This window comes from Streptomyces sp. NPDC093094, assembly GCF_044754345.1.
Taxonomy (GTDB): domain Bacteria; phylum Actinomycetota; class Actinomycetes; order Streptomycetales; family Streptomycetaceae; genus Streptomyces.
The window spans coordinates 1-56,521 of record NZ_JBIVOX010000035.1 but is presented as its reverse complement, the minus strand read 5'-3'; the positions used below and the strand labels follow the sequence as shown (position 1 = coordinate 56,521).

Sequence of the window (56,521 nt, the reverse complement as noted above, 5' to 3'; positions counted from 1 at the left end):
GACACGTGAGCGAGAACCGAAGGGCTTGGACGCCATGACAGAGAAGACCTCCCGCGGCTCGGGCGATGCGAATGGACCACCGGTCATCCTGAGCAACGAGCCCGGCTCGTTCGCCTGGGGTGTGCTGGCCAAGCGCCACCCTGCCCTCATCCGGCAGGTACGAGACGCCTTCCCGTACGGCCGCCGGCAGCACGAGGCCCTCGACGCTCTGCTGGATGAGATCACCAATGGCGTCATCGAGCCGCTCGCCCCTGGGGAGCACGACCATGAACGCTGGGCGGGCTGGGGGCAGAAGCACTTCGGACGCTCCTGGTACGACGCCCCGTTCTTGTGGGCGGAGAGCTACTTCTACCGCAGGCTCCTCGGCGCGGTCACGTACTTCGGCAGTGGGCCGTGGCAGGGAGTCGATCCGTTCGCGCCGTTCAAGCGGGCCGAGCTGCGCGGCGAGACCGTGGAGGAGGAACTGCGGGCCCTGGACGCGCTCGCGAACGTTCCGACGGACGAGCGGGCTGCCGCCCTGCTCCGCGCCTCGCTCTGGGGCAACCGCGCAGACCTCGGCTTCCGCGTCTCGGCGGGGGAGCCGGTGGCCGGTGACGCCGCTGCCTCCGCGCTGGTCGCCGACGACAGCGCCGTGCTGTGGCAACTGCTGCCTGTCGGAGGTTCCTCGACCGTCGCTGTGGTGGCGGACAACGCGGGACGCGAGCTGATCCCGGACCTGATCCTCATCGACCACCTCCTCGAACAGCGACATGCCGAACAGGTCGTGCTTCACCTCAAGCCGTACCCCTACTACGTCTCCGACGCGATGACGGCCGACGTCGTCGACTGCCTCCGTCGCCTCATCGAGGCACCCGGCGAAGCCAGTGCGATCGGAGGCCGGCTGTGGAAGGCCATGGCGGCAGGAAGTCTGGAGGTCCGCACCCACCCGTTCTTCTGCGCTCCGCTGCCGTACCAGGAGATGCCAGAGGACCTCCGCGGCGAGTTCGAGAGCGCCACGCTCACCATCCTGAAGGGCGACCTCAACTACCGACGCCTGGTGGGTGACCGGCTGTGGGACACCACAGCGCCCTTCGCCGGTCTCACGGCGTACTTCCCGGGGGCTGTCGCGGCTCTCCGGACTCTGAAGTCCGACGTCATCGTCGGTTTGGAGCAGGAAGCGCTGGACGCGCTCGAAGGGTCCGGGGCTGCCTGGCGTACGAGTGGAACGCACGCGCTGATTCAGGTGCGACGGTAGGCGATCTCGGTGACGATCGAAACCCAGAGAGCAGTCGCCGCTGCCGTCGTCGTTCGGGGCGAGCGAGTCCTGCTCGTGCGGCGACGTGTGGCGGAAGGCGCACTCTCGTGGCAGTTCCCGGCCGGGAAGATCGAACCCGAGGAGACTCCCGGGGAAGCCGCAGCACGTGAGACCGAGGAAGAGACCGGGCTCCTGGTGTTGCCGCAGAGTGTGCTGGGACAACGGGTGCACCCCATGACAGGCCGGGAGATCCACTACATCGCATGCCGCCCCGTCGGCGGCCAGGCGGTCGTGGCGAGTGCTGACGAGGTGGCCGGGCTGACCTGGGCCGCGCACGGCGAGATCCCGCAGTACGTGCCGTACGGGCTGTTCGGCCCGGTGCAGGACTACCTCGATGCGGCTCTGCTGGTCACCGCCGCGCAAGCCCATAATTCGGACGCTGGTGGGGCTGAGGACGTCCACCCCGCAGACCGTGCCGATCAGACCGTCGCGCTGTCCGGCGGCCAGAGCCGGTAGACGGGAGCGGCGGGCGTGCGGACCGACACCGATCACGGTCGCTCAGTCCCCACCCTTGTCCGCCAGCGGATCATGCCCCCAGTTCATGAGGGAGTGGCGCCAGCGCGTGTCCCGTACGTCGCCGGACGGGCGTTGCGCCAGACGGCGGCGAATGTAACCCACGACCTTGCGCATGTGCTGGTGGTCCGCGTCCGACAGGTCGTCACGCTTGGTACGCAGGATGGCCAGGACGTGGCGTCCCGAGGCGTGCCCGGTGGACTCGCCTCCGTCCTTGCTCTGCCCGGCGCTGTGGGACTCCTCTGTCTCCAGCCACTTCTCCAGATCCGCCGACCGCATGTTGACCAGCTCGCGGAACTCGTGCCAGGTGCTGCGCTGCGCCTCGTCCATCAGCCGCTCACTTCTTCCGCTTCTTCAGGGCTGACGGCTTGTGGACGGCCGACCTGCCCGACTTGTCGCTCCTCACCTCGTACTGCGACTCCTCGGGCGAGGCGTCCACGGTCCGCCCGGCTGCCTCGGTGCGCCCGGTGATCTTCTTCTCGACCTGCCCCTCGGTCTCGCTGCCGTGGCTCTTCCAGGCGACCTTGTCGCCCTTGCGGAGTTTCTTGTTCTGGGCCTCGCCCTTGGCCATCTCCTGTACCTCCTGCGCGGTGGAAACTCCCGGAACCTCGGGTGCTGTATGCGTTTCCACCCCTGAGGCAGGGGCCCGGGCTCCGCGACCGCAGGAAACCCCAGGCATGCCTGGGGCAGGCGCTTCACGGCAGTGGTTCCGGCCTCGGCCGCGCCAGACGCGGACAGAAGTGACCGAGCGAATACCGCCAACCCGACCGACTTCGTCGACGAGAACAACGGCACTCCGGCAGAGTCGCGCTGTCGGGCGCGAACTCAATCAGAGGGCGTGACCGGGGCCCGCAGGCCCAGCCATTGATCGGCGTCCCAGGCCCGGAACCGCTCCACCTCGGTGAACCCCAGCTTTGCCGCGAGGCGCATCGAGCCGACGTTGGCGGTCTGGGTGGTGAGCACCACCGGCTCGCCGGGAAGGACGCCGTCGAGCCAGTCCAGTGCAGCCGCGCACGCCTCGGCGGCGTACCCGAATCCCCATGCCCGCGGCAGGAACAGATAGCCGAGATCGGCCTTCCCCACAGCGGCCGGGCGACGGTGCTCCGTCGCTCTCCTGAGCAGGATCTGGCCGATCATCGTCCCGTCGAGATCGACGACGAAACTCCCGGGCCGCCGCCCGGGCACCTCGGGCATCTCGCGCTCGACCTCGTCCCGCGGCCGGGCGCCGCCCAGGTAGGTGTGCACCTCCGGCGAGGCGTGCAGTTCGACGAACGCCGCACGGTCCCATGCCTCGGGCTCACGCAGCACGAGCCTTTCGGTCTTGATCGGTGCAGGCGGCCACGGAACGGGTCCGAGATCATCCATGTCGGCCAGCCAATCAGCGGCCTCCGGCGTGATCAAGACTCGCGGTCCTTCTTGGCTTCTTATCCCCCTGAGATGTCTTTGAGAGCTCGGATGTGTGACCCGTCCACGGAGCAGTCTCCGAGGGGACGTCACGCCACGCGACACCGGTCCGCAGCACTTACATGACGCCGGCGAGGTCGACTCGGTCGGGAACGCATAGCTGCCCGGGGCGGCGACGGCGCCGCTCGTGAGCGGGTGGTAACAGCGGGACCACCCGCTCCCGCAGGCCGTCAGGAACAAGATCACCACGCACGTGGACATCCTGCCGAACCAAGATCGTCGAACGTAGGATCCGCAGCTCAACTCGTCCTCGGAAAGGTGCAGTTACAGCGGCTGCGGCAGAAGAGCTGGACGCTCTCTGCGCCGACGGAAGCCGTCGGGCTCACCTGCAGAGGGGACTGGCGAGCGCGTCGTGGGCGGGCGCGGCGGAAGTCGACGGTGCGTTGTCCGAAATCAGCTGCCCTATGGAGCGAGGCGGGAGCGTGAATCGATGGAGGGCCGTATGCTCGCCGCCGGCGAAGATGCTGTTCATGGCAGGGGCGAAGTGTGTTCGCTGCCCATATCGCGAACTCGTGTTCGGTAGTGGATCAACGGCCCGCTAGCATCCCTGCATGTCCGAAACTGTCGTGCAGCGCCTCCTGAAGAACGACCGTCGCACCGCCAAGGTCGCCGCCGGCGAGAGCATCTCGCTGCCCGAGGACTGTGCGAAGGCGCTCCTCGGCGAGTTGGCGTCCGGCGAGGTGGTCAGGGCCCTGTACCACGACGGCTGGGGCTACGCCGCACTCACCACCCGCGGCCTCGTCCTCGTGCGTCTGCTGGCGCCGAAGGCGGTCCGCGTTCCCGCGCCCCTGCTGATCCTGCGCCGCGCGTACGGCATGTTCGGCTCCGTCGACGTCCTGGTCGACGGTAAGCCGCGTAAGTTGCACGGCTCGAAACTCGACCCGAAGGGAGAGCTTCTCGGGACGGTGGGGCGGCTGCTGCCCCCTGACTCACCGTTGCGCCCCGGCCGCGCCAGGCGGCTGTCCACATGGGTGCGCAGACATCCCGTCGCTGTGGCCGCGGCCGCGGCCGTGGTCGCCCTCGCTGGGGGGAACCCGGGCTCGGGAGGGGAGAAGGCCGTGGCGCAGGACCGGACCTACCGCACCGTTCACGTGCCCGACTTCAACGGCAGCTCCCTTGCCTCGGCGGTGGGGAAGGCGCGCCTCGACGGATGGCGGAAGGTGTCGGCCGCCGACGCCTCCTCTGCCCGCCGGTCGGTGAAGCTCACCGCGCCGGGCTGGCGGGTGTGCTTCCAGAGTCCGTCCGCCGACGTGCCGTCCTGGCCGTCCCTCATCACGCTGACGCTCTACGCGGTGCCCGAACGGGAGCTGTGCCCGGCATGGCTACAGGCATCCCGCCGCATCCTGATGCCCGACCTGGTCGGTGAGCAGTTCGACGGTGCCTCGCGCGCCCTCGGCGACCTGGGGATCGACCAAACAGACGCCTTCCACGCCCACACCGGCGAGCGCCTGGACGAAGGCGGGTCTCAGGACCTGGCCGACTGGCTGGTGTGCCGGCAGCGCCCGGAACCGGGCAGCGAGGTCTCGACCACGACGCAGCCCGACCTGTGGCTGATCAGCTCTGGCACTTCCTGCACCGAACCCAGCCCGAGCCCGAGCCCGAGCCCGAAGCCGAGCCCGAAGCCGAAGCCGAAACCCAAGCCGGAGCCTCGGCCGTCCCAAGGTACCTCTGGCGGCGGCAGCGGGGGAGGCGGAACCGGTAAGGGCTCGTCCGACCCCACGAGTTCCGGCAGCGGTGGGTCCTCCGGCGGTTCGGGCGGCACCACAGGTTCGAGTGGCGGCAGCGGCGGCCGGGCGGGTGTCCAGTTCGGACAGTACTGCTCCCCTGTGGGCGCCACCGCGACGACCGGCGACGGGCGGCCGGCGAAGTGCTTCATGGGCAGCGACGGCCAGGCCCGGTGGGGCTACAACTCCGGGTGACGTCGCACACCACCGCAGGCCGGACGCTGCGGGCGCCGCTCGTCGTGGATGACGCTTACCGGACGCTGCCGTTACCTCGCTGGCGCGCTGCTGCGGGATGTGCTTCTGGACGGGGCGGCGAAGCGTGGGCTTGCCGCGGCGGCCCTTGCCGTGGTCCTTCAGCACAGGGCCGGGCGTTCGACGAGGTGCCAGGACTGGCCCGCCGGCACCGCCCGCCGTCTGCCCCCCCCGCCGGTCAGATCCGACGGGTACTGCTATTTCCCGGCCGCGCCGACGGCTGGACGCCCGCGACGGGGTGTTCGGCATCCCGGGCCCGGAAGCCTTCGGCCGGCAGCCGGTGCGACGGCGTCACCCGTTCCTGCACCCGCGCGGCGCGCACGTCACGGAACGGGGACTCTCCGATGCCGCTTGGATGCGCGCCGCTTGTGCTTCCGCACGCTTCTGCTGGCCGGAGCGCGAAGCTGCCACCATCGCCCTGCGCGGCCTACGATTTCCTGGAGGCGGTCGAGGCTGCCAGCCGCGCCGAGTTGGCGGCCGCGCGCCTTCGTCCGCGATCCCGCCGAGCGCCCGGGCACAGAGGCGGCACCCGCTACGCCCACTGTGTGAGTATCACTGCCGGGGGAGGGAGGCTCAACGAACGGCCAGCAGGCCGTACAAAAGGGGAATCCGCGGCTCGGGCAGCCGCCACCAGCCAGAGTTCGTACGGACCATCCGCGGCCAGCGCGGCCACGGAAGCTCGTCGCTCTCCCGCAGTCGCCGGACGCCCATTCCCGCATCCGTCAGCGCGTTCACGACCTCTCCTATCCCGTGCATCCACTCGTAACTGTCCGTGGCACCCTCGACGGCCGGACCGTCGGTGTAGGTGTGGGTGGCATCCCGGTGCACCGGACCGGAGCCCCCCAGGTAGTCGTGGCGCAGCAGCAGCTCCGGTCCCTCACCCGGACCCGGTTTCGGGCCGAGCGCGTTGAGCAGCGGGTGGAACTCCACGACGTACAACCGCCCGCCCGGTCGCAGAAGCCTGGCCACGACATCCGCCCACCGGTCGAGGTCGGGCAGATAGCACAGGGCGCCCTTGCCGGTGTAGACGACGTCGAACCGCCGGTCCTCGAGCACTGCCGCGGCGTCGTACACGTTGGCCTGGACGTAGGTGACGTCGAGGCCCGACTTCGTGGCGAGGTCCCGTGCGGCTGTCACGGACGCCGCCGAGAAGTCCAGGCCGACCGCCCGCGCTCCACGCCGGGCGAAGGCGAGCGTCTCCGTGCCGAGGTGGCACTGCAGGTGCAGCACGTCCCGGCCGGACAACTCGCCGAGGTCTTCCCACTCGAACGCGGCGAACCAGCGCTCCGGATTCAGGTCCTCGTCCAGGCCGTAGAACCGGCTGGTGACGTGGACCGGAGTGCGGGCGTCCCAGTTCGCCTGGTTGGCGCGCATCAGCCGCGCGTGCTCGGCGGAGGTCATGCGGACATCCAACCGCGCCTCGGCCGCGCGCGGGGGGAGGAAAACCGGAAAAGTGCCGTGCCGGGTGTCGATCGGCCGGTTCTCGATTCGTCGGTGGGGTGTAGGGAACTGATAGAACCGCGAGCGCGGGGCGGAGTTGCCCTCGGGTGGTGATGGTGGCCAGGGTGAGAGTGGCTTCAGTGATGCCGTACTGGTCGCCGATGCACTTGCGGGCGCCTGCGCCGAACGGCACGAAGGCGCCGTGTAGGGAGGGTGGGCCGGGGGTGTTTCTCCCGCGGTCCGGGGCGAACTGCTCGGGGGCCGGCGTAGAGGCCGGTGGTGGCTGGCGGAGGTGGCGGCTGTAGACGACAGGTGTCCCGGCCTCATTGAGCTGTTTTCGTCCTGAATAGCAGCAGGTCAGGAGTGTGTGGACGGCCTGGACGATGGTGCCGATGCGGCGGGTGGAGCATCTGGCCCGACGGAGGATTCGCCAGGACTTCAACTGCTCGAAGGCGCGCTCACCGGGAGCTCTCAGCCGTGCGTGGTCACGGTTGAACTGCTGGTAGTGCTCGGGCTGTTCGCGGTGGCGGTAGTACGGACGGTGGCGCCGGCGCCCTGGTAGGCACGGTCGGCCAGGACGAGGATCTGCCGGGTGAGGCATGCCTGGACGATGCGGTGGGCCCGGGCCGCGGTCAGGTCATGGGTGCGGCCCGGTGTCGCGCGGGCGAACCACAGTGGTGTGCCGTCGGGGCGGGCGATGACCTGCACGTTCATGCCGTGCCTGCGCTGCTTCATGGAGTAGTACGGCTCGTCCGCACGGATCCGGTCGGTGGGGATCAGGGTGCCGTCGACGATGACGTGGTCGCCTTCACCGAGGCCGGTGAGGGCTTCGTGGAGGCCGGGAGCCCAGGAGGCCAGAACGTCCAAGGTCTCGTCCACGTACCGCCAGGCGGTGGCCTGGGATATCCCGAAACCTGCTCCGAGCTGCGAGAACGCCTCGTTCTTGCGTAGATGGACGAGGGTGAGCAGCGCCTGCTGGAAGCAGCCGAGCTTGCGCCGGCGGGTGTTGCGGGCCTGGCGGTGCTCATGCAGCAGCCAGGCGACATGCTCGACGAGGTCGTGCGGGACGTCGAGCGTGGCAGGATACGGAACCAACAGGGCCCCTTCGGTCGCCGGTGTGATGAGTGGAATCACCACGCCAACGACGAGGGGCCCTGGCTCGTCACCACACCCGCTGAACAGCCCATTTCACCCTCCCGCGCAGGATGAAAGAGGTTCGGCGAAGTTGTACGTGCGCAGGTGGCTCGCCGCCCCGCTCGCCATGCCCGACGGCACCCTGCACCAGCGGGAGCGTGGGACGCCACAGGGCGCCCCGGTGTCTCCCGTCCTGGCGAACCTGTTCCTGCACTACGCGTTCGACACGTGGACGGCCCGGGAGTACCCGACCGTGCAGTTCGAACGCTACGCGGACGACGCCGTGCTGCACTGCGTCTCCGGGCGCCAGTCCCGCGAGGTCCTGGCGGCGCTGGAGGACAGGATGGCCGAGGTCGGGCTGCAACTGCACCCGGACAAGACCCGGATCGTCTACTGCAAGGACGGCGCACGCCCCGGCTCGTACGGGTACGAGGCGTTCACGTTCCTGGGGTACACGTTCCGTGCCAGGAGAAGCCGGACCCGGCACGGGAACCAGTTCCTTTCGTTCGAGCCGGCGATCAGCAGGGAGGCTCTGACCAGGATTGGACGGGAGGTGCGGTCATGGTGTCTGCACCGCCGGTCCGACCTGACCTTCGGCGAGCTCGCCCGACGGATCAATCCGATGGTGGCGGGCCGGCTCAACTGCTACGGCCGGTTCCGGCCGTGGGAGCTGCACTCCTTCGTCATGCGCATCAACGCCTACCTGGTGCGCTGGATCCGCAAGAAGTACCGACGGCTCGCGGGCAAACGGAAGGCGCTGGCGAAGCTTCGGGAGATCGCGCAGCGGTACCCCCGCATGCTCGCCCACTGGCGCTTCTCGCCCACGCAGGGAGCCCTGTTGTTCTGAGATCAGAGCGGCAAGAGCCGTGTAACGGGAGACTGTTATGCACGGCTCTGTGAGGGCCGGGAGGTGAGATCCCTCCCGGCTATTCGACCCACGCCGATTGGGGAAGCGCGCACGCTGGTGCCGTTGGCCTTGCGGAGGGTGCGCTGACCGAAGGTGGGGCTTGCTCAGCTGTGAGCGTCAGAGCTGCCGCGCAGATACGCGGCGAGAATCGCTCGTACTGCGAGGGGTTCACGGACTGTTGTTCGATGAAACACGAGCGAGTCGGTGAGTGCGATCAGCTCTTCGATTCTGTCGTCGGAAGCGGGCAGACCTGCTCCGGCGAGGGCCGTCGCTGTGACCTGCCGGGTGATGGTGTGCACCTCTGACTGAATCGTCAGTCTCGCTCGAAGGTATGACGCGTCGTCGAGTTCGAGGAGGAGGGCGTAGCGGGCTCTCATCTCGTCACGTCTGGCCGCGAGTGTCTCGACCAGTCCCGTGATCAGCGCGGCGAGCTCGTCGGGGCCGAGGCGGGGTTCTTGCTCGAGCCGTTCGTGCAATGCCTTGGCGAGGGCTTCGGCGTCTGTTGTCGATCTGGCGGTGAGCGCGTCGACGATGAGCTCGATGAGCGCGATGCGCGTCTTGGCGTGGTAAGAGGTCGAGCCCTGCGGTATGTGCGCTTCGCGGTCCACGGCTCGATGGGTCAGGGCGCGCACGCCGTCGCGGGCGATGATGCGGATCGCGCTGTCGGCGATCAGTTCCCGCCGCTCACTGCTACTTGCAGACACGGTCCAATGCTACAGGTGTAGAGTTCGACACGAGGCTCTACACCTGTAGTGAAATGACGGCGGGTTGTCCGCCGATCCGACTGGGAGGACAGAGCAACGATGATCGATTTCGTGCCCGATCCGATCCTGTACCCGTTCCGGTCACGCTGGTTCGACTCGTCGGCAGCTCGGTTGCACTATGTCGACGAGGGCTCGGGTCCGCCGATCGTGTTCTGTCACGGCTCTCCGACCTGGAGCTTCCTCTACCGGCACCTCATCAAGGGGCTGCGGGACCGGTACCGCTGCATCGCTGTGGACTACCCCGGTTTCGGGCTGTCGGAGCGTCCTTCCGGTTTCGGCTACACCATTGCTGAACTCACGACGGTCGTCGGTCAGCTGATCGATCACCTGCAGCTCGACGGCTTCGTCGTAATGGGACAGGACTGGGGCGGTCCGATCGGGCTCGGTGCGGCCACCACACGCGCGAATCGCGTAAGGGGAGTCGTTCTGGGGAACACCGCGTTCTGGCCGGTCGAACCGTTGGCGAATCGAGCGTTCAGCGTGGTCATGAGCAGCCGCCCGATGCAGCGCCGGATCCTTGAACAGAACCTGCTCGTGGAGCGGTTCCTGCTCGGCAAGGCCGGTCCCGCACTGACTGCCGCCGAGGCAGACCACTACCGACTGGTCCAACCCACCGCAGAAGCCCGATGCGGCCTCGCGGTCATGCCTGGCCAGATCCGCGCGGCCCGGCCGCTGTTGGAGAAGCTCGCCGACGACGTGCCGGCATTCCTCGGTGACAAGGCGACTCTGGCAGTGTGGGGCATGCGGGACATGGTGTTCCGGCCGAAGGCGTGCCTGCCACAAATCCGCGCCGCGTTCACCGACCTCGAGATCGTCGAGCTGCATGAGGCTGGACACTTCGTTCAGGAGGATGCAGCCGAGCAGATCACGGCAGCGATCATTGAGCGATTCGCCTGAATCGATGCGGTGATCGGGTCTCCGGCCAGGCTCCATCCGGCCGGGGTCGCGGAAGCGGGCCTCGGCAGCCGGACAGGCCAAGGCGAAGACAGTCCAGCAGGACATCAGCTCACGGACCGCCCTCTCAGCTTGACTCTGTCGGGGATCTTGGTGCCGACGGAGTCAACTGCCCAGGGTTCGTCAGGACTTCGGGCGAGGGATTTCGCGCTGGTCGAGGTGGTTCTGGAAAGCAGTCGGCTGGCGGGGTGTGGGTGCTTCCTCAGCCGGTGGCAGTCCGCTGAGGCGCTCGATGTTGACCGCGATGGCCGTCAACACGTGCTGGACGTGGACCTTTCCCTGTCCTCGGTAGCGGCAGCGCCGCATGCCGTGCCCGTGGGCGAACTCGTTGACCGTGCCCTCCACTCCGGAGCGGACCGCATAGCGGGCCTTCCACTCGGGCGTCTGCTGCTCGGCACGGACGCGGAGTTGCAGGTCACGGAGCTCGCGCGGGGGAAAGCCCACGGTGCGGGCGCTGTCGGCGGTGCTGGTGCATTGCGTGTGGGCCGGGCAGGGACGGCACTGGCTCTTGGTGAACCGTGCCACGATCAGCGGGGCCGCGGTGGGCGAGGACGTCGGGTAGGGGCCGTGCCGGCCCGCGCTGACCTGCCCCTGAGGACAAGTGACCTGCTGACGATCGAAGTCGATATGAAAGTCGTCCCGGTCGAAGCCCTCGTTCTTGCGGTGCTGGCGGGTGGGGTTGGCCGGCAGTGGGCCGCTGACGGTGACCTGGTGTTCGCGCTCGGCTCGTTCCAGACGGACCAGGGAGGTGTAGCCGCCGTCGACCAGGTGCTCCGCGGGCAGCAGCCCGCGTCGGGACAGGCGGGTGTGGATGCCGGGCAGGACCTGGCTGTCGTGGGTGGTGGCCGCAGTGGTGGCGACATCCGTGATCACGTTGGGGCCGTCGGCAGCACAGGTCTCGGTCAGATGAGCGGCGAACCCCTTCCAGCTGATGATGTGCCCGTGCCGTGCATAGCGGGCCGAGGTGTCGTAGGGCGAGACGATCGCCCTCGACGACGGCGGCAGACCCGCCCCGCCTTCCTTCTCGGCGGTGCGCCAGCGAAGGTGCCCAGCAGTATCACGGTGATAGTTCTGCATCATGATCTGCCGCAGAGCCTGAACACGAGGACCGGACATGCGGACCGCTCCGTACCGGTAGAGGTGTTCCAGAAGCCGGACGGCGTCGTTTCCGGCAGCGAGGATCCTGGTCATGGGCTTGGTGGGGTTCTTCCCCAGGCGGACCGGCCGACCGTAGCGGAGCCCCCAGTCCTCGTCGACCAGCTCGTCCAGCAGATGAGGAGAGACGCCTGCGACCTCTTCGAGTGCAGCGCGAACCGCCTCGGTGATCAACTCCAGGCGGGTCAGGTCACGCACCACGGCCAGGACGTGGGTGGAATCGGTGCGCTGTGTGGTGCGCTCGCGCACCGGTCCGGCCTCCTTCAGGCGCGCGAGCGCGAGGTCGAGGAGGCGGTCGGCGCGGTCGTCTTCGGCGAGACGGTCTCGGAAGTCGGCCGGCACGCTGTGGTGGAAGCCGGGGTCGTCCAGCTCCATCGCCATGGCGTACTTGAAGTCGATGCGGCAGCGGACCGCCTCAGCGGCCTGCCGGTCCGACAGGCCGAGCAGGAACTGCAGCACACAGACGGTGGCCAGTTGAGCAGGCGAAAGCCCGGGACGTCCGTCCCTGGGGTACCAGTCCGCGAAGTCCTCGTCGCGCCACAGCCCGTCGAGGCGGTCCCTCACCCATATCGCCGTCGTGCCGCCCGGGTTGCTCGCCCGCGCCACCTGCGCGGTCAGAGGCGGGACTCGCTCACCGGAACGGGGGCGCAGGGACAACGGGCACCTCGACAGCTGCATCGGTCGGTGGAACTACCCGAGCATGCCCGTCGGCCATGCTGTCGCACCGGGAAACTCCAAGACCCCCGACAGAGTCAAGCTCACACCCGACCGTCTCGGCGAAGGCGTGGAACTGCTCCGGTGTGCTCAGTTCGTCGGGCATGGGGGCTGCTCCTTCGGAGCCGGCTGCGTCGCTTTCGGATCTATGGTTGTGGAAGAGGCCCGGCGTGAGGCTCGTAGGATGACCGCATGCCCAAGCCGTTACGGATGAGCCGCCGCAGGTGGGTTGTTGCCGCGTGGGCGGTGCTGTGCGTGGCCGGTATCGCTGCCACTGCCGCACTTGACGCCTTTCCGGCGCCCGGCGCGCAGCCCGAGGAGCCTGTCAGAGTCGAGTGCGCCGAGTACATCAGGAACATTGAGACGCAGTTGGCCAAGGCTGAGAGGGAAGGCAACGACGACGGCGTGGTGGCCTTCACTCGAGTCCGGGTCGGCGCGGACGACTGCAGCGATGAAGTCGTCGACCACTTCAGCGGCGACCGGTGAGCCGCCGTACCGGGCTCGCTGAAGAGTTGCCGGGCCGAAAGGTGACGTCGTCTCCGGTGAGGTGCGCGTAGAGGCCGCTCGGTGTGGCGGTGACCGATCGCAGGTGCAGACCGTCGGGAAGGTTGCGCAGCTGAACGGGTTCAGTCAGAACCTTGTTGAGCAGAGCACGTCCCACAGCCGGCAGATCACCCTGAGTGATGGTGACCTCGGTGAAGGCGATGCGGTTGGCGGAGATCGCTGTCACAGTTGTACTCACGGTGACCTGACCGCTGAACGGCAGGATCAGCTGTGCCTTGACCCTGCCGGGCTCGCTGTCTCCTGCGATCTCGAGGCCGAGTGCGTCCGACACGTCTTCGTACGACAGGAACGCCGTCGCGTCCACGGCTCGTGCGTTGGCCTGGTCTGCCTCGCCGGAGGTCTGCAACCCGTCCAGTCCGAGGGTGAGTCTGGTCACCGGCAGCGGTCGGCTGGTGTCGCGGGCGGGTATGTCCTGGGCGGTGATGTCCACGTGCCGCAGAGTGCCGGAGGCCAGCTGCGGCAGGACGGGGAAGCCGCGTACATCGACCGCGGGGCGCTCTGGAGTGCCCATTCCCCGCTGAAATGCTTTCGCTGTACGGCTCTCCGCACGACTCGCCGCGACACGGTCGACGATGACGGCTGTCGCCCCCACCGTGACCAGACAGATGGCGGCCATGACGGCCCCGCGGCGCATCCTCCGGCGCGGCGGGTGGGCAGGCGCGGAGTCGTCGACGGGCTCAGACCAGTGTCCGAGGCTGCCGTCATGGTGGTACGGGTTCATGATGTCCCCTTCTGTGTGGACTGGTCGAGCGGTCGAGTGTTCGGGAGGCCGTATGCACGTGCCCTGGCGAGAACCGTGCCGGCTCACCGCGGTGTGGACAGGCGGCCTCTGCGAGAACCGCCGGGCCGCGGCTCACGTCACTCCTCGCGTACTCCGACGAGAATCCGTTCACGCCATCGGAGGTCCGTCCCGGCCCCTGCCGTGGGCCGTGCACGCCGCCCGGCGGCGGTGCCCGCCCAGCCGAGCAGGAATCCCGCGGGTATGGCCAGCACGGCGGTCGACTGCAGCCCGATGAGATGGATGTCGTGTCCCGGCAGGAGCGAGGTGGGCGCGCCTGAGAAGGGGAGGGAGCAGATGTACAGGGCGGTGGTGCACAGAACACCGCCGTACACGGTCCACAGCAGCCCGGTCCGGTTGTACCGGCTCCAGAACAGTCCGTACAGGCAGGCGGGCAGGACCGTGGAGGCGGCGAGGGTGAGTGCCAGATAGGTCAGTGACTGAAGGTTCCGCCCCTGGGCCATGGCCGCCAGAAGGATGCCCAGTCCGCCCACGGCTCCTACGGCCCATCGGGCCGACCGGACTTCCCGACGCTCGGACATACGGCCTCTGCGTGTCGCGTGCGCGTGGAGGTCGTGTGCCAGGGCGGCCGCGGCGCTCAGTGCGATACCGGCGACCACCGCCAGTACGGTGACGAACACGGAGCACGCGACAGCGGCATACAGCACGTTGCCCGCAAGGCCCGAGATTCCGCCCCCCAGGTCCCCGGCCAGGAGGAGCAGGGCTGTCTGGCCGCTGCTGTCTGCTCCACGGATCTTCTGGCCCCCCACGACACCGGCGGCACCGAGTCCGGCGATGACGACGCAGAGGAAGAAGACGGTCATGATCGCGACGGCGTAGCGGGTCGCCCTGCGGGCGGTGGCGCCGTCGGCGGCCGAGTTGATCCTCATCAGGACGTGCGGCATGCAAGCACCGCCCAGGACAACGGACAGTTGCAGACTCAGGAAGTCGAGGCGGCCGACCGCGCTGCCTCCCACGGCGTGACCCGGTTCGAAGTATCGGTCGTGAAGCCCGCTCCCCTGCTCGGCCGCGGTCAGCAGGGCGCCCGGAGCGAAGCCGTAGTGCCACAGGACGAGAAAGGCGAGGAGCACCATGGTGGTGAACACCACGGCCACCTTGACGATCTGGACAAGACTCGTCCCTCGCATACCGCCGAGCACCGTGAAGCAGACCATCAGCACTCCGACGAACACCGTGCACACCTGCGCGGCACCCAGCCCGGTCAGTCCGAGCAGCAGTGCCGTGGCGCTGCCGGCCCCGGCCAGTTGAAGGACGAGGAAGGGCAGGCAGACGGCCAACGTGGCCACGGCGGCGGCGATACGGGACGACGGACCCGGCGATCGCAGCGCGAGGATGTCGCCCAGGGTGTAGCGGCCGGCATTGCGCAGCGGACCGGCGAGGAGCAGGAACACCCCGACGGCCAGGCAGCTGCTGACGGCCAGGGAGATGCCGTCGTACCCGGCCACGGCCACCAGGCCGGACACGCCCAGGAGTGTGGCGGCGGATATGTAGTCCCCGGTGAGCGCCAGCGCGTTCTGCACGGGCGTCAGTGACCGGTTCCCGGTGTAGAAGTCGGCCGTCGTGTCGCCCTCGGGTCCGGCCAGAACGCACAGCAGCAGGGACAGGGCGATGAATGCCATGAAGGCGGCCAGCACCATTGCCCGGTCGTCGGAACTGCCCGAGACCGATGCGAAACCTGCGGCGAGCGACAGCTCGGTCATATCTGTCTCCCCGGTGATGGGTACGGCCCCCGGGACACGCTCTCTGCCGGGCCCGGCTGAGGCGGCTGCGAGTGCACGGGCTGGGCATGACGTCGCATCGAGTCGACGAGCGGATCGACGTGGCGACGGAGCGTGCGGTCGTACCGCCATGAGGTCAGCAGCAGCGTGACCAGTTGCAGAGCGGCGAGCGCGATGCCCAGAGGCATGCTGCTCGCCGGTCGGGTGGTGAACAGCCCGTCGGCCGTGGTGGACAGCAGCGCGGTGAGCAGGAAGGCGGCGCCGTTGACCGCCAGGAACCGCCGACGCGCCCCGGAAAGCGTGCGAGGCACTTGGTGCAGGGCGCTCGCGACAGCCTCATGGGGCCGGTCGGCTGACGGGGGCCCGTGGCCGGGCCAGTGGAACGGGACGGACATGAGGGGTCCTATCGCGAGGTGGATGGTCACGAACCGGGGCCCGACATCACGGTTCCCGGCATGCCGGGACGGGAAGCGCGGCGAGCGGTGTGCCGGACGGACCGGGCAGTGCCGGACGGCGACGGTGGGCACGCAGCGCCGGGGCGTCGGGGATTGCCGGGGATCGAGCGAGTGCGGTCGCCCCGCAGGGCGGCGGAGAGACCGCACCGGGTCAGTTGTCGGGGATGCCGGCGCCGCTGAGGGCGGGGACGGTCCTCTCCGGCCGGACGAGGGAACGGGCGCCGAGCCGGAACTGGTCGAGTTTGTCGACGATGGTCTGGCCGACGGGTGTGTGGCCCCAGATGCTGATGCCCTGGTGGGTGGAGGGCTCCCAGGTGCTCTCGTCGATGACGAGGGGGTTCCAGCCGACCTCCCACTCGAAGCCGGAGGGGGTGCGGGCGTAGTAGGAGAGCTCCTTGTCGTTGGTGTGCTGGCCCACCGACAGGGCCATGTCGAAGCCGAGTTCGTGCACCCGCTGGTAGCTCTGGGCGACGTCGTCCAGGCTGTCGGCCTGGATGTTGAGGTGCTGGACGCGGGTACGGATCGGGTCGATCGGCAGGCCGCGAACGGCGGCGATCGCGATCGAATGGTGGCGTTCGTTGACGCGCAGGAAGCGGATCTTGAGCTTGACGCCGCTGATGGTCTCGTTGATGTAGTCGGTCAGGCGGGCGTCGAAGACCGTGTTGTAGTAGCCGCGCATCAGGGTGGGCTTGGCGGAGGTGATCGCGACATGCCCCATGCCCGAGTCGCCGGTGACCCAGCCGGAGGCGAGCATCCGCAGCGGCTCGGACGAGATGCGCGGAGTGGTGTAGATCTCCTGCACGATGCCCTTGGGGCCGGGGAAACGCAGCAGGCGTTCCACGCCGCGCAGGGCCGCCTCCTCGTCGGAGCCCCGCACGACGGGGACGCCGTGGGCCCGGATGCGACCCTCGATGTGCTCGAAGGAGATGTGGTCGTCGATGTGCCAGCCGATCGCCACCACGTCCTCGGCGGGGCCGCGCCGGATCAGGAAGCGGCACTCGTGGCCGTCGAGACGGAAGCGCATCACATCACGGGAGATGTCGTCGTGGTGCATGCCGATGGCGTCGGTGCCGAACCGGCGCCAGTCGGCGAAGCGGTGGGACTCGATGACGATGTAGCCGAGGTGGACGGCGCCGAAGACCGAGGATGGGGTGTTCATCGGCGGTCCGCCAGGAAGTCGGCGCAGAGCTGGTTGAACAGGTCGGCCCGCTCCCACTGCACCCAGTGCCCCGTGTTGGAGACCTCGTACAGGTCGCAGTTGGGCATGTGCCCGGCCAGCATACGGCCGCCCGACGGCCGGTTGACCTTGTCCGCGGTGCCCCACAGCACCAGGGTGGGCACGGCCAGCCGGTTCAGGCGCCTGTCGCGGGTGAAGTCCATCTTCCACAGCGCGCGCAGCGACTTCGGGCGCCTGAGCGGCGGGGCGGCGACGACCTCGGGGTCGATGCTGTCCTGGTAGCGCGCGTCAATGATCGAGTCAGGCACCTGGGCGGCGTTGAAGACGAGGTAGTTGCGGATGAACTTCTCCAGCTTCTGCCGCGAGGGCCCGTCCCCCGTGTAGTAGTTCAGGAGGCTGTTCAGGCCCGGCGTGGGCAGCGCGCGGGTGGTGCCGATGCCGCCGGGGCCCATGAGCACCATGCGGTCGACCCGCTGGGGGGTGTCCAGCGCGAGTCGCAGGGCGCAGGCGCCGCCGTAGGAGTTGCCGACGAAGTGGGCCTTCTCCAGGCCGAGCTGGTCGAGCACGCCGCGGATGCCGGCGGCCAGGGCACCGAAGGGATCGGTGGGGTCGATGCCCTTGCTGCTGCGGCCGTAACCGGGCAGGTCGGGCACGATGACCCGGAACTCCTCGGCCAGCTCCGCGATGTTGCGGCTGTAGTTGGAGACACCGGAGGCGCCGGGGCCGCCCCCGTGGAGCAGCAGGACGGGGTCTCCCTGCCCCGTCTCGGCGACGAAGATCTTCTTGCCGCCGACGTCGAGCAGGCGCTCGTGCATCGCGGGGACTGCTGTGGGTGTGGTCATGGTGCTCCTCACTGAGTGGTGGTCGTGGCCGGCCGTGACGCGGGGGCGAATCCGGCCGGGGGCGGGGGGAGTTGGGCACCGGCGGAGGCGGCGTAGACGTAGGCGTCGGGGCGCAGGGCCACGGTGGTGACGCGGCGCTCGGTCAACCAGGGCAGCAGGACGCCGTCGCTGTCGACGATCGCGCCCTCGGCAGGGGGCGAGCCCATGGGCAGAACGGCCAGCGACTCGACACCGAGGCGCTCCCACGCGGGCTGCGCGGTGGGCAGCCCGCGGTGCAGCAGCAGCCAACGGCCGGCGAGCGCGTCGTCGAGCCGTACGCGTTCGCCGTCGGGTCCGGTCACCCAGGGCTGCGGGATCTGGTGCCCGGTCGCCCTGGTACGGGGGCGGGCCTGTAGGCCGGCGTCGTAGCGGGCGACGGGGATCCAGTTGGAGTCCTGCATCCAGGCGCCGAAGCCCGGGATGCGGTCCAGGGCGCGCAGGGCGCCGTTGCGGACGCGGGCGACTGGGCGCCGACGTTCAGTGATCATGCGGCCGACGAACACCGCTCTCCTGGTGACCTCCCGCACGTGCGGTTTGCGTTCGGCCTCGTAGCTCTCGAGGACCGTCTCGGGCAGTTCGCCGTGGATGACGGAGTCCAGTTTCCAGCAGAGGTTGGCGACATCGCGTACCCCGGCCGCCATGCCCTGGCCGATCCACGGCGGCATGGCGTGCGCGGCGTCACCGGCGAGGAAGATCCGGCCCATGCGGAAGCGGGTGGCGAAGCGGACGTGGTGGCTGTAGACGGTGGCGCGCAGGACCTTGATGCTGTCGCGGCCGATCCCGTAGCGGGAGATCAGCTGGTACACGGCGTCCTCGGTGACCAGGTGCTTCTCGTCGTCTCCGGGCAGGAGGGGGAACTCGTAGCGGTGGTGGCCGAGCGGGGTCGGGCAGTCCACGGCCGGGCGGGCCGGGTCGCAGTGGAAGCGCAGCTTGTCGTGGTTCGGCCAGGGCTTGAGCATCTTGGTGTCGATGACGACCCAGCGGTCCTCGTACGTCCTGCCCTCGTAGCCGATGTTCAGCTGGGCTCGCGTGAGGCTGGTGCCGCCGTCGGCCGCGATCACGTAGGAGGCGCGCAGTCGGTGGACGGAGTCGTCGGCCGTGCCGACCACGGTCAGTTCCACGCCGTCGGCGTCCTGGCGCAGGCGCAGGCACTCGTGGCGCAGCAGGATCTTCACGTTCGGATAGCGGTCGACTCCGTCGCGCAGGACCTGTTCCAGCGCCGGCTGGTAGATGAACATCTGCGGGGGATGGCCGTGGCCGCGCGGGGTGGGGGCCGCGCTGAGGAACGTGCGGCCGTCGGCGTCGACGAAGTCCACCGGCCGCTCCGTCAGCATGTCCTGCTTGAGGCGCTCGGCCAGGCCGATCCGCTGCCAGATGCGGACGACCTCCTCGTCGGTGGAGATGGCCCGTGCGCGCGTGAAGATCTCGGCGTCCCGTTCCAGGACGACGACGCGCAGTCCCATCGCGCCCAGCAGGTTCGCCGCGGTCACGCCCGTGGGCCCGTAACCGATCACCGCCACGTCGTAGGCGCTGTCTTCGGTCTCTGTCCCGGCCCCGGTCTCGCTCATCAGGCCACCTCACTGTCGATCATGCTGCACGGCTCTTAATGTATCGTTCACTCCAATTGGAACGAGTGCTACGGTAGGGATGTTGCCGAGGACGGTCAAGTGGCCGACGCCAAGCACACCGACGGGAGGGCCCCTGCCATGACGAAGCCGCAGACGACCCGCAAGAAGCGCGCGAACGGAGTGGAGTCGCGGCAGCGCATCCTCGACGCCACCGTGGAGATCGCGGGCGAGCGGGGATACGAAGGCACGTCGATCGCGGCCGTCAGCGCCAAGTGCGGACTGCCCGCCAGCTCGATCTACTGGCATTTCAAGGACAAGGACGACTTGATCGCCGCGGTCATCGAGCGCAGCTTCGACACGTGGCTCGCCGCCGTCGAGCTACCGAGCGAAGAGACCGGAACCCCGCTGGAACGGGTCACCGCCATGGCGGGGAGCGTGGCGAAGTCGCTGATCGACGCCCCCGACTTCCTCCGTCTCGGCCTGATGCTCGCGCTGGAACGCCGTCCCGCCGAGCCCCGCGGCCGCACGGTGTTCCTCCAGGTCCGCGACATCGCGCGCACCAAGATCGCCGAAATGGCCCGGGCGCTCCTCCCCGACCTCGACGAGGAGTCCCTGCACGCCCTGACGACCTACGCCGTCGCGGGCGCCGACGGGCTGTTCATCCAGCGGGAGATCAACGGAGACGACATCGACCTGGTGGCGATGCTCGAACTGCACGCCCAGCTGGTCTACGAGGCGGCGACACGCATGGCGGCGAGGGGCAGGGCATGACGCCGGCGGCTGCCCGGCGGCGCATGGAAGCCGCCCAGCTGCTGCGCGAGGCCGAACGCCGCAGGGCACCTGTCGAACCGCTCACCACGACATGGCCCGACCTCGATCTCGCCGACGCCTACGCCGTCCAGCAGGACAACGTCGCCCGCCGCCTGGCCGCCGGGTCGACGGTGATCGGCCACAAGGTCGGTCTCACCTCGGCCCCGATGCGGGAACTGCTCGGCGTGCACGAGCCGGACTTCGGGCATCTGCTGGACGACATGGTCCACCGCGACGGCGGAACGGTACGCGCCGCCCGGTTCTGCGCTGCGCGCGTCGAACCCGAGATCTGCTTCCGCCTGGCCCGGCCGCTGCGCGGCCCCGGCGTGACCATGGATGACGTGCTGACCGCCGTCGAGTCGGTCGCGCCCGCACTGGAGATCGTCGACAGCCGCATCCGCGACTGGCGGATCACCCTGGCCGACACCGTCGCGGACAACGCCAGCTCGGCGGGACTGGTCTGCGGCTCCTGGACTCCGATGGCGTACGCACCCGACCTCGCGGCGGTGGACGTGGACCTGCTCGTCGACGGAAGCCCTGTGGCGACCGGCAGCAGCAAGGAGGTCCTGGGTCACCCGGCCGCCGCAGTCGCCTGGCTGGCCAACACTCTCGCCGCCTACGGCAAAGGACTGGACCCCGGGCACGTGATCCTGTCCGGCGCCATGACCACGGCTCCCTCCATCGGCGCCGGACAGAAGGCAGAGGCACGCTTCGGATCCCTCGGCTCCGTGTCGGTGTCCTTCATCTGACGACAGCCCGCCCCCCACCCCGGCTGAGACGCCGCGAACCGCACCGGCGACACCCCGCTGCCCGACCTGCCCCGAACTCTTCTTCCGGGTCGCCCACCGCTGCCCGGGTCGGCCGTGCTCGGTCGACGGCCGGACGACGCGACTTCCCCGACGCACCCCGCACACAGCGGACCGCACCCGCACCCCGCACACAGTGGACCGCACTCGCACACAGCGGACCGCACCCGCACACAGCGGACCGCACCCCGCACCCCGCATGAAAGGCCGCTTCATGTCCCCTTCGGCACGACGCATCGACGTCCACCAGCACGTGGTGCCCGACTTCTACCGCGACGAGCTCGCCAAGGCCGGCATCGCCGACGCCGGCGGCCGCGCCCTGCCCGACTGGAGTCCCGAGTCCGCCCTGCGGCTGATGGACCTGCTCCGCACCGCCACGTCGATCCTCTCCGTCTCCACGCCCGGCACCGGCTTCCTCACCGGACCCGCCGAGGCCGCCGACCTGGCCCGACGCCTCAACGACCACTCCGCGGGCCTGGTCACCGACCACCCCGGCCGCTTCGGCTTCTTCGCCACCCTGCCCATGCCCGACGCCGGCGCCTCGGCCACCGAGGCCGCGCGCGCACTGGACGACCTGCGCGCCGACGGCGTCACCCTGCTCGCCAACGCCCGGGGCACCTACCTCGGCGCGGACGGCCAGGACACGCTGTGGCAGACGCTGAACGACCGCGCCGCGGTGGTCTTCGTCCACCCGGCCGAGCTTCCCGCACCCCCGGTCGACGGCATCCCCGCCTTCGCCGCCGACTTCCTCCTGGACACCACCCGCGCCGCCTACCTCCTGGTCCGCAACGGCATCCCGCGCCGCTATCCAGACGTCCGGTTCATCCTCAGCCACGCCGGCGGCTTCGTCCCCTACTCCTCACACCGCATGGCCCTCACCATCGCCAACGACACCGCGCGCAGCCCGCTCGACGTCCTGGACGACTTCCGCTCCTTCTACTTCGACACCGCCCTGTCCGCCAGCCCCGCCGCCCTGCCCACCCTGCTCGCCTTCGCCCGCCCCGGACACGTCCTCTTCGGCAGCGACTGGCCCTTCGCCCCAGCCCCCGCCGGGCAGTACTTCGCCCACGGCCTCGACGGCAACGTCGACCCAGACACACTCAAGGCCGTCAACCGCACCAACGCCGAAGCGCTCTTCCCCCGCCTGGCCGCAACTCCCCAGACGCCGCCCCCGGCCCTGCCGGCCCCGATGCGCCTGCGCCACGCGGCCCAGCGCGGCGCTGCGCGCCTGGTCTTCAAACTCTTCCAGCCCGGCACCGACTAGGACGGATTCCTCATGTCCACCAACCCCGACCGCAAGCCCGACCGCCAGCCCGGCAGCCAGCCCGAAGCCCGGCAGGACGTCGTCGCGACCGGCCGGGCCGGGCACAACGGCGTGCTCTTCGCCATGTGCCTGTCCCTGGTCCTCGTCGTCGCCTCCGTCTCCGCGCTCAACCTCGCCCTGCCCGACCTCGCCATCGACCTGTCGGCCACCAACGGCTCACTGACCTGGATCGCCGACGGCTACACCGTCGCCCTGGCCGCTCTCGTCCTGCCGCTCGGTGCGATCGGAGACCGAATCGGGCGCCGCGACGTCCTCATCGCGGGCACCATCGTCTTCGGCGTCGCCTCCCTGGCGGCGTCCTTCGCCGACTCCACCACCACGCTCATCGTCTGGCGGGTCGTCATGGGCCTGGGGGCCGCGATGATCATGCCGGGCACCCTGTCCACGATCACCGCTGCCTTCCCTCCCGAGCAGCGCACCAAAGGCGTGGCCACCTGGTCCGGATTCGCCGCCGCCGGAGCCATCATCGGCATGCTTGCCGCAGGAGCCCTGCTGGAGTGGTATTCGTGGCGGTCGATCTTCGTCACCAGCGCCGTGGTCGCCCTCGTGGCCGCCATCGCCGCCCTCCTCCTGTCGCCCAACACCAAGGACGAGCACCCCTCCTCGCCCGACGTGCCCGGGGCTGTCTCCACGGCCGTCGGTATCGGCACCCTCGTCTTCGCGATCATTCAGGGCAATGAGCAGGGCTGGACGGAACCCGCCGTGATCGCCGCCCTGGTGGTGACCATGCTGGCCTTCACCGCGTACGCCTGGCTGGGCCTGCGCAGCGAGCACCCCCTGCTCGACCCCGCTCTCTTCGGTATCCGCGGCTTCCGGGCCGGCGCGATCACCGTCCTCGTGCAGTTCATGGCCGTTTTCGGGTTCTTCTTCGTCGGCTTGCAGTACCTTCAGCTCATCCTCGGCTACAGCCCGCTCAAGGCCGCCGCTGCCCTCGTGCCCGTCGCCGTCGTCGTCCTGCCCACCTCCCAGGCCACCCCTCACCTGGTGCGACGGGTCGGGATGAAGGCGACCATGACCGTCGGCCTGCTCCTGCTGAGCGCCGGCCTGTTCGTCATCTCCCGGCTCGATGTCGGATCCGGTTACCTGCCGTTCCTCGGCGGCCTCATCCTGGCGGGCTTCGGCATCGGCCTGTCCGGAGCCGTGGGCACCTCTGCCATCACCGGCTCGCTCGGCCGTGGCCAGCAGGGAGTCGCCTCCGCGATGAACGACACCACACGCGAGGTCGGCTCGGCCGTCGGTATCGCTCTCATGGGATCGATCTACGGCAGCCGCTACCGCTCCAGCCTGCCCGACTCTCTCGACCAGCTCCCCGCCGAAGCCGCCGAGGCCGCACGCGACTCCGCCGCAGCCGGCCTGCACGTCGCAGATCAGCTCGGTGTCCGGGGCGCGGCCCTGGCGGACGGCGTCAAGTCCGCCTTCATGGACGGACTGTCCGCCTCGCTCATCGCCGTCAGCGTCATCGTTCTCGCCGCCGCGATCGGCTGCCTGTTCCGCGCACCGCAGACACCGCCGACATCCGACTGAGCTCCGCGCCGGCCACACAACGTGGCGACTCCGGCGACGGACATCCGACCCGGACCGGGAGAGCACCGACTTCGGCCGCTCGGTGAGTCAGTCGCTGTGAGAGGAATCGGGGAGTGGCGTGCTGGTGTCCGACGGGGCTGCGCTCGCCTCGTCCGAGGGTTCCTCGGTGATGACCGTCACCGTGCTTCCCGCGGCCACCTCGGCTCCGGGCTGCGGAACACTCGAGGTGACGACCGCATCCGATGCGCTGGACGCGTCGGATGCGACACTGACCTGAAGCCCGAGGGATTGCAGGTCGCTCCGCGCCTCGGCAAGGGTCTTGCCCATGATGCCGACGGGTACCTGCACCGTTTCCACCCACTTGGCCACCTTGATGTCCACCGAGGAGTCCGGCTCGACCTCGGTGCCGTACGGGATGCTCTGTCCGATGACCGTTCCGGCTTCCAGCCCCTCGTCTGCCTCGACCTCCGTCGTGCTGCCCAGCGCAAGGCCGTGTTCGGCGAGCAACTCCTCGGCCTCGGAGACGGTCTTGCCGGTGAGGTCCGGCACGGTGGACCTGTCGGCCGCCTCGGCCACGGTGAGGGTGATCTCGGTGCCCTTCTCGACCTTGCGGCCACCTGCCGGATCCTGTTCGAGCACCGTTCCGGGCTCCTCCTCGGATTCGACGTGCCTGGGCCTCACCTTGAAGCCTTTGTCCTCCAGGATTCGCGACGCGTCGCCTTCGTCCTTGTCCGTGATGTCCGGGACCTCGACCTCCGGGGATCCGGTCGATACCACGACGTAGATCGCTTCTCCCCTGTCGACCTCTCCGCTCTGCGGGGTCTGGCTGCAAATGTGGTCCTTGGGCTGATCCTCGCAGGGCGCGCTCCTGCCGACGGTGACTGTCAGGCCGGTGTTGTCTGCCGCGGTGCGAGCAGCGTCCAGAGTCTCACCGACGAGATCTGGCACGGTCACGGTGTCGGCCGCGCCGTCGCTCCCGAACATCAGCCAGCCGATCAGCAGTGCGCCCGCGACCACGAGGAGGCCTGTCGCGCCGAGCAGGACCGCAGCCTTCCTGTTGCCTCCGTCCGGAGGCTCCTCATCCATGTCTTCCGGGAGCCCTCGCACTTCACCGTACTCGTCCGTCTCCGAAGGGGGAGCAGTGATGACGGGGGACACGCCTCTTCCGAGGCATGCCTCGACCTCGGCACGCATCTCGTCGGCGGACCGAGGCCTGAGCTCGGGGTGTTTGGCCAGGGCACGCAAGACCATGGCGTCCGTCTCGGGGGTGACCGCCGGGTTGTAGTGGCTCGGTGGCCACGGCGCGTCCTGCATGTGCTGGTACATCACGGCCATCGGGGAGTCACCGGTGAACGGGGGCCGCAACGCGAGCAGTTCGTACAGCAGGCAGCCGAGGGAGTACAGGTCGGAACGGTCGTCGGCCCGCAGTCCCATGGCCTGTTCGGGGGAGAGGTAGTGTGCGTTTCCGACGACGGGCGAAGTCTGGGACAGGCCGCTGTCGCGGACGTCGCGGGCGATCCCGAAGTCCATGACCTTGACCTGACCGGTATAGGTCAGCATGACGTTGGCGGGTTTGATGTCCTGATGCACGATGCCGCTGCGGTGTGCATGCTCAAGCGCCTGGAGTACGTCGATTGCCATGTCCAGGACATGCTGGGGGCTCAATGTCTGTCCGGAGCGCAGGAGTTCGGACAGGGTGAACCCTTCGATGTACTCCATCACGATGTACGGCAGCGACAGGCCGCCGTGCGGCGCCGTGCCGCCGACCAGCCCGTTGTACGGCACGTCCTCGCCGGTGTCGTAGACCGCGGCGATGGCCGGATGGTTCAGCGATGCGGCGGACTGTGCCTCGCGACGGAACCGGGCTTGGAGTTCGGGGTCCTGGGCCAGGTCGGAGCGCAGTGTCTTCACGGCGACGGCGCGGTCGAGGCGGGTGTCGTGAGCCAGGTGGACCTCGGCCATGCCGCCACGGCCGAGCAGGTGGCCCAGAACGTAGCGGCCGCCCAGAGCCCGCCCCGCCTCACTGTGGGACGGTGCCGTAGGCCAGGCGGCGGCACCGGCGTGGTGCGGTCCGTCACCACTGGCCCAATGGGCGCTGCCGGTGTACGAGGAGGCCCGGTCGTCCGGCCCGCCGAGGCTCACTGGACGCCTCCGTGCGAGGCCGACGCACGGTACTGGGCGGCGATTGCGCCTGTGAGATACAGGCGGGCGGGTTCTTGCGGGCGTTCGTGCGTGGCGGCTATGGACACGTCGCCACCCCTTTCGACTCAGAGGGCCGATGGTCGTAGTTGCGCAGCAGTGTTGGCGTGCTACCGAATCCGTCCGCAGAGGCCGGGGCCAGGCAGGTCAGCCGAGTACGGGCAGCGGACGTGTGGCCACGTCCCAGGCATCGTCGTGCGGCAGGCCGAACATGCGCAGCAGGTTGGCCGCCAGGTGGTCACTGGCCTTCTCGGCATCCATGTGCGGCTCGGCGTCGAGTAGCTGCATGAGTCCCAGAAGGGAGCCTCCGGTACTCGCCAATGCCACTTCGAGGTCTCCGACGCGCAGGCGGCCGGCGGCCTCGCTCGCGCGCAGGAGTGCACGGGCCCGAGGGGCCAGTCCGACCGAGGACACCAGGCGGGGGAGGCCCACGCGGAGCAGGATGCGCGCGACCTGAGGATGGTTGCGCTGAAGACGGCACGTCAGCCGCACACCCACGGCGAACACCTCAGCGGAGTCGTCCAGGTTCGCAACCGTTGACTCCAGTCGCACGCTGTGCTGTTCGAGAGTCATCGACATGGCCGCTTCGAGCAGGTCCGTCTTGTTGGCGAAATGCCCGTAGAAGGTACCGAACCCGACGTTCGCCGCCTCGGTGATCTCCCGAATGCTCATGTCCGCGCGGTGCTGCTCGGAGAGTAAGCGCTGTGCCGCCCCCAGCAGGGCAGCCCGAGTGCGCGCCCTCTGCCGGGAGAGGCGTTCGGATTGACCGGGTTGCGGTGGATGGGTCGTGCAGGGTTTGTCCGCTGCTTCAGCCATGCGCGACACGCTACTCATGTTGATGAAAAAATCAAAACCGATCGAGGTAGACGAATCTGATCGACGAATCCGATGATCTCGTCAGTGCCGACAGGAGATCCGCCTCGACCGGATCCTGCCGAGACGTCGTGTGATCCCGCATTCCGCATGCTTCGCCCCGCCCGTATCCGGTCCGGGAGCGGCATGCGACTCCAGCAATCCTCGTCACTAGGAGTTGTCATGGTCCAAGGTGATCGTTCCCCCTCTCGCCGACTCGGTCGGCGAGGTGTGCTGAAGGCCGCCGGCATGGCCGGTGCCGCAGCGGTCGGCGGCACGGCCGCGCTGGCCGCCAACAGGGCGGCTGCTGCTGCCGCGGCACCGGCGTCACTTCCTGCGGGCAACTACCGCATCGACGTGCACTGCCACATCATCCCGGACTTCTACCGCGAGTCCCTGGCCGACCACGACATCACTGACATCGGTGGTGTGCCGGTCCCTGACTGGACTCCGGAGCTGGCGGTGGACTTCATGAATCGCTACGGGATCCAGACCCAGGTCGTCTCCGTCTCCGAACCGGGTGTCGAGTACCTGCCGACGTCCGAGGCGCGTATGGAGATGGCCCAGAAGCTGAACGACTACATCAGCGAGACCCTGGTCCACACCCGTGACGCCAACCTGGCCCGGCGCTTCGGAGGCTTCGCGCTGCTTCCCCTGGGAGACCTGAGCTCGCCGGACGACATCCAGAACGCCATCACCGAGGCCAGGCGGGCGATCAACGAGCTCAAGCTGGACGGTATCGGCATCTTCAGCAGCTACGCCGGGGGCTATCTGGGAGACCCCCGTCTCGACCCGCTGATGGAGGCGCTGGACGACCTGGGCGCGATGGTCTTCATCCACCCGGTCACCCCGCAGCACTACCCTGACCTGGATCTGCCGCCGTTCCTCTACGAGTTCACCTTCGACACCACCCGCGCGCTGGTCAACATGCTCTACAAGAAGATCTACACGCGCTACACGGGGATCCGCTGGCTCGGCGCACACGCAGGCGGGACACTGCCGTACATCTCGTACCGCACCAGCCTGCTCTACTCCAGGACCGTGGGACTGGCGCAACTGCTCGGCCTCGACGGGCTCGACGACGCCAGCGTGCTGTACAGGCGGTTGTTCGTCGACACCGCCCTGTCTCCTGCTCCGCAGTCGATGAAGTCGGTCAAGGAGCTGACCGGTGTCGGTCACATCCTGTTCGCCACGGACTGGCCGTTCACCGCGGAGCTGTTCCCGGCCGCCGGGGATCCCGCTCCTCAGCTCGACGAGGCCTTCACCTCGAACGAGCGGCTGAGGGTCGAGCGGGGCAACGCGCGAAAGCAGTTCCCCCGTCTCGTCAAGCGCCTGGAAAAGTGACGGGGAGCCCGCCTGCCCCTCAGGCGCGCGGTGGCGGCGCCGGGGGCAGCGGGCGCCGGGCGACGTCGTCAGCGTCCTCGGGAGACAAGCCGAGCATGCGCAGGACAAGGGCGGCTGTCCGCTCGCTGGTCTCGGGGCCCACGACCCCTGGGTGGCGGGATTCGAGTTCGAGCAGTCCCAGCAGCGCGCCCCCCACCGCCGAGAGCGTGATGTCAGGGCTGTCCACCGTGAAGCGGCCGCTGGCCACGCCGGCCTCGATGTCACGCAGGGCCCGGGGGGCGAGACCGCTCTCGGCATGCAGCTGTGCCATACCGCGGTGGCGGAGGATCTTGGCCAGCTCCGGGTGGGTGCCCACCATGCCGATGGTCAGACGGACGTTGGCGGCGATCACTTCGGCGGGGTCGTCGAGCACCGCCGTGACGTCGTCCAGCAATTGCCCGTACTCCTCCAGCGCGTCCGCCACGGCCGCGTCGAACAGTGCGGACTTGCTTTCGAAGTGGTTGAAGAACGTTCCGAAGCCGACATCCGCTTGTTCCGCGATCTTCTGGATGCTCGTGTCCGGCATCGCGTTCTCCTCAGCCAGGATGACGCGAGCGGCGGCGATCAGGGAGCGCCGGGTCTGGGCCCGGCGGCGTTCGAAGCGGGTCTCGGCGCGGGGCGGCTTCTGCTCTGGCATGGCACCAGCGTAGATCACTGTCATGTACCGGCGGTGAGGCTGCCGAGGCCGGCGGCGGGTGCCCGGTCGGAAACGCCTGGAGCCGCGCAGCAGGACGCTGTCCAGGAGACTCCGCACCGGGCGGCCACTGAGAAGCCCGGTCACCGTTGCCGGAAGTACATCCGGCCAGCCGGCTGCGCGACGCCCTCGTCGCAGCCCTCGGCGAACTGCCGCAAGGGGCACGGCCCCCGGCTCAGGCGTTCGCCGCAGCTCCGGCGCTCCGCGCCTGCGACGTTGCGACGAGCTTGCGAGCCCACCGTCCCCGAGGGAGCTCTTATGCCAGGGGGTTGACCAGGAGCAGTTCCGTGTTGCGGTCGGTCGTCTCACCCAACTGGTCGAGGTTTACGTGCAGGTCGTTGTAGGACAGCTCGCGGTACAGCGATGCCAGACCTGGCGCCGAGAAGTCGCCGTATCCGGCCGCGTACGGGGCGTCCGCCTCGACCAGCGTGGTGAACAGCGACAGCGTGCCGTCTTTGTTGTCGGCGACCTCGATCAGCCGGGCGAGCTGAGGGGAATCGATGTGTGAGGCGGTGTTGATCTCCCAGAACCCCAGTTCGGGCCGGTCGCCGGCGTGCGGCGTGATCTTGTTGGCGTGCGTGTGCCCGTTGACCCACGCGACGACATTCGGGTAACGGTTCAGCAGTGCCACGAGTGCTGCGCCGGGCAGCCGTGGGTCCAGCGGATGCCGACGGTCGGGCAGCAGGTTACCCATCGTCGTGGACGTGTGATGGCTGAACAGTACGAACAGTTCGTCACTCACGGACTGGCGCACACGCGTGCCGTCATTCGTCCAGTACACCGAGCTGTTCTGCCGCAGTTGCCTCTCGAGCCACCTGAGCTGGCGTTGCCCGATCGAGCCGTCAGCCAGCGCCGTCGTGGTCGTGTCCAGGGAGATGCCGGTGATGCCCGGAGCCAGGCAGAACGAGTAGTAGACGTCCTGGCCGTCCGCGTTGTCCTCGGTGAAGCCGTGCCCGGCGGGTCCGGAACGGCCGGGCGCCTCCAGGTGCGCGCGGACGAACTCGCCCGGGGTGAACGGGCGGCGGCGCTGGTCGGGGGTGACTTCGCGGACGACCCCTGCGCTGGTCAGATCCTTGACCGAGAGGGAGGGTCCCGGCTCGCGCAGCGCACGCGCGATGCGCCGCATGTCCCCCTCGTCGCGGCCGATCACCTTCCAGCGGCCGGTGTACCACTCCTCGGTGCCGGGCATGTCGGCCAGCGTCCCGGCGACGGAGTCGTCGTGGTTGCCGAACGTGCAGAACCACGGCAGGGCGAGGCCGGGTGAGGTCACCGTCTTCCCGGCGGCTTCGAGCAGCCCCGGGATCGTGGGGAAGCCCTTGTCGGTCCAGGCCCCGGCGATCGCACGGCCGGGGTTCCAGTAGTGCGAGGAGCCGGAGGTCTGGACGCCTTCGAACCGGGCCGGGTCGCCTGATGTCGGGGTGAACTGCCCGCCGTTGAGCAGGGCGAGGAACCAGTCGAGTTCGAGCAGTTCGTGGTTGTCGGTGTTGTCGCCCGTGGTGATGACCGCATCGAGCCTGCGGCCGGTGAACGGCCCGTCGCGCAAGGCGTTGATCCGCTCCACCAGTGCGATCGTCGCCACCGGGGCCAGTGCCTCCTGTGGCCGGTGTGCCGACGGGATCAGCGGGTGCACGTACTCGAACCGTGCCGGGCTCTCAGCGTCCAGCACATGCAGGTCCGTCAGCTGTGCGAATGCGGTCACAGCCGTACGACGGTCGTCGCGGCTCGCCCGCCCGGTCGCAAGGTCCTCGCGCACCACCAGTGGCCAGCCCGGGCCTGACGCGAGGCGCGTGTAGGAGTCGGTGCCGGCCGTGACCGGCGTGGCAACTGCCTGGAGAGTGGTGCCGTCCACCGATATCGCCCGTCCCGTACCGGCAACGAGGGACGCGGCCCTTGCGGCAGTGCCTCCGAGCGCTACTCCTGCTCCCACCAGGCCGCCCAAAGCGATCAGTTCGCGTCTCGTCAGCCCGCTCATGTCTGCTCCGTCCCCTCAGCGCACAAGTCTGAGTACATGATCAGTAGTGATGTTGTGGTCACCGTAGGAGGCGGGAGGGGACGGTTGATGGCTGCGAGGTGAACATCCGGAGGGCGCGAGGGGTGTCCGGCACCTGCCCGAAGGCGGTGGGAGTGGTGTGCTGGTCGGCCCTCGGAGGTGGGCGCCGGCCGCAGGGGTCAGATGTCGAACGCGGGAGGCAGAGGCTCTCGTACGATGCGGCGCGCCTCGCTCGATTCCACGGCGAGTGAGACGAGCACGCCTTCTGCCAGCTGATCGGCCGATGCGCCGGCATCGGCCTCCGGATGTGCATCGAGGAACTGCACCACACCCAGCAGGGCTCCCAGGATCGCCATGAGGGCGAACTCGACGTCCGCAGGGGCGGCGAACCGCCCCGACTTCACGCCGGCCGCGAGATTGGCCCGGGCTCGGGCGGTCAGGCCCGCGTCGTCGAGGAGCAGTCTGGTGCCCTGGTGAAGCAGGATGCGGGCCATCTCGGGCTGCTTCCGCTGCAGCCGTCCGGTGCTGCGGATGCCCAGGGCGAGCACGCGTGCCGGATCGTCAATGCCCCGCGTAAGGCTGTCCAGGACCTCGCCGTGGTTCGCGAGGGTCACGTGGATCGCTTCCTCGAAGAGCTCTTCCTTCGAGGTGAAGTGGTTGAAGAAGGAGCCGAAGCCCACGTTGGCGGTTTCGGTGATCTCCCGGATGGTGACGTGCGTCCGCCGCTGAGCCAGGAGGGTCTGCGCGGCTGACACGAGCGCCGCATGCGTGCGTGCCCTCTGGCGGCCCGTCCGTCCTCCGGGGGTCCTGCCGGACTTCGCGGTGTTCGCCTCGGGGGTCATGCAGCCTGCCTTCAGTACCGCGGCACTCATTCTGATGGTCCGGTCACCTGTGATGGTAGTCGCGCTCTTGTCCGAGCTCACCCAGCCGTGCCGCGGCACCCGCCTGAGGGCCGGGTTTCACCCCAGGGTCCGCAGAATTGATGAAATCATCAGCCGGCATTGACCTGGGGCGAGGAGGATGGCTAGATTGATCGATAGATCAGTCATGAGGGGTCGATCAGCCATCGACCGTCATCGGCCGGATGATCTGCGGTTTCACCTCTGCGGGCGGGGTGTTCGCAATCCCTGGCCGATGAGCCACGGTCCGCGTCGCGGGCGGTGGGCTCGCCCCGACTGAGCGCTTTTCATCCAACTCGAGCACGAGGTTTGACATGCCCACGCAAAGAAGTCGCGCCATGCGCAGGCTCAGCATCTCGCTCGCACTGTGTTCCGGCATCAGCGCCGTCACGCTGCTGCCGAGTTCCAGCGATGCGGCTCAGCAGAAAGTGTCCGTGGTGAGCTTGGGGGCGGGAAGGAACGCCGATGGGCTGGCCACCGCTGCGATCCAGGCACTCGGTGAGCACCCGCGTGACGCGCGCATCTCCAGCGGCGTGAGTTTCAGCGCCGTCTCCACGCTCGTCGACCCGGACGGCACGACGCACACACGGCTCGACCGCACCTACAAGGGCATACCGGTCCTCGGGGGTGACCTCGTCGTCCACCTCAAGCGCAACGGCGCGTGGAGAGGTATATCGCAGACCCTCGGCGCGCCACTGAATCTGGCGAGCCGTGCGAGCGTCGCCGCCGACCGCGCCGTCGCCGAGGCTCTCGCCGCCCGGGACGGGCTGCGCGGCATCTCCGGTGTCAAGACCGACGGTGAGCCGCGCCTGGTCGTCGACGCGACCGGCAGCACCCCGCGCCTCGCGTGGGAGGTGACCACCACCGGCACACAGTACGACGGGACGCCGAGCCGCCTGGCGACCTACGTCGACGCGGCCAGCGGCAAGGTCATCCGTGACGTCCAGCAGATCCGGAGCCTGCGCGCCACGGACGTCACGAAGGCCGCCGCAGCGTCCGGCGATACCGCCGAATCCCAGGACAGCAGGGCGTTCGACGAGGCGAAGGCCCGCCAGAGGGCGTCCGACGGATCCCTTCAGGGCGTTCCCGCCACAGGCAGGACGCTCTACAGCGGCGACGTGGAACTCGGTGTGGTGCCGTTGGCCGACGGCTACGTCATGCAGGACCCCGCCCACGGATGGTCCTTCACGACCGACATGCTCAACCTCAGTGACGGACCGCTGTGCAGCACCGAGGGCTACTGCTGGAACGGGGTGCCGGTCGCTGAAGACACGACGGTCTTCGGCGACGGAACGACCGACGCGCGCGACTCGGCGGCGGCTGACGCCCAGTACGGCACCGACGTCACCTGGGACTACTACAACGACGTGCACAAGCGTCAGGGCATCTGGGACATCCCGGTGGGCTCCTACAACCGCGTCCACTACCAGCACAAGTACGTCAACGCGTTCTGGGACGGCGAGAAGATGACCTACGGCGACGGCGACGGCGTCGAGTTCGGTCCTCTGACCTCACTGGACGTCGCCGGACACGAGATGTCCCACGGTGTCACGGAGAACACCGCGCGGCTCGCGTACTTCGGCGAGGCCGGCGGGCTCAACGAGGCCACCTCCGACGTCTTCGGCACGATGGTCGAGTTCTACGCCGACAACGCCACCGATCGCGGCGACTACCTCATCGGCGAGCAGTTCGACCTCCAGAAGCACACCGGCTTCCGCCGCATGGACGACCCGGCCTCCGACGGGGACTCCCTCGGCTGCTGGAGCCCGCGGGCGAAGGTGGTCGACGTCCACTACTCCAGCGGTATCGGCAACCACTTCTACTACCTGCTCGCGGAGGGCTCGGGCGAGAAGACGATCAACGGTACCGTCCACAACTCGCCGACCTGCAACGGCTCCGCCGTGACCGGCATCGGCCGTGACAAGGCGCAGGCGATCTGGTACCGGGCTCTGACGACGTACATGACCGCCCTCACCAACTACAAGCTCGCCCGCGTGGCGACCCTCCAGGCCGCAGCGGACCTGTACGGAGAGGACAGCGCCGAGTACACCGCGGTCGGCGACTCCTGGGACGCCGTGAGCGTCACCGGTATCCCGATCGAGCTGCCGAACTGACGCTCTTTCCGGGCACCTGAGCGCGTCCTGCCGGCCCAGTGGCCGAGACGCCCTGCGCAGTATCGAGGGCGTCGGCTGCTGCCGGACTGCCGTGCTCTGAAGCAGCCCCCTGGTCGGAGGGCCTGTGAAGCCACCCGGGCCAGGGGGCCGTTGCTTCTCACGGTGCAGGAAATCCGCGGGCTGTCTGCCACGGACCGAGCAGCGCCTCTTCGAGGAGGCCGTGACGGCCTAGCGGAGCGTGCCGGGATCAGCGGCGAGGGGTTGTTCGGTCCAGATGGTCTTTCCGCTCCGGGCGTAGCGGCTGCCCCAGCGGGTGGTGAGCTGGGCGATGAGGAACAGACCTCGGCCACCTTCGTCGGACCAACGGGCGCGTCGCAGCCGTGGCTGGGTGTTGCTGGGATCGCTGACCTCGCAGACCAGCACGTTCTCCCGGATCAGGCGCAGGCCGATGGGACCGCCCGCGTACCGGACGGCGTTGGTCACGAGTTCACTGACGACCAGCTCGGTGGTGAAGGACACCTCGTCCAGTCCCCATGCGGTCAGCTGCCCGGCCGCCGCCCCGCGGGCCGCGGCGACGACGGACGCGTCTGCGGGGAATTCCCACGTCGCGGTGTTCTCCGCAGCGATGGCACGCGTGCGTGCCAGGAGCAGGGCCATGTCGTCGCGGCCCGGAGCATCGCCCAGGCTCCGGACAAGCTCGTGTCCCACACCCTCCAGACCACGGCCGGGGCCGGCGAACCGCGCGAGACCGTCGTTCAGCCGCCGCAGACCGGCGTCGGGATCGTGGTCGTCGCGGTAGACGACGCCCTTGGTGTACACCGTGATGACGCTGCCGGGCTCGACGTCGAACGTGGTCGCCTCGAACGGCATTCCGCCCACACCGAGCAACGGTCCGGGCGAGATCTCGACGGATCTGACGGTGCCGTCGGGCCGGACCACGACGGGCGGTGGGTGTCCGGCGCTGGCCAGGGTGCACTGGCAGGTGACGGGGTCGTAGACGGCGTACAGGCAGCTGGCGGCGACGATGTCCTCTTGGTGGGGCGCCTCGCCCTGGAGCTGCTGGACGAGGTCGTCGAGGTGGGTGAGGAGTTCGTCCGGGTCCAGTTCCAGGTCGGCCAGGGTGTCGACGGCGGTGCGCAGCCGGCCCATGGTGGCGGTGGCCTGCAAACCGTGTCCCGTGACGTCGCCCGCGACGAGGGCGACGCGGAAGGACGAAAGGGGTATGACGTCGTACCAGTCGCCACCGATCTCCGCTCCGCCTCCCGCAGGCACGTAGAACCCCGCGGTCTCCGCCGCGGGGGTGTCGGTGGTGGCTGCGGGGAGCAGGCGCTGCTGTAGGGCGACGGCCGCCCGGTGCTCGCGCGTGTAGCGGCGGGCGTTGTCCACGCCGAGCGCGGCCCGGGACGCCATCTCCGTCAGCAGGTCCGCGTCCTCCTGGCCGAAGGGGACGGGTTGGCGGGTGCGCCAGACGACCACGGTGCCGAGGACGAGGCCGCGGGCGAACAGAGGAGCCGCGATCACCGAGTGGCCGTGCTCGGGGACGAACAGATGGGCCAGCTCCGAGTGCCCCTCAGCCGCGGCGATCACGCTGTCCAGGTCGGGCAGGAGGATGGTCTCGCCCTGCCCGATTCTCCGCAGAAGCGCGACATCCGGCAGCGCGGGCGGAACCGCGCCCACGGCCGGGAGACCGGCGGGCCAGCCGTCAGCGGGCGGGGCCACCCCGATCCGGTGCAAGTTCCACCGCCCCGGGCCGAGCATCTTCGGGGGTTCGTCCCCTTCGAGGACGGCTTCGGACAGGGCTACCCAGGCCACGTCGCCGAGGTCCGGAACGAGGACGTCGGCCAGTTCCTGCGCGGTGTGCGCCACGTCCAGCGTGGCTCCGATGCCCGCTCCGGCCTTGGTCAGCAGTTCCTTGCGCCGCTCGGCCCGGTACCCGTCGGTGATGTCGACGTACGTCTGGCAGATGCCGAGGGGACGGTCGCTCGGGCCGGTCAGCCGGAAGGTGGACAGCGACCACATCCGGTCGCGGTCCGGACCGGCCGCAGGACTCCCGCGCGCCGACAGGCCGAGGACGGACTCACCGGTTTCCCGCACCTGCCGCAGAGCCCGGTCGATCGTCGCGGAGTCGACCTGAGAGGTGTCCGCGCCGACGTGTCGGCCGATGAGCTGGTCTCCAGGGCGGGTGAGGACCTGCTCCGCCGCTCCGTTCAGCAACCGGTACCGCAACTCGCCGTCCATGATGGCGATGGGGACGGGAGACTGTTCGAACAGGGCCCGCATCATTGCCCGGTCGATGTCCTCCCGCTCAACCTGCCGAGCGTTCCCTGCGCGGATCGACCATCCCGCCCGGCCCTCCCGGTCCGTGAGCGGGCGCACACGCAGCGCGATCCTCGCCACGCGCCCGCCACGGTGAAGCAAGGCGAGAACGCCGTCCCAGCTCCGGCCGACGCCAGGCCGGTCGCGCCAGGCCAGCGCCGCTTCGCGGTCCCCATACGTGGCCAGCAGCTCCACGGCCGGTGTGCCGCAGACCTCCTTCGCCGGGTATCCGAGGAGAGCTTCCGCTTCCGCGCTCCACAGCTGGACGGTGCCCACCTGGTCCACCCAGGCGGTGGCGGGACAGGGCTCCGGCGGCGGGCCTTCCTCTCCCGCGCCGGCCCCCTTGGGATTCGCGGGTCCGCTCATCGGCATCAGTCCGTTCCTGGCCTGCCCCCTGGCCATCATAGGAGAAGGGGCCATTCGGTACGTCTTGAGACGCTATGGGGAGAAACCTCCCACGTCGGCATCCCCGACGAGCGGGCCCGTCAATGGCATCCCTGAGCACTTCGCAGCCCTCGCTCACGCTCTGGCTGGCGGTGTGCCACGCGACCTGATCCGGTACGCCGCAGAACCCGGCTCCGGCCCCGCCGGAGACCGGACGCTCCTCGCACCCACTGAGCTGGGAATAATCGGTGTACGGGTCGACGCCGACCAGAAGAGCGCGCTTCATGGGTCAGACCGAGTCGATGAAGTCGGCCACGTTTTGAAGCCGTGCAAGAGCCGGGTGACGTTGCGCTGCTGCTGCTGCTGCTGCTGCTGGGCCGGGGCGATCGGCTGGGGCGGCATGAGCCCGTTGATCTCGTAGCCGAGGTGGACGATGCGGGGCTCGTGGACGGTCAGCGGCTGCCGACGGGCAGCGGCCGCCCGGTCCGGCGGGCCTGGTCCTGCACGGCGAGGACGTCGATTCAGTCCGGTCCCACACGGTCGGTCAGACGCTGGCGCAGGGCGGTCCGTTGTCCCGGGTGGCGGCGGCCCAGATCCCGCTGCGCGTGACGAGGTGATGGACCAGCGGCCATTTCAGGCAGTCGCTGACGAGGGGGGCAGATGGAGCAGACCCGGCGGGCCCGCTCCAGCTTCTTCTCCATGGCTGCCGGGGCGCGGGTGCAGTCGCCGGTGGTGTCGGAGACGCAGAAACGGCTCATGGCGTAACCCTTCGCTTCGGGTGGGTGCGGTTGCTGAGGGCTGACGGTCGTGCGGGGACGTCACGCGTGGCCGCCGTCCCGGTGTTCGTGGACGGCGATCAGGTCGCTGATCGTGTCGGCGGTGGCCTGCCCGACCCAGTGGCCGGACGTGGTGAACACGGGCACGAAGTCGCGGTCGGCGTCGACGAGCGCGATGTGGTCGCCCCGCCGCAGCACGAGGCTGGAACGCGCAGACACGGGTGAGGTCGCGCAGCGCAGGAACACCGCGCCGCCGATGAGGAGCTGGGAGCGGATGACCGTGCTGTTGCCGAGGTCTTCGGTCAGCGGGGTCCGGGTGGCCTGGACGACGCCGATACCCCTCTTGAGGGACCGACGGGTCAGCTGCTCCACGATCGCCTTCGCCTCCAGGTGACAGGGCGAGGAGGCCGACAGCAGCATGTGGTGAGCCTCGTCGATGGCGACCAGGACCAGTGGGAGCCGACGCGGCGGCGGTGGCCGCACCAGCTTCTTGTGGTGTTCAATACGGTTGCTGGAATGACTGCTACGGCAAGAGGGGTGGGGGCGGGCATCAAGAATCGCGGCAGGGGTGATTCGCGGAGGTGAGGGCCCGCCGGGTCCGCCCACGGGCCGGTCGCCCGGTCGCGGGCCGGTCACCCGCCCACGACCGGTCACCCCGTACCGGCTCAGGAAGACGTGCCGCCCGCCGATCCGGCGCCTGAACGCAGAACGCGGGACAGGCCCAGAGCGGCCGTCCGCACGGCGGGCGCCAGCTGGGCGGGGTGGAACCGGCCGCGCGGAACGGCGACGGACAGGGCGGCCACCGCCGTCGCCCCGTCGAAGACGGGCGAGGCGATGCAGCTGACGCCCAGGGCGGCCTCCTGCTCCTCGTACGCGAGACCGGAGACCCGGATCTGCTCCACGGCGGTACGCAGCCGCGCCGGGTCGGTGACCGAGTGCGGGGTGAGACGGGGCAGGGGCCCGGACAGCACCTCGTCCGCCAGCTCGGAGCCGGAGAAGGCCAGCAGCGCCTTGCCGACGCCCGTGCAGGTCAGGGGAAGCCGTCCCCCGATGCGTGAGGGCAGCGTCAGGGCCTGGTGGCCGTGGATCCGCTCGATGTAGACCACGTCGTGCCCCTCCCGGATGCCGAGGTGCACGGTCTCGCGAGTGGCCTCGAAGAGGTCCTGGAGGAACGGCAGCGCGGCCTCCCGCAGGTCGAGCCTGCGCGGCACCAGTGAGCCCAGCTCGAAGAGCTTGCCGCCGAGCCGGTAGGTCTCGCCGTCACGCTCGAGCAGACCGAGGCGCACCAGGTCGGAGCAGAGGCGGAACGCGGTCGTCTTGGCCAGTCCCGCGCGGGCAGCGATTTCCGTGAGGCGGAACATGCCTCCGTCGGGGCGGAAGCAGTCGAGCACGGCAGTCGCCTTGTCGAGCATGTTCCCCTGCGCGCTGTTCCGTGTCATGGAACGTATTTTGCCGCCGCTCGAACCGTACGCCTATACCTGTCGTGGATCGACGGACGGCCACCGCCGCCTCTCCGCAACCCTGCCGCTCTCCGCCCGGAGGTAACCCGTATGTTCGTCCCGCCCCGCCGCACCAGCCCCCGCAGGGGGCGACCGTGAGCCCGCACAAGCCCGCCGACGCCGTGATCGAGGCGGCGGCCGTCCTGGAGGAGGCCGTCAGCACTGGCGTCCCCTGCGCCCCGGTGCGCTCGCTCCTGCCCGAGATGGACGTCGAAGCCGCGTACGCCGTGCAGCGCCTGCACGTGGAAGGCGGGATCGCCGCCGGGCGGCGGCTGGTGGGCCGCAAGATCGGCCTGACCTCGCCCGCCGTGCAGCGGCAGCTCGGCGTGGACCGGCCGGACTTCGGCGCGCTGTTCGCCGACATGGCGGTGCCCGAGGGACGGCCGATCGCCCCCGGTCGGCTCCTCCAGCCGAAGGTCGAGGCCGAGGTCGCCCTGGTCCTCGGCACGGACCTGCCGCATCACGACCCGACCGTCGCCGACCTGCTGCGCGCCACGGCCTTCGCGCTGCCCGCGCTGGAGATCGTCGACAGCCGCATCGCCGACTGGGACATCACCATCGTCGACACCGTTGCCGACAACGCCTCCTGCGGCCTGTACGTCCTGGGCGCCACCCCCGTCCCCCTGGACCGCGTCGACCTGCGGGCCGTGACGATGACCCTCACCAAGAACGGGGAGACGGTCTCCGAGGGCACCGGAGCCGACTGCCTGGGCAGCCCCCTCACCGCCGCCCTCTGGCTCGCCTCCACCCTCGCCGGGCTCGGCGACCCGCTGCGGGCCGGCGACATCGTCCTGACCGGTGCGCTCGGCCCGATGGCCGTCGCCGCCGAGGGCGACGAGTTCACCGCGCACATCGAAGGGCTCGGCACGGTCACGACCACGTTCGCGTCCGCCGCCACGGAAGGGGCCGCAGCATGAGCACGAAGGTCGCCGTCATCGGGTCGGGCAACATCGGCACCGACCTGATGATCAAAATCCTGCGGCTCTCCGACTCCCTGGAGATCACCGCCATGGTCGGGATCGATCCCGACTCCGACGGCCTGGCCCGTGCCCGCCGCCTGAAGGTCGCCACCACCCACGAGGGCATCGACGGCCTGGTGAGGCTGGACGCGTTCGCGGACGTCGAGATCGTCTTCGACGCCACTTCGGCCGGCGCGCACCGCCACCACGACGAGGTGCTGCGCTCGCTGGGGCGCAGGGTCGTGGACCTGACGCCCGCCGCGCTCGGCCCGTACGTCGTCCCGCCGGTCAACGGCGACGACCACCTCGACGCACCGAACGTCAACATGGTCACCTGCGGCGGCCAGGCCACCATTCCGATCGTGGCCGCCGTCGGGGCCGTGACGCCCGTCCACTACGGAGAGATCGTCGCCTCGATCTCCTCCCGTTCGGCCGGCCCCGGCACCCGGGCCAACATCGACGAGTTCACCGAGACGACCTCGTCGGCCATCGAGAAGGTGGGAGGCGCCGTCCGGGGCAAGGCCATCATCGTCCTGAATCCGGCCGAACCCCCGCTGATCATGCGCGACACCGTGTACTGCCTGGTGGGCGAGTGCGACGACGCCGCGGTGACCGCTTCGGTGCAGGAGATGGTCGCCCGGGTCCAGGCGTACGTGCCCGGATACCGCCTCAAGCAGAAGGTCCAGTTCGAGCGCGTCGCCGACGACGACCCCCTGCGCTCGCTGCTGCCCGTCGGCACGCGGTCCACCGGCGCCGCGAAGGTCTCGGTCTTCCTGGAGGTCGAGGGTGCCGCCCACTACCTGCCCGCCTACGCCGGGAACCTCGACATCATGACCTCGGCCGCCCTGCGCACCGCCGAGCGCATGGCCGCCGCGCAGCCCTTCACGGAGGTGGTCTCCCGTTGACTTCCTCCCCTGCCTAAAGGTGGGGGATTCCAGCGGTCGCCCGCTGGGGTTCCTGCTTCACCGACGACCGCCCCGTCCGGGAGGACTCCCGTTGAGGTCTTACACCGCCTCCACAGGCAGACGCCGCCAGCCCGGCGGCCAGGATGTTGCGTGCCGCGTTCACGTCGCGGTCGTGCACGCTGCCGCAGTCGCACGTCCACTCGCGGACGTTCAGCGGCATCTTCGCCGCGACCGTGCCGCAGGTTCCGCACAGCTTCGAGCTGGGGAACCAGCGGTCGATCACGACGAGTTCGCGCCCGTACCAGGCGCACTTGTACTCCAGCATCATGCGGAGGTCCGTCCAGGCCGCGTCGGAGATGGCGCGCGCGAGCTTGCCGTTCTTGAGCAGGTTGCGGACGGTGAGGTCCTCGATCACGACCGTTTGGTTCTCGCGGACGAGTCGAGTGGTCAGCTTGTGCAGGAAGTCCCGGCGCCGGTCGGCGATCCGGGCGTGGACGCGGGCGACCTTCACTCGGGCCCTGGCCCGGTTGTTGGAGCCCTTGGCTTTGCGGGACAGCTCCCGCTGCGCGCGGGCGAGCCGGGCGCGGTCACGGCGCTCGTGCCGGGGGTTGGCGATCTTCTCCCCGGTGGACAGGGTCACCAGGGAGGTGATCCCGGCGTCCAGGCCGACCGCGTTCGCGGTGGCCGGCGCCGGCGCGATGGCGTCCTCGCACAGCAGGGACACGAACCAGCGGCCCGCCGGATCGCGGGACACGGTCACCGTGGTCGGCTCCGCCCCTCCGGGAGGGGACGCGACCAGCGGATGTCCAGCGGCTCCGCCGTCTTCGCGAGGGCCAGCCGCCCGTCACGCCACTTGAAGGCGCTGCGGGTGTACTCGGCCGACGCCCGTGACTTCTTCCGGCACTTGTACCGCGGGTACTTCGCCCGCTTGGCGAAGAAGTTCCCGAACGCCGTCTGAAGGTGCCGCAGCGCCTGCTGGAGCGGGACCGAGGACACCTCCGCCAGGAAGGCCAGTTCCTCGGTCTTCTTCCACTCGGTCAGCGCGGCCGACGACTGCACGTAGGAGACCCGGCGCTGCTCGCCGTACCACGCGCGAGTGCGCTCCTCCAGCGCCTTGTTGTACACGAGGCGGACGCAGCCGAACGTGCGCGACAGCTCCGCCGCCTGCTCGTCCGTGGGGTAAAAGCGGTACTTGAAAGCCCGCTTGACCTGCCACGTCATACCTCACACCGTATCGGATTCCGTGTGAGTGACGGCTGTCGGCCGGTGGCCCCAGACGCCGAATCGCCCTGGCGGCGATTCGCCTTTCCCTGCCCCGCTCCGCGGGAGCTTCATTTCTCCCCCGCAAGCGGGAGGTACCCCCACCCCGGCCTGAAGGCCGGGGTATCCACGAAGGAGATCCGATGACCGCGAACCAGCCCCCTGCCCTGTACGTGCAGGACGTGACCCTGCGGGACGGCATGCACGCCGTACGCCACCGCTACACCGTCGACCAGGCCCGCACCATCGCCGCCGCGCTGGACGCCGCCGGGGTTGCCGCGATCGAGATCGCCCACGGCGACGGCCTGTCCGGCTCCAGCATCACCTACGGCGTCGGCGCGCACACCGACTGGGAGTGGATCGAAGCCGTCTGCGACAGCGTGAGCCACGCGGTGCCCACCACACTGCTCCTGCCCGGTATCGGCACCCTGCACGACCTGCGGCAGGCTCACGCCCTCGGTATCCGCTCGGTGCGCATCGCCACCCACTGCACCGAGGCCGACATCTCCGCCCAGCACATCGCGGCCGCCCGCGACCTGGGCATGGACGTGGCCGGGTTCCTGATGATGTCCCACATGGCCGGACCCGCCGAACTGGCCCGCCAGGCCAAGCTGATGGAGTCCTACGGAGCCGGGTGCGTCTACGTCACCGACTCCGGCGGTCGCCTGACCATGGACGGCGTCCGCGATCGCGTCCGCGCCTATCGTGACGTCCTCGCACCGGACACCGGGATCGGCATCCACGCCCATCACAACCTCGGCCTGGGCGTCGCCAACTCCGTCGTCGCCGTGGAGAACGGCGTCACCCGCGTCGACGCCTCCCTCGCCGGCCAGGGCGCCGGAGCCGGGAACTGCCCGCTGGAGGCGTTCGTCGCGGTCGCCGACCTGATGGGCTGGGAGCACGGCTGCGACCTGTTTCCCCTGATGGACGCCGCCGACGACGTCGTACGTCCCCTCCAGGACCGCGAGGTCCGCGTCGACCGCGAGACCCTCACCCTCGGCTACGCGGGCGTGTACTCCAGCTTCCTGCGCCACGCCGAAGCCGCCGCCCGCCGGCACGGCCTCGACACCCGCGCGATCCTCGTCGAGGTCGGCCGGCGCAAGATGGTCGGCGGCCAGGAGGACATGATCACGGACATCGCCCTGGACCTCGCGGCGGCCGACTCCGCCGGCTGACCGGGAACGGCCGACACCGATGCCCTGTGGCCGTCCGGCGATTACGGCGCCACCGACGCAGGGGACCGGACCGGCGGATGTGAGGCGAAGCCCGGTCGGCGTGCTCACCGCCGGGGGCCGGATCAGGACCGGCGGGTCGAGCCGGGATCGGACATGAGGGGATCGTCTGCGAAGCGACGGTCGCCCCGGTGGCCTTCCGATTGACTTCGGGGTCTGTTTCTCCGGGGCCTGATGTCCCCCTCGCGGTGGGCCGACGCCGTCCTGGCCCGCCACGGCCTCACGACCACGCGACCGCTCGACCGGCCCACGCAAAGGAAGAAACCATGGAACCGCACCCCGACGGCAGCCCCGGCCACCGCCTGAGCCTGGCGATGGCTTCACGCCCGTCCGCCCGCCGCGCCGGAGCGCACGTCCTGGTACTCCAGCAGCGGTTCGCTCTCTGTCCTGGTCGGAGGCATCGTCGGGACTGTGGTGGGCGAGGGCAGGTCGGAGGCGGTCTTGCCGGACCGCCCCTCCATCGAGTGGCGCCGAGAGCTGTCTGCGCGGTGATCCGGGCAGCCTCTCCGCGTGACCGACGACTGTGCGGATGTGACCTGGGTCCGTGAACTCGACGACCTCTTCCTGCGCATAGGTCACCGATTCGGCCGTGCCGACCTGCGACGTCGCATGCGTGACTACGTCCGTGGCCTCCTGGGTCCGGTCGGACGCAAGAACGGCTGGCAGTTGGTCGAATACGCAGGGGCCACCGCACCCCTGATGGCCTGCAGAGGCTGCTGAACAGGGCCATCTGGGATGCCGATAGTGTCCGCGACGACCTGCAGGCATACGTCGCCGAGAATCTCGGCGAGGACTCTGGTTTGGTCGAGAACTCCGCCTTGTCGCCGAGTCCGGCGGACCCGGCAGCGGTCGGGGTCGGAGGTCCAGGAACGCGGAACATAGAGTTCCCGGTCGATCGCCGTGTGCCCTCGAGGGGGTCCGAGTTGGCGGGGTAAACGGCTACCTGGCTGTTCTCGACGTCTGGCGGTGCCGGTGTACCGGCGCTGGACACCGGCAGTGTCGGTGCCCTTCTTCACGTCGCCGGTCTCGTCGACCACCGGCACCGCCTCGTCGTCGTGCAGATGCTCCACCACGTAGTCATCCACGTCGTCGCGGACCTGGTCGGCGTCCCAGTCGGCCCGCCCGAGCAGGTGCTGCCACGGCGTTCGGGGTCCTGCCCGCAGCCCGCTCGGCGGTGGTCCAGCAGTTCCTGCGTGGCAGGTCCGACAGCAGGCCGCGTCCCAACCTCCGGCCTCGGCACCGGATTCGCTGCGCGTGAACCGTCCCGCTATCCGGCTCATCAGGCCCTCGAACGCCTCCTGCCAGTGGGCAGGGTTTACGCTGTGACCTGCGGCCACTGCGCGATCTTCAGTCTTCACTCACTGATGATCGAGGGTGGCTGCGCCCGTCTCCACAGCGCGTCAGGCTCGCGCAGCGTCTGTCTGCCGTCCTGTGTCTGGAGGACTCTGGAGGACTTGTGCAACGTGGCGAGGTCTGGTGGATCCAGTTCGACGAGCGGAGGTTGGTCGTACTGCTGTCGGGAGACGACGCGTCCGGGATCCGGGTGATGCAGGTCGTCGCTCCGGCGGGCGTCGACATCAGCGGTCTGGGCATCGAAGTGATAGTGGGCGCCGGTGAAGGAGTGCCGTTCGAAGGCGTGCTGCGGCTCGCGTTCCCGCGTCCAGGCCTCACCCCGTGCACGTGGCTGACCACCGTGTCGCGGGACGACCTGATAGAGCGGGCGGCTGTCCTGTCCTCGGCGAAGCTCAGCGAGATCGACGACGCCCTCCGACTCGCTGAACAGGCGCAGGGGCAGACCCCGGCGACGACCGCGAAGCTCAGCGAGATAAGGGACGCCCTCCGTCTCGGTGAAATCGGGTAGAGGGAGAAGGGGCGCTCGCCGGGGCGGCCTGGGCGAAGGTGAGCCTGGTCCGCGCAAAGGTGACGCTGCCCAACGGCTACTGCGGAGCACCGGTACAAACCGACTACGAGTACGCCAACCCCTGTCTGGACTGCCGGTTCTTCATCACCACCGGCGACTTCCTCCAGCAACACCGCCAACAGCGGCAGGAAACCAGCGAACTCATCACTCAGGCCGAAGACGCTGGACTCGCCCGGGTCGCGGAGAAGAACCGCCGCACCCTCGGCAAGATCATCAGCGCTCTCGAAGGGACCGCCGAGAATCAGATCGTCGTCGGCGGACAGGTGGAGGACGTCGATGCCGCCGGCTGACAACACCGCCGCACTGGCCGAGGCCACCCGACGCCGCAGCCAGCGCGCCCGCAGCGACGCCGAGAAGGCCATCTCAGCAGCACAACGCTCTGACAACCGGACCAGCTTCGCTGCTATCGCGAAGACGGCCGGTGTCTCGAGGTCGTGGCTTTACACCCAGCACGACCTGGTCACAGCCATCCGGCAGTTGCAAAATCGCCGGCCCGCCATCGAACGGACCGGCTCACAGCCCGCGTCGGTCGCCTCCCTTCGGCGTCGACTCGAGGCCGCGCTCGGGCGTATCAAGCAGCTACGAGCTGAGAACAACGACCTCGCCCGACGACTGGAGACCGCATACGGTGAGATTCGAAGGCTCCGCAGCGGACGGCCGTTGCCCTGATGAGTTCTCGGCTTGCCGAAGATCGTTCCCTGTGCGCGCAGTGAACACCTGATCCCGGCGCAACGCTGAAGCGGGTGAGGGATCGCTTCTCGCTCTCTCATGAGTGTCGGCGATAAGCCTTGTTGGCGATGCGCCAACCGTCGTCGACGCGGACCAGCAGGAAGATGTCGGTGAAGGTGTCCGCGCCGTGCTGGAGCGTCATGGTCGCGGTCGCGATGGTGCCGTGGACGTCGACGGTGTCGATCCGGCGAGAGCGGGTCGGTTCGTCCGGGGCCGAGTGGCCGTGGAAGAGAGCGCAGTATTCGTCCAGAGGCCACGAGACAAAAGCGCCGCCCCGGATTCCCTCGATGTGGGCGGTGGGCAGGAACGCGTCGCGGAAGTGGGTGGGCTCACCGGTGGCATGTCCGCGAATGTAGGCGTGGAGCGGTTCGAGGACGGCGTCCGACACGGCGGGGACCGTGGCGGCAATGGCGATGTCGGCCTCGGGGGCGGCAGGGGTGTCAGCCAGACCGACGGCGCTGCGCAGAGGCGTGTTCGACGCGTCGGCCAGCAGAGCCATGTCCTTGGCCAGCGCACCGATCGTGAAGTCGGCGATGCCGGCCGGCGGCTCACCGTCGAGGAAGGGGCGTTTGCGGGCCACGAGCCCGCCGAGCTGGCCGAGTTCGAGGACGTCCAGTGCCTGGGCGCGCTGCAAGCCGAGGGAGTCGGCTTGCCGAAGTGAGTCGCGCAGTGCGAGGACAGCGCCGGCGAGGCTGTTGTTGGCGATCAGCTTGAGCGCGGCGGCGGTGGAGGCGTCGTCGACGCGCCGCACGGTGCCGAGGGTTTCCAGAACCGGTCGGGCTCGATCGAGCGCGTCTTGGTCGGCGGCGGCGAGAATCTGCAGGGCGCCCGCGGCGGCAGCCGGCACGGAGCCGAGCACGGGGGCGTGGACATAGGACGGGCCGAGTTGCCGGGCCAGATTCGACGCCTCGGCAGGGGCGATGGTGCTGGTGTTCAGCACCATCGTGTCCGGTCGCAGCGAGTCACGGACGTCGTCGATGACCTGCTGGCAGGCCGAGCCGTCGAACAGCGCCAGGAGCACGAGATCGGCCCTTGCCACTGCCTCATTCGGATCGCCGATCGTCTTGACGGCGCCTGATGTGCGCCCTGAGCGTGTCCAGCCCACGACGTCCCAGTCCTGGGCAGTGAGCCGAGTCGCGATCGCTCCACCCATGCGTCCCAGGCCGAGGACTGCGATCGTGTGCGGTGTGGTCATGCACGCCACAGTGGCGCACCAGGAAGACTGCGACAAGCGCATATTATGCAGGTCAGCCATGCGGGAGACGCATGCCAGCCGTGCATACTAGCGCCATGGAACTGACGGTGTGGCGCACCTTCGTGACCGTGTGCCGACTGGGGTCACTGTCGGCGGCGGCCGCCGAGCTCAATCACACGCAGTCGGCCGTCTCACGGCAGATCGCCGGGCTGGAGCGGCAACTCGGCGTGCCTCTGGTGGAACGCCATGCGCGCGGTGTGCGTCCGACGCCTGCCGGTGAGGTGTTCCGGCACCACGCCGTGGCCACGCTCAACGAGGCTGACCGCGCTGTTCGCGCCGTACGAGACGTTCGTGACGGGACGTGCAATCGGCCGCTTGCTATTGGCGCGACACCGTCGCTGGCTGCAGGAATCGTTCCCGAGGCCATCCGGGGGCTGCTCGAGCGAGCCGGATCCATCCGGTGGAACCTGCTGCCGGACCTGAGCGCACAACTACACAACCGCGTGATCGCCGGCGATCTCGACATCGCTGTCGTCACCGATGCACCGCCAGGGCTGCCCCAAGACCCCCGGGTCGAACGCCGGTTCCTCGGGCTGGACGACATGGTCGTCGCACTGCCCGTCGGCCATCCGCTGGCCGGGCGCGGCCCGGTGCACATGCAGGCGCTGGCCGACCAGACCTGGGTCGAGGACAACGACGGATCGGCGGCGCTTCTGCGCCAACACGCCGCCCGCGCCGGGGTAAGCGCCCGCATCGACCTCACCGCAGCCGATCTGGCCGGCAAGCTGGCTCTGGTCGCAACCGGTCACGCCATCGCGCTCATACCCGGCGTGCTGACGGGCGCGCTCCGGACCGGCGTCACCACCATGCCCCTCGTCGATCCTCCGACTCGTGGCATCTACGCGATCACACCACGCCGTGCCCCCCACCCCTCCGCAGCACCCCTGCTCGACCAGCTCGCCACAACCTTCGCCTCGGTCCGTCCTGCCCACACCTCTCATCAGCCGACCGCGAAGGATGACCATGCCGCCGTGCTGACATTTGACGACAGCGTCACGGAAACGCCCCGAGTATGAGGCCGTTGCGCCAGGAGCACCTGGGCGCCGCCCGCTCATCACCGCTCTCAGGGCGGGGGCGATGTGCTGGACGGTGGCGGCACCGGGGCCCGTGAGGTCGGCTTCGGGCCAGGTTTCAGGGTCACGGGCACGATGGGCCTTGACCCCGGATCTTGAACACGTCTATGCGGCTCGGGCCAGGGTAGTTGATGCTGTTTGGAAGGTGTTCTCGTAAGCGATCGGTGATCGCTGCCCGAGGCGGGAGTGCCGGCGTTTGGTGTTGTATCGGGTCAGCCAGCGGAAGGCGTCAAGCCGGGCCTCCCGCTCGCTCGGCCAGCCTTTTCGACCTTTCAAGGTCTCTTTCTTGAAGCTGGCGTTGAACGATTCGGCGGCGGCGTTGTCCGCGCTGGACCCGACCGCGCCCATACTCTGTCGCACCCCTGCTGACCTGCAGGCTTGGGCGAAGATTCGACTCGCATATTGGGTGAGTTCAACTGGTCGTTGCAACACTGGGCTGTTGTATGAAGCGTAGCTGTTCCTCGAATACCTCGGCCGGTGTCCGCCAACCGAGGACTTTGCGGGGCCGGTTGTTGATCGTCAGCGCGACGGCTTCGAGGTCCTCGGACGACCACCGGGAGAGGTCGGTGCCCTTTGGGAAGTACTGACGCAGTAGCCCGTTCGTGTTCTCGTTCGTCGGTCGTTGCCAGGGTGAGTGCGGATCGGCGAAGAACACCTTCGTCCCGGTATCGAGAGCGAACTGGGCATGGCCGGAGAGTTCCTTCCCTCGGTCCCAGGTGAGGGTCTTGCGCAGTTGTTCGGGCAGCTGCGCCATCGACGTGGTGAGCGCCGCGGTCATCGCGATCGCGCCGTAGCCCCCGAGCGAGACGCCGTTCTTCACCGGCGGGTTCTCGCCCCACCCTTCGAGACGGGGCAGGTGCACGAGAAGCGTGGAGCGGCTGCTGCGCTCGACCAGCGTGCCGATCGCGGAGCGGCCCGTCCCGATGATCAGATCGCCTTCCCAGTGTCCGGGGACCGCGCGGTCGGTTGCCTCGGCGGGGCGTTCGCTGAGGACGACGTCCGCGGTGACATGCCCTTGCGGCTTGTTCTGTGACCGCGCACGGGGAGTCCGCAGCGCCCGGCCGGTACGCAGACACGTGACCAGCTCCCGCTTGAGCGCACCGCGGCCCTCGATGAACAGCGCCTGGTAGATCGCTTCATGGCTGATGCGCATGGACTCATCATCGGGGAAGTCGACGCGAAGCCGGCGCGAGATCTGCTCCGGGCTCCATGCCGTCGCCCATCTTCTGTCCTGGCGGTGGGGCTTGTTCAGTCCCTTCCACGCGGGCGTCGTGGACCCGGTGACGATCGTGCCGTCGGGACGACGGACACTGCCGGCGAGCCGTTTTTGTACGTATTCACGCAACCTGTCGTTGCCTGCGAGCTTGGCTGTCTTCGGGCGCTTCGCGGCCTGCTGTGCCTCCCACTGCGCGACCGTGGCCCGGTACTCCTGCTTCCCGCCACGGGTGGCGGCGTAGCTCGCGCGAGATCGTCCCCGGGTCACGTCCGATCGCGCGGGCGATCTCGCGCACCCCCTCGCCCTGGGCGCGCAGAATCGCGGTCTCCTCGCGCTCCTCGAAGCTCAGGTAGCGGCCGGTGGGCTCGGCCAGAGAGATCGGCGCCATGCCGCCAGCGTGGCGGAACCACCGAGTACCGACCGGCACCGACACCCCGACCGCCAGCGATGCCTCAGCCGTCGTGACGCCCGTGGCGATCAGCCGCCAGAACTGCCGCTGCACCACCCGAGACGGATCAGGCCGCCCAGGCGAACGCATCGCCGGCCTCAGCGCCCGGTCAGCACGCCACTGCCGCCGAAGTCCCGCGGGCGCATCGCCGGTCTTCCTGCTCCAGTCCTCCGTAGCGATCTTGAACACCTCCGACATCAAGGTGTTGCGACGACCGGTTGAATCCGCCCGCTCTAATCCTGGCCTCAGGTTGATCGGGGACAATGAGCGGCAAAAACAATCGACTGGAAGGGGGCGGGCCGGCGTGCGGATCATGATCGCGGATGATGAAGCGGCCATCCGTGAGTCGCTGGAGCGGGTGCTCCAGGTCGAGGGTTACGACACCAGCACCGTCGCCAACGGTCTCGCCGTGCTCGACGGGGTCGGTGGGGCCGACGGCGACACGCTGGATCTTCTGATCCTCGACGTGATGATGCCCCGCCTCGGCGGGCTGGAGACCTGTCGGCGGTTGCGGGCCGCGGGCCGGGATCTGCCGGTGCTGATGCTGACCGCCCGTGACCAGGTCTCCGACCGGGTCGCGGGGCTGGACGCGGGCGCCGACGACTACCTGCCCAAGCCGTTCGCCACCGAGGAGCTGCTGGCCCGGGTGCGGGCTCTGCTGCGTCGGCGCACGCCGACCGACGGGGAGTCGCAGATCCTGTCGTTCGCCGACGTCCGGCTCGATCCCGACAGGTTCGAGGCGTGGCGGGGCGGGCGGCCGCTGCGCCTGACCCGGACCGAGTTCTCCCTCCTGCAGGTCCTCATGAGCAACGCGACCCGGGTCTTGACCCGCGACGCGCTGTTCGAGGCGATCTGGGGCTTCGACATGAGCGCCACCGCCAACAACCTCCAGGTGTACGTGAGCTACCTGCGCCGCAAGACGGAGGCCGAGGGTGAGCCGCGATTGATCTACACGCTGCGCGGCCTGGGTTACGTTCTGCGGGAGACTCCTCCGTGAGCAGGCCCGCCGGCCGGGAACCGCGCCGGCTGACCCGATGGTGGCGCCGGCGGTCCCTGCGGGCCAGGCTGACGGTGATCGCGGCGACGGCCATCGCGGTCAGCGTGTTCGTGGCCTTCCAGGTGGCCAGCGAACTACTGGGCTGGGAGCTGCAGGACAGCGCCAAGAATCAGCTGCGCACCGACTCCCGCGTCCTGGCGACGAACGCGCAGCGCGCCGGTCTGGCGCAGGTCCAGCTACCGCCGTATCCCGGATCCGGTCGGCTGGTGCGGGTCATCCTGCCCGACGGCTCGACCCGGACGCCGGCCGGCCAACCCGCGCTGCCCCCAGTCAGCGAGCACGCCGAGCGGGTGGCGCAGGGCGCGTCTGCCGACCTGATGGAGTCGAACGACAGCGACGAGGACGGCTACCTCATCTACACGCTGCGGGCGGGCGACGGCGCGGTCCAGGTGGCCCAGGTCGCCGACGACAGCCCGATCAACCAGTTCGGGGTCGGCATGCTGCTGATCGGGCTGCTCTGCGTGGTCGGCGGCACCCTTGCCGGGCGGACCGTGGCGCGGACCGGGCTGGCACCGATCGACCGGCTGACCGCCGCCGCGGTACGTGTCGCGCACACCCGGGATCTCGACGCCGACATCCCGGATGAGGGTGGCGGGGAGATCCGGCGGCTGATCCAGTCGATCAATGACATGCTCGCCGCGCTCCGGGACTCCCGGCGGGCCCAGCGACTGCTCGCCGAGGACGCCGCCCACGAGCTCAAGACCCCGCTCACCAGCCTGCGCCTCAACGTCGAGCTGCTGATCCGGCTCGATCGGCGCGGCACCCTGGACAGCGCACTGCCGGCGGAGAGCCGGACCCGGCTGCTCAACGATCTCGGCGCCCAGGTGGCCGAGTTGAGCACCCTTGTCGCCGAGCTGACCGACCTGGCACGCGGTGACGTCAGCGACGAGAACACCGAGCTGCTCGACCTCGCCGACGTGGTGGCGGCCGCCGCGACCCGGGCACGTTCCCGCACGCCCGACGTCGAGGTCGCGCTCGACGTGACCTCCGTGTGGGTGAGCGGGCGTCCCGCCGCGCTCGAGCGGGCGGTGCTCAACCTCATCGACAACGCCGGCAAGTGGTCCCCCGCGGACCAGCCGGTCCAGGTCCGGCTCCGTGCCGAGGGCGCGTCGGTGGTGCTCGAGGTCGACGACGCCGGGCCGGGCATCGACGCCGCCGACGTACCACGGGTGTTCGACCGGTTCTACCGTGCCGACAGCGCCCGGGCGTTGCCGGGATCCGGTCTGGGGCTGTCGATCGTGCGGCGGGTCGTCGACGCCCACGGCGGCCGGGCCACCGTCGCCCGCTCCGCACGCGGTGGCGCGCTGCTTCGGGTCGACCTTCCGGCCGCGGCCCCGCCCGCCCCCATCGCGCGACTCACCGCCGGGGAGGACACCGCGATGCGCTGACCCGCCGGCGGCACGGCGCAGAACGAGGGACGGCGGCCCACCGACATGGCCCCGCGCGGCTCACCGTCGGGGCAGGACACCGCGATGCGCCGACCCCAGCCCCGGCGCGTGGCGCAGCACCAAAGGGCGGCGACCGTCGGACCCATGAAAAAATCCGGGACGGGCCTGGGGCCCGTCCCGGATCTCGTCCGTGCCGCCGCGCTCACCGTTGCAGCGCGGGCTCCTCGTCGTCGGCGAGCGGCTGTTGACCGTCCGGCAGCTTTGCCGCTGGACGGGACAGCCGGCTCGGCCACCACATCCGCCGGCCGATCAGCAAAGTGAGAGCGGGTACCAGGACCGACCGCACCAGCAGGGCGTCGAGCAGCACGCCGAAGGCGACCAGGAACCCGACCTCGATCAGCATCACCAGCGGAAGTGTCGCGAGGACCGCGAACGTGGCCGCCAGGACCAGGCCTGCCGAGGTGATGACGCCACCGGTGGCCGAGAGGGCTTTGAGCATGCCCTCTCTGGTGCCGAGGCGCACGGTCTCCTCCCGGGCCCGGCTGGCCAGGAAGATGTTGTAGTCGACGCCGAGCGCCACCAGGAACAGGAATGCCAGCAGCGGCACCGAATAGTCGACACCCTTGAACCGGAGGATCGTGTCGAAGACGAACACGCTGCCGCCGAAGGCTGCGGCGAATGAGACGATCACGGTGGCCATCAGGACCAGCGGGGCCAGGATCGCGCGCAGCAGCAGCCCGAGGACGATCAGGACGACGGCGAGCACCAGCGGGATCACCAGCTTCTCGTCGCGCTCGGTGGTCACCTCGGTGTCGAGGTTCTCCGCACTCGGCCCGCCGACGATCGCCTCCGCCCCGCGCACCGCGTGCACGGCGGTGCGCACCCGCTTGATCGTGTCGTACTCCGCGGCGGTGTCCGGCGCGTCCTTCGGGAACACGGAGATGTTGGCCCAGCCACCGCTGGTCCGCTCCGGGATGGCCAGGGCCACACCGCGAGTGTCCTTGACGATGTCGAGCACCCGCTCCTGGTGCGCCGGCCGCGTGAAGATCGTCATCGGCTGTCCGCCGAGCTCCGGGAAGTGCTGGCGCAGAACGGTGAAGCCGGTGACCGACTCCGGCGCGGACAGGAACTGGTCCTGCTCCCGCAGGGCGCCGGTGTTGCCCGCCAGCCCGAGGGCAAGCACGCCGAGGACTCCGAGCGAGCCGAGCGTCGCCACCCACCGGCGGCGGCTGATGGCGGCGCCGAGCCGTCCCCACAGCCCCGGCTTCTCCTCCACGGCCGTGCTGAACCGCGGGATGGCCGGCCAGAAGATCCGCCTGCCGAGCACCACGAGCACCGCTGGGAACAGCGTCAGCATGGCCACCAGCGCGCACAGGATGCCGGCCGCACCGATCGGGCCCAACCCGCTGGTGCTGTTCAGGTCCGCGACGAGCAGGCAGAGCAGGCCGGCGACCACGGTGGCCGCGGACGCGACGATGGCCGGCGCCGCGCCGCGTAGCGCGTGGACCATCGCGACCCGGACGTTCTCATGGTGGTGCAGTGCCTCCCGATACCGAGCGATGAGCAACAGCGCGTAGTCCGTGCCGACGCCGAATACCAGGATCGTCAGCAGCGCCGAGTTCTGGTCGTTGACCACGATGCCGAAGCCCTTTACGAGCAGGTAGACGGTCCCCATCGCGGTCAGTGCGGCCGCGCCCACGGCCAGCAGCGGGATGATCCACAACACCGGGCTGCGGTAGGTGAGGATGAGCAGGAGCGTGACGACGGCGATGGTGGTGAGGAGGACCTGCACGTCGATGCCGTCGAAGACGGCGTCCATGTCGCCGTCGATCGCGCCCGGGCCGGTCACGTCGAGTTCCAGCCCGGAGGGGCGGTCCTTCGCGGCGTCACGCAACGGGCCGACGATTTCCTCCGGTGCGCCGTAGGCCGTGCCCACCTCGAGGGTGAACATCATCGCCTTGCGGTCGGTGGAGGGACTCAGCGGTGAGCCCTCGTCGTCCTCGCCGGCCGCCGCCGTCGCCTTCGGCAGGTACCGCTTGGCAAGGGTGTTGTAGTGGCGCTCGACCGTCGCGCGGTCGGCGTCGGTCATGCCGCCGGCGCGGTGGTACACGAAGACGAACGTGTTGCTGTCACCGCCGGGGAGACGGTCGTCCAGCACCGCCACCTTGGTGGACTCGGCACCGGCCGGCAGGGTGTCCACGGCGCTGTCGGTGGTGACCGAGCTCAATTTTCCGCTCAGCGGCACCATGCCCGCCGCCAGCACCAGCCACAAGCCGATCACCAACCATGGCACCCACCGGCCTGCCAACCGACCGGCCGGGGCTTCCCCCGACGGCGCTGCGTTGACTGCCATCACTAGCCTCCTACATACGGGTTGCATCGCTTATCTGGATGCCGACTTCCTACTGAGCGAACCTGAGACGACTGTTAATGCGGTGCTCAGGCCGGTTGGCCGAACCATGTGCCCAGCGCACGCACCCGCGTGGTGGCGTCGAGGTCCTGCCCGGTGGGCAAGGCCCGGGCGACACAGCCGTCGGGCCGGATGAGCAACGCGTCGACGTCCACCCGGTCCGTGCGGGCGGTGACGGTGTTGACCCGTCCGCTCCACGCGGCTGCGGCGTCACGGGCCTCCGCGCGGTCGACGAGGTCGAGCAGGGGCCCACGACCCTCACGCAGCAGGTCTGCCGAATCGGCGATCCGCCGCATCGTCAGCCCGGGCAGGTAGGCGACCGGGCAGCCCATGTCCCGGGCGACTGCCAGCGGCAGGGCGCCGATGAAGGCCGGCTGGTCGACCACGACGAGCACTGTTCCGTGCTTGGCCTGCTGCAGAGCGGCCACCGCCCGGAGCGGTCCCGCGCCTCCACCGCGACCCGCACACGCACTGGCGTCCCGTCCCCGGGGACCTTGTCGTCGGCGGCGGTCTCCTCGATGGCGGTCAGCTGCCGGACATCGACGGACGTGAACGGGGCCGGGGAGACGGCGCGTGCGGTGGCGCCGGGGGCGAGGTAGCGGTCGACCTCCCCGGCGCCGGTGAGGTAGGCGGCGAGGAACTCTGCGACCGTGGTGGACAGAGCCCCGTCGGGCACGGCCACCCCATACGGGGACGCGGGTGTCTTGGCGCGGCCGGGTCCGGCCACGACCGCGGGCGCCTCGGTCACCGTGAAGGAGCGTCCGTCCGCACCGGCGGCGATGGGTACGGCGTAGTGGAGGAGGCGTCCGTCGGCGTATTGCGTGGCCACCGTCACCGACCACACGCCGCCCGCGTGCTGCGCGCTGCGCACAGCCGTCACGGACACAGGCGCCGATTGCGCATCCTGGGTCGCATCGGGGAGTTCGACGTCCGGCGCCAGCGACTGTGCAAGCCGCGCCTGCGCAGTCTGCGCATCGCCTGCGCAGCCATGCGTCGGTGAACAACTGCGCATACCCCGACGGGTCCGCGGCAGCGGCGACAGCCGCGGTGCGCACATGCGCCGGCGTGTGTGCAGTGGCTGTTTTGACCATGGCCGGATCGGAGGTGAGCGCGAGCGTGAGGGCGAGGGGGCCGGACGCGATGAGCGCCCACACCGCGGCGCGGGACAGGCGCACCCGCCGCCGCATCGTCCCCAGACGGGCGCCAGCCGCGAACGGTGCCGCGGACCAGCCCGGTGGGGCCTGCTTGCCAGAAGACATGGTCGAACTCCCAGGTCAGAATGGACGCTTCCGACCTCGAGACAACCCGCCCGCCCCGACCAGACCACAGACCACCAGACCCCGACCACGGTCACGATGCGGACACAAACCCCGTGGTACGCCCCGTGGTGCGCCCGACCACGGGGCGTACCACGCCCGCCGCCCGAGGGGGCTGTGTACCAAGAAGGTGGCCGCCGTGTTGGACGCCGGTGGGACCTGTCCCCGAGTGGTGGACACCTCTGATCCCGGCCCCGGTAGGGGCTGGGCAGGAGGCATCTTTTATGGTGATGAAGGTCTACTCGCCCGAGTTCAAGGCTGACGCTGTCGCGCTGTACCTGTCGGATACGAGCCATACCTTCGAG

The 56,521-nt window shown here is 69.5% G+C and carries 43 protein-coding genes and 8 pseudogenes; 22 read left to right on the top strand and 29 right to left on the bottom strand.

The window, feature by feature from the left end; translation table 11 throughout:
• The first annotated feature begins 34 nt into the window (after window positions 1-34).
• Both ACIQGV_RS38680 and ACIQGV_RS38675 read left to right on the top strand, forming a co-directional pair.
• A complete protein-coding gene (locus ACIQGV_RS38680; protein ID WP_402503934.1) occupies window positions 35-1,234 on the top strand; it encodes a damage-control phosphatase ARMT1 family protein in 1,200 nt (399 codons plus the stop codon).
• 3 nt (window positions 1,235-1,237) lie between these two features.
• A pseudogene (locus tag ACIQGV_RS38675) lies at window positions 1,238-1,639 on the top strand (NUDIX domain-containing protein); the annotation flags it as partial.
• Window positions 1,640-1,792: 153 nt separating this feature from the next.
• Here ACIQGV_RS38675 and ACIQGV_RS38670 read toward each other — a convergent pair.
• The 3 genes from ACIQGV_RS38670 to ACIQGV_RS38660 all read right to left on the bottom strand — a co-directional run bounded on the left by ACIQGV_RS38670 (window position 1,793) and on the right by ACIQGV_RS38660 (window position 3,172).
• Window positions 1,793-2,137, bottom strand: a complete 345-nt coding sequence (locus tag ACIQGV_RS38670) for a DUF3140 domain-containing protein (protein WP_402503932.1) — start codon at window positions 2,135-2,137, stop codon at window positions 1,793-1,795.
• Window positions 2,138-2,144: 7 nt separating this feature from the next.
• Window positions 2,145-2,378 carry a DUF2945 domain-containing protein gene (locus ACIQGV_RS38665; RefSeq protein ID WP_402503930.1) on the bottom strand — a complete coding sequence of 78 codons (234 nt, stop codon included), beginning with the start codon at window positions 2,376-2,378 and terminating at the stop codon, window positions 2,145-2,147.
• 254 nt (window positions 2,379-2,632) lie between these two features.
• Window positions 2,633-3,172: a GNAT family N-acetyltransferase gene (locus tag ACIQGV_RS38660; protein ID WP_402503928.1), complete on the bottom strand. Its 540-nt coding sequence runs from the start codon at window positions 3,170-3,172 to the stop codon at window positions 2,633-2,635.
• A gap of 650 nt (window positions 3,173-3,822) precedes the next feature.
• On the opposite strand from ACIQGV_RS38660, the gene ACIQGV_RS38655 reads away from it, so the two are divergent.
• Complete coding sequence (locus ACIQGV_RS38655; RefSeq protein ID WP_402503926.1) at window positions 3,823-5,190, top strand: hypothetical protein; 1,368 nt, start codon at window positions 3,823-3,825, stop codon at window positions 5,188-5,190.
• 630 nt (window positions 5,191-5,820) lie between these two features.
• On the opposite strand, the gene ACIQGV_RS38650 is transcribed toward ACIQGV_RS38655, so the two are convergent.
• The 3 genes and pseudogenes from ACIQGV_RS38650 to ACIQGV_RS38640 form a co-directional block, all read right to left on the bottom strand.
• The gene (locus ACIQGV_RS38650; RefSeq protein WP_402503923.1) at window positions 5,821-6,648 is read right to left on the bottom strand and encodes a class I SAM-dependent methyltransferase; all 828 of its coding nucleotides are present in this window, start codon (window positions 6,646-6,648) and stop codon (window positions 5,821-5,823) included.
• Window positions 6,649-6,811: 163 nt separating this feature from the next.
• Window positions 6,812-7,048: pseudogene (locus tag ACIQGV_RS38645) on the bottom strand (cytochrome P450); the annotation flags it as partial.
• Window positions 7,028-7,824 (bottom strand): annotated as a pseudogene (locus tag ACIQGV_RS38640) (transposase family protein); the annotation flags it as partial. The pseudogenes ACIQGV_RS38645 and ACIQGV_RS38640, both read right to left, overlap by 21 nt.
• Between ACIQGV_RS38640 and ACIQGV_RS38635 the strand changes: the two are divergent.
• Window positions 7,808-8,668: a reverse transcriptase domain-containing protein gene (locus ACIQGV_RS38635; protein ID WP_402503921.1), complete on the top strand. Its 861-nt coding sequence runs from the start codon at window positions 7,808-7,810 to the stop codon at window positions 8,666-8,668. The pseudogene ACIQGV_RS38640 and the gene ACIQGV_RS38635 sit on opposite strands and share 17 nt — an antisense overlap.
• 164 nt (window positions 8,669-8,832) lie before the next feature.
• Here the strand turns inward: ACIQGV_RS38635 and ACIQGV_RS38630 are convergent, their stop codons facing one another.
• Window positions 8,833-9,432: a TetR/AcrR family transcriptional regulator gene (locus ACIQGV_RS38630; protein WP_402503919.1), complete on the bottom strand. Its 600-nt coding sequence runs from the start codon at window positions 9,430-9,432 to the stop codon at window positions 8,833-8,835.
• Window positions 9,433-9,531: 99 nt separating this feature from the next.
• Between ACIQGV_RS38630 and ACIQGV_RS38625 the strand changes: the two genes are divergently transcribed.
• A complete protein-coding gene (locus ACIQGV_RS38625) occupies window positions 9,532-10,389 on the top strand; it encodes a haloalkane dehalogenase (protein WP_402503916.1) in 858 nt (285 codons plus the stop codon).
• Window positions 10,390-10,569: 180 nt separating this feature from the next.
• Here ACIQGV_RS38625 and ACIQGV_RS38620 read toward each other — a convergent pair whose 3' ends face one another.
• Window positions 10,570-12,279: an IS1182 family transposase gene (locus ACIQGV_RS38620; RefSeq protein WP_402503914.1), complete on the bottom strand. Its 1,710-nt coding sequence runs from the start codon at window positions 12,277-12,279 to the stop codon at window positions 10,570-10,572.
• 228 nt (window positions 12,280-12,507) lie between these two features.
• Between ACIQGV_RS38620 and ACIQGV_RS38615 the strand changes: the two genes are divergently transcribed.
• Window positions 12,508-12,801 (top strand): hypothetical protein, encoded by a 294-nt coding sequence (locus ACIQGV_RS38615; protein ID WP_402503911.1) that lies wholly within the window; start codon window positions 12,508-12,510, stop codon window positions 12,799-12,801.
• Here ACIQGV_RS38615 and ACIQGV_RS38610 read toward each other — a convergent pair.
• The 6 genes from ACIQGV_RS38610 to ACIQGV_RS38585 all read right to left on the bottom strand — a co-directional run bounded on the left by ACIQGV_RS38610 (window position 12,785) and on the right by ACIQGV_RS38585 (window position 19,477).
• Window positions 12,785-13,495 (bottom strand): DUF2993 domain-containing protein, encoded by a 711-nt coding sequence (locus tag ACIQGV_RS38610; protein ID WP_402503939.1) that lies wholly within the window; start codon window positions 13,493-13,495, stop codon window positions 12,785-12,787. The two genes, ACIQGV_RS38615 and ACIQGV_RS38610, sit on opposite strands and share 17 nt — an antisense overlap.
• A 242-nt stretch (window positions 13,496-13,737) precedes the next feature.
• Window positions 13,738-15,378, bottom strand: a complete 1,641-nt coding sequence (locus ACIQGV_RS38605; RefSeq protein ID WP_402503909.1) for a cation acetate symporter — start codon at window positions 15,376-15,378, stop codon at window positions 13,738-13,740.
• Window positions 15,375-15,707, bottom strand: coding sequence for a hypothetical protein (locus ACIQGV_RS38600; protein ID WP_402503907.1), 333 nt, complete (start codon window positions 15,705-15,707; stop codon window positions 15,375-15,377). The genes ACIQGV_RS38605 and ACIQGV_RS38600 overlap by 4 nt, the downstream gene beginning before the upstream one ends.
• A gap of 295 nt (window positions 15,708-16,002) precedes the next feature.
• A complete protein-coding gene (locus ACIQGV_RS38595) occupies window positions 16,003-17,010 on the bottom strand; it encodes a VOC family protein (RefSeq protein WP_402503905.1) in 1,008 nt (335 codons plus the stop codon).
• Window positions 17,007-17,870 (bottom strand): alpha/beta fold hydrolase, encoded by an 864-nt coding sequence (locus ACIQGV_RS38590; RefSeq protein ID WP_402503903.1) that lies wholly within the window; start codon window positions 17,868-17,870, stop codon window positions 17,007-17,009. The genes ACIQGV_RS38595 and ACIQGV_RS38590 overlap by 4 nt, the downstream gene beginning before the upstream one ends.
• Window positions 17,871-17,878: 8 nt before the next feature.
• Window positions 17,879-19,477 carry a bifunctional 3-(3-hydroxy-phenyl)propionate/3-hydroxycinnamic acid hydroxylase gene (locus ACIQGV_RS38585; protein ID WP_402503901.1) on the bottom strand — a complete coding sequence of 533 codons (1,599 nt, stop codon included), beginning with the start codon at window positions 19,475-19,477 and terminating at the stop codon, window positions 17,879-17,881.
• Window positions 19,478-19,615: 138 nt separating this feature from the next.
• Between ACIQGV_RS38585 and ACIQGV_RS38580 the strand changes: the two genes are divergently transcribed.
• From ACIQGV_RS38580 to ACIQGV_RS38565, 4 genes are all read left to right on the top strand, one after another.
• Entirely contained in the window at window positions 19,616-20,248 is a 633-nt protein-coding gene (locus tag ACIQGV_RS38580) for a TetR family transcriptional regulator (protein ID WP_402503898.1), read from the top strand.
• A complete protein-coding gene (locus ACIQGV_RS38575; protein ID WP_402503895.1) occupies window positions 20,245-21,036 on the top strand; it encodes a 2-keto-4-pentenoate hydratase in 792 nt (263 codons plus the stop codon). The genes ACIQGV_RS38580 and ACIQGV_RS38575 overlap by 4 nt, the downstream gene beginning before the upstream one ends.
• 271 nt (window positions 21,037-21,307) lie before the next feature.
• Window positions 21,308-22,357: an amidohydrolase family protein gene (locus ACIQGV_RS38570; protein WP_402503893.1), complete on the top strand. Its 1,050-nt coding sequence runs from the start codon at window positions 21,308-21,310 to the stop codon at window positions 22,355-22,357.
• A 12-nt stretch (window positions 22,358-22,369) separates the two neighbouring features.
• Window positions 22,370-23,941 carry an MFS transporter gene (locus ACIQGV_RS38565; RefSeq protein WP_402503890.1) on the top strand — a complete coding sequence of 524 codons (1,572 nt, stop codon included), beginning with the start codon at window positions 22,370-22,372 and terminating at the stop codon, window positions 23,939-23,941.
• A gap of 87 nt (window positions 23,942-24,028) precedes the next feature.
• Here the strand turns inward: ACIQGV_RS38565 and pknB are convergent, their stop codons facing one another.
• Together pknB and ACIQGV_RS38555 are read right to left on the bottom strand one after the other, a co-directional pair.
• On the bottom strand, window positions 24,029-26,083 hold the full coding sequence (gene pknB / locus ACIQGV_RS38560; RefSeq protein ID WP_402503887.1) for a Stk1 family PASTA domain-containing Ser/Thr kinase: 2,055 nt from the start codon (window positions 26,081-26,083) through the stop codon (window positions 24,029-24,031).
• A 204-nt stretch (window positions 26,084-26,287) separates the two neighbouring features.
• Window positions 26,288-26,956: a TetR/AcrR family transcriptional regulator gene (locus ACIQGV_RS38555; protein ID WP_402503885.1), complete on the bottom strand. Its 669-nt coding sequence runs from the start codon at window positions 26,954-26,956 to the stop codon at window positions 26,288-26,290.
• A gap of 285 nt (window positions 26,957-27,241) precedes the next feature.
• Here ACIQGV_RS38555 and ACIQGV_RS38550 point away from each other — a divergent pair, with 285 nt between their 5' ends.
• Window positions 27,242-28,336 carry an amidohydrolase family protein gene (locus ACIQGV_RS38550; RefSeq protein WP_402503882.1) on the top strand — a complete coding sequence of 365 codons (1,095 nt, stop codon included), beginning with the start codon at window positions 27,242-27,244 and terminating at the stop codon, window positions 28,334-28,336.
• A 19-nt stretch (window positions 28,337-28,355) separates the two neighbouring features.
• On the opposite strand, the gene ACIQGV_RS38545 is transcribed toward ACIQGV_RS38550, so the two are convergent.
• The 3 genes from ACIQGV_RS38545 to ACIQGV_RS38535 form a co-directional block, all read right to left on the bottom strand.
• Entirely contained in the window at window positions 28,356-29,012 is a 657-nt protein-coding gene (locus ACIQGV_RS38545) for a TetR/AcrR family transcriptional regulator (protein ID WP_402503879.1), read from the bottom strand.
• A gap of 313 nt (window positions 29,013-29,325) precedes the next feature.
• Complete coding sequence (locus tag ACIQGV_RS38540) at window positions 29,326-31,041, bottom strand: TIGR03767 family metallophosphoesterase (protein ID WP_402503877.1); 1,716 nt, start codon at window positions 31,039-31,041, stop codon at window positions 29,326-29,328.
• 197 nt (window positions 31,042-31,238) lie between these two features.
• Complete coding sequence (locus ACIQGV_RS38535) at window positions 31,239-31,901, bottom strand: TetR/AcrR family transcriptional regulator (protein WP_402503875.1); 663 nt, start codon at window positions 31,899-31,901, stop codon at window positions 31,239-31,241.
• 395 nt (window positions 31,902-32,296) lie between these two features.
• Here ACIQGV_RS38535 and ACIQGV_RS38530 point away from each other — a divergent pair, with 395 nt between their 5' ends.
• A complete protein-coding gene (locus ACIQGV_RS38530) occupies window positions 32,297-34,072 on the top strand; it encodes a M4 family metallopeptidase (protein WP_402503873.1) in 1,776 nt (591 codons plus the stop codon).
• Window positions 34,073-34,300: 228 nt separating this feature from the next.
• Here ACIQGV_RS38530 and ACIQGV_RS38525 read toward each other — a convergent pair whose 3' ends face one another.
• From ACIQGV_RS38525 to ACIQGV_RS38515, 3 genes are all read right to left on the bottom strand, one after another.
• The gene (locus ACIQGV_RS38525) at window positions 34,301-36,754 is read right to left on the bottom strand and encodes a SpoIIE family protein phosphatase (protein ID WP_402503871.1); all 2,454 of its coding nucleotides are present in this window, start codon (window positions 36,752-36,754) and stop codon (window positions 34,301-34,303) included.
• 836 nt (window positions 36,755-37,590) lie between these two features.
• Window positions 37,591-38,031, bottom strand: coding sequence for a hypothetical protein (locus ACIQGV_RS38520; protein WP_402503869.1), 441 nt, complete (start codon window positions 38,029-38,031; stop codon window positions 37,591-37,593).
• Between the two features lie 182 nt (window positions 38,032-38,213).
• On the bottom strand, window positions 38,214-38,960 hold the full coding sequence (locus ACIQGV_RS38515) for an IclR family transcriptional regulator (protein ID WP_402503937.1): 747 nt from the start codon (window positions 38,958-38,960) through the stop codon (window positions 38,214-38,216).
• Between the two features lie 182 nt (window positions 38,961-39,142).
• Here ACIQGV_RS38515 and mhpD point away from each other — a divergent pair, with 182 nt between their 5' ends.
• Both mhpD and ACIQGV_RS38505 read left to right on the top strand, forming a co-directional pair.
• A complete protein-coding gene (gene mhpD / locus ACIQGV_RS38510; RefSeq protein ID WP_402503867.1) occupies window positions 39,143-39,964 on the top strand; it encodes a 2-keto-4-pentenoate hydratase in 822 nt (273 codons plus the stop codon).
• The gene (locus tag ACIQGV_RS38505; RefSeq protein ID WP_402503865.1) at window positions 39,961-40,911 is read left to right on the top strand and encodes an acetaldehyde dehydrogenase (acetylating); all 951 of its coding nucleotides are present in this window, start codon (window positions 39,961-39,963) and stop codon (window positions 40,909-40,911) included. The genes mhpD and ACIQGV_RS38505 overlap by 4 nt, the downstream gene beginning before the upstream one ends.
• A gap of 13 nt (window positions 40,912-40,924) precedes the next feature.
• On the opposite strand, the pseudogene ACIQGV_RS38500 reads toward ACIQGV_RS38505, so the two are convergent.
• Window positions 40,925-42,132 (bottom strand): annotated as a pseudogene (locus ACIQGV_RS38500) (RNA-guided endonuclease InsQ/TnpB family protein).
• Between the two features lie 182 nt (window positions 42,133-42,314).
• Between ACIQGV_RS38500 and dmpG the strand changes: the two are divergent.
• On the top strand, window positions 42,315-43,346 hold the full coding sequence (dmpG, locus tag ACIQGV_RS38495) for a 4-hydroxy-2-oxovalerate aldolase (protein WP_402503862.1): 1,032 nt from the start codon (window positions 42,315-42,317) through the stop codon (window positions 43,344-43,346).
• A gap of 567 nt (window positions 43,347-43,913) precedes the next feature.
• Window positions 43,914-44,123 carry a hypothetical protein gene (locus ACIQGV_RS38490; RefSeq protein WP_402503944.1) on the top strand — a complete coding sequence of 70 codons (210 nt, stop codon included), beginning with the start codon at window positions 43,914-43,916 and terminating at the stop codon, window positions 44,121-44,123.
• Between the two features lie 61 nt (window positions 44,124-44,184).
• Here the strand turns inward: ACIQGV_RS38490 and ACIQGV_RS38485 are convergent.
• Window positions 44,185-44,683: pseudogene (locus tag ACIQGV_RS38485) on the bottom strand (transposase); the annotation flags it as partial.
• 176 nt (window positions 44,684-44,859) lie between these two features.
• Between ACIQGV_RS38485 and ACIQGV_RS38480 the strand changes: the two are divergent.
• From ACIQGV_RS38480 to ACIQGV_RS38470, 3 genes are read left to right on the top strand one after another with little or no spacing between them, the layout of a single operon-like run.
• Window positions 44,860-45,264, top strand: coding sequence for a type II toxin-antitoxin system PemK/MazF family toxin (locus tag ACIQGV_RS38480; RefSeq protein WP_402503860.1), 405 nt, complete (start codon window positions 44,860-44,862; stop codon window positions 45,262-45,264).
• Window positions 45,265-45,323: 59 nt separating this feature from the next.
• On the top strand, window positions 45,324-45,614 hold the full coding sequence (locus tag ACIQGV_RS38475) for a hypothetical protein (protein ID WP_402503858.1): 291 nt from the start codon (window positions 45,324-45,326) through the stop codon (window positions 45,612-45,614).
• Window positions 45,601-45,993: a DUF6262 family protein gene (locus ACIQGV_RS38470; protein WP_402503855.1), complete on the top strand. Its 393-nt coding sequence runs from the start codon at window positions 45,601-45,603 to the stop codon at window positions 45,991-45,993. The genes ACIQGV_RS38475 and ACIQGV_RS38470 overlap by 14 nt, the downstream gene beginning before the upstream one ends.
• A gap of 97 nt (window positions 45,994-46,090) precedes the next feature.
• On the opposite strand, the gene ACIQGV_RS38465 is transcribed toward ACIQGV_RS38470, so the two are convergent.
• The gene (locus tag ACIQGV_RS38465; protein ID WP_402503935.1) at window positions 46,091-47,290 is read right to left on the bottom strand and encodes a nuclear transport factor 2 family protein; all 1,200 of its coding nucleotides are present in this window, start codon (window positions 47,288-47,290) and stop codon (window positions 46,091-46,093) included.
• 53 nt (window positions 47,291-47,343) lie between these two features.
• Between ACIQGV_RS38465 and ACIQGV_RS38460 the strand changes: the two genes are divergently transcribed.
• Window positions 47,344-48,324 carry a LysR family transcriptional regulator gene (locus ACIQGV_RS38460; RefSeq protein WP_402503853.1) on the top strand — a complete coding sequence of 327 codons (981 nt, stop codon included), beginning with the start codon at window positions 47,344-47,346 and terminating at the stop codon, window positions 48,322-48,324.
• Window positions 48,325-48,486: 162 nt separating this feature from the next.
• Here ACIQGV_RS38460 and ACIQGV_RS38455 read toward each other — a convergent pair.
• Together ACIQGV_RS38455 and ACIQGV_RS38450 are read right to left on the bottom strand one after the other, a co-directional pair.
• Window positions 48,487-48,786: pseudogene (locus ACIQGV_RS38455) on the bottom strand (integrase core domain-containing protein); the annotation flags it as partial.
• Between the two features lie 7 nt (window positions 48,787-48,793).
• Window positions 48,794-49,985, bottom strand: a pseudogene (locus tag ACIQGV_RS38450) (IS30 family transposase).
• A 364-nt stretch (window positions 49,986-50,349) separates the two neighbouring features.
• Between ACIQGV_RS38450 and ACIQGV_RS38445 the strand changes: the two are divergent.
• Window positions 50,350-51,042, top strand: a complete 693-nt coding sequence (locus tag ACIQGV_RS38445) for a response regulator transcription factor (RefSeq protein WP_402503851.1) — start codon at window positions 50,350-50,352, stop codon at window positions 51,040-51,042.
• On the top strand, window positions 51,039-52,490 hold the full coding sequence (locus ACIQGV_RS38440) for an ATP-binding protein (RefSeq protein ID WP_402503849.1): 1,452 nt from the start codon (window positions 51,039-51,041) through the stop codon (window positions 52,488-52,490). The genes ACIQGV_RS38445 and ACIQGV_RS38440 overlap by 4 nt, the downstream gene beginning before the upstream one ends.
• 202 nt (window positions 52,491-52,692) lie before the next feature.
• On the opposite strand, the gene ACIQGV_RS38435 is transcribed toward ACIQGV_RS38440, so the two are convergent.
• Together ACIQGV_RS38435 and ACIQGV_RS38430 are read right to left on the bottom strand one after the other, a co-directional pair.
• On the bottom strand, window positions 52,693-54,843 hold the full coding sequence (locus ACIQGV_RS38435; RefSeq protein ID WP_402503846.1) for an MMPL family transporter: 2,151 nt from the start codon (window positions 54,841-54,843) through the stop codon (window positions 52,693-52,695).
• 86 nt (window positions 54,844-54,929) lie between these two features.
• Window positions 54,930-55,307, bottom strand: a pseudogene (locus tag ACIQGV_RS38430) (hypothetical protein); the annotation flags it as partial.
• Between the last annotated feature and the right edge of the window lie 1,214 nt (window positions 55,308-56,521).

What these genes read in the sequence shown, in the direction of transcription:
- ACIQGV_RS38680 (WP_402503934.1), top strand. Translation starts at nt 35, where the DNA reads ATGACAGAGAAGACCTCCCGCGGCTCGGGCGATGCGAATGGACCACCG.
- ACIQGV_RS38670 (WP_402503932.1), bottom strand. Translation starts at nt 2,137, where the DNA reads ATGGACGAGGCGCAGCGCAGCACCTGGCACGAGTTCCGCGAGCTGGTC.
- ACIQGV_RS38665 (WP_402503930.1), bottom strand. Translation starts at nt 2,378, where the DNA reads ATGGCCAAGGGCGAGGCCCAGAACAAGAAACTCCGCAAGGGCGACAAG.
- ACIQGV_RS38660 (WP_402503928.1), bottom strand. Translation starts at nt 3,172, where the DNA reads ATGGATGATCTCGGACCCGTTCCGTGGCCGCCTGCACCGATCAAGACC.
- ACIQGV_RS38655 (WP_402503926.1), top strand. Translation starts at nt 3,823, where the DNA reads ATGTCCGAAACTGTCGTGCAGCGCCTCCTGAAGAACGACCGTCGCACC.
- ACIQGV_RS38650 (WP_402503923.1), bottom strand. Translation starts at nt 6,648, where the DNA reads ATGACCTCCGCCGAGCACGCGCGGCTGATGCGCGCCAACCAGGCGAAC.
- ACIQGV_RS38635 (WP_402503921.1), top strand. Translation starts at nt 7,808, where the DNA reads ATGAGTGGAATCACCACGCCAACGACGAGGGGCCCTGGCTCGTCACCA.
- ACIQGV_RS38625 (WP_402503916.1), top strand. Translation starts at nt 9,532, where the DNA reads ATGATCGATTTCGTGCCCGATCCGATCCTGTACCCGTTCCGGTCACGC.
- ACIQGV_RS38620 (WP_402503914.1), bottom strand. Translation starts at nt 12,279, where the DNA reads ATGCAGCTGTCGAGGTGCCCGTTGTCCCTGCGCCCCCGTTCCGGTGAG.
- ACIQGV_RS38615 (WP_402503911.1), top strand. Translation starts at nt 12,508, where the DNA reads ATGCCCAAGCCGTTACGGATGAGCCGCCGCAGGTGGGTTGTTGCCGCG.
- ACIQGV_RS38610 (WP_402503939.1), bottom strand. Translation starts at nt 13,495, where the DNA reads ATGGCCGCCATCTGTCTGGTCACGGTGGGGGCGACAGCCGTCATCGTC.
- ACIQGV_RS38605 (WP_402503909.1), bottom strand. Translation starts at nt 15,378, where the DNA reads ATGACCGAGCTGTCGCTCGCCGCAGGTTTCGCATCGGTCTCGGGCAGT.
- ACIQGV_RS38595 (WP_402503905.1), bottom strand. Translation starts at nt 17,010, where the DNA reads ATGAACACCCCATCCTCGGTCTTCGGCGCCGTCCACCTCGGCTACATC.
- ACIQGV_RS38590 (WP_402503903.1), bottom strand. Translation starts at nt 17,870, where the DNA reads ATGACCACACCCACAGCAGTCCCCGCGATGCACGAGCGCCTGCTCGAC.
- ACIQGV_RS38585 (WP_402503901.1), bottom strand. Translation starts at nt 19,477, where the DNA reads ATGAGCGAGACCGGGGCCGGGACAGAGACCGAAGACAGCGCCTACGAC.
- ACIQGV_RS38580 (WP_402503898.1), top strand. Translation starts at nt 19,616, where the DNA reads ATGACGAAGCCGCAGACGACCCGCAAGAAGCGCGCGAACGGAGTGGAG.
- ACIQGV_RS38575 (WP_402503895.1), top strand. Translation starts at nt 20,245, where the DNA reads ATGACGCCGGCGGCTGCCCGGCGGCGCATGGAAGCCGCCCAGCTGCTG.
- ACIQGV_RS38570 (WP_402503893.1), top strand. Translation starts at nt 21,308, where the DNA reads ATGTCCCCTTCGGCACGACGCATCGACGTCCACCAGCACGTGGTGCCC.
- ACIQGV_RS38565 (WP_402503890.1), top strand. Translation starts at nt 22,370, where the DNA reads ATGTCCACCAACCCCGACCGCAAGCCCGACCGCCAGCCCGGCAGCCAG.
- ACIQGV_RS38555 (WP_402503885.1), bottom strand. Translation starts at nt 26,956, where the DNA reads ATGGCTGAAGCAGCGGACAAACCCTGCACGACCCATCCACCGCAACCC.
- ACIQGV_RS38550 (WP_402503882.1), top strand. Translation starts at nt 27,242, where the DNA reads ATGGCCGGTGCCGCAGCGGTCGGCGGCACGGCCGCGCTGGCCGCCAAC.
- ACIQGV_RS38545 (WP_402503879.1), bottom strand. Translation starts at nt 29,012, where the DNA reads ATGCCAGAGCAGAAGCCGCCCCGCGCCGAGACCCGCTTCGAACGCCGC.
- ACIQGV_RS38540 (WP_402503877.1), bottom strand. Translation starts at nt 31,041, where the DNA reads ATGAGCGGGCTGACGAGACGCGAACTGATCGCTTTGGGCGGCCTGGTG.
- ACIQGV_RS38535 (WP_402503875.1), bottom strand. Translation starts at nt 31,901, where the DNA reads ATGACCCCCGAGGCGAACACCGCGAAGTCCGGCAGGACCCCCGGAGGA.
- ACIQGV_RS38530 (WP_402503873.1), top strand. Translation starts at nt 32,297, where the DNA reads ATGCGCAGGCTCAGCATCTCGCTCGCACTGTGTTCCGGCATCAGCGCC.
- ACIQGV_RS38525 (WP_402503871.1), bottom strand. Translation starts at nt 36,754, where the DNA reads ATGAGCGGACCCGCGAATCCCAAGGGGGCCGGCGCGGGAGAGGAAGGC.
- ACIQGV_RS38515 (WP_402503937.1), bottom strand. Translation starts at nt 38,960, where the DNA reads ATGCTCGACAAGGCGACTGCCGTGCTCGACTGCTTCCGCCCCGACGGA.
- ACIQGV_RS38505 (WP_402503865.1), top strand. Translation starts at nt 39,961, where the DNA reads ATGAGCACGAAGGTCGCCGTCATCGGGTCGGGCAACATCGGCACCGAC.
- dmpG (WP_402503862.1), top strand. Translation starts at nt 42,315, where the DNA reads ATGACCGCGAACCAGCCCCCTGCCCTGTACGTGCAGGACGTGACCCTG.
- ACIQGV_RS38470 (WP_402503855.1), top strand. Translation starts at nt 45,601, where the DNA reads ATGCCGCCGGCTGACAACACCGCCGCACTGGCCGAGGCCACCCGACGC.
- ACIQGV_RS38465 (WP_402503935.1), bottom strand. Translation starts at nt 47,290, where the DNA reads ATGCGCTTGTCGCAGTCTTCCTGGTGCGCCACTGTGGCGTGCATGACC.
- ACIQGV_RS38460 (WP_402503853.1), top strand. Translation starts at nt 47,344, where the DNA reads ATGGAACTGACGGTGTGGCGCACCTTCGTGACCGTGTGCCGACTGGGG.
- ACIQGV_RS38435 (WP_402503846.1), bottom strand. Translation starts at nt 54,843, where the DNA reads ATGGCAGTCAACGCAGCGCCGTCGGGGGAAGCCCCGGCCGGTCGGTTG.